The organism is Rathayibacter sp. PhB152, assembly GCF_003751395.1.
In the GTDB taxonomy this organism is placed as follows: Bacteria; Actinomycetota; Actinomycetes; order Actinomycetales; family Microbacteriaceae; genus Rathayibacter; species Rathayibacter festucae.
On sequence record NZ_RJUT01000001.1, the window covers coordinates 56,657 to 112,526 of the forward strand.

Sequence of the window (55,870 nt, forward strand, 5' to 3'; positions counted from 1 at the left end):
GCGAGGAAGGCGCTCACGAGCAGCTGCTTGACCACGTGCCCGAAGCCGTCGACCTCGTGGTCCGACGGGAGTCCCGTGCCCGACTCCGCCGCGAGCGCGAACGCCGTCGTGAAGGCGAAGGCCGCCCGGGTGGACCGGGCGTCCGGATCGAGCGCGTACACGTTCGAGCCGAGATCGAAGCCGTAGCGGCGCATCTCGTCCGCGCGGATGGTGATCTGGAGGGAGGTGACGGGCATCGTCGACTCGGTGGTGAAGGTGGTCGTCCCCGGCTGATAGGCGATCGAGCCGGGCCGCAGGAGCACCGTCCGGTCCGGCCCGACGAGCCGGACCGCGCCCTCGATCAGGAAGCTGAAGCTCAGGATCGACGTGTCGTCGGCGCCCCAGGTCCCCCGGAGGACCCGCAGAGGCGAGGTCGTCAGGAGCACGACGCTGATGCCGGCCGCGGTGAAACCGGAGCCCGCCATGCGCGGAACAGTGCCCGGCTTGACGACAATGCGTGGGCCCAGTGTCTCGAGCTCGCGAATTCCGGAATAAGCCCAAGAAATCGATTCCACCATGTGATGCCTCGGAATTCTCTTCTCGACGGCACCGGTCCCCTAACCGGCGCCCTCCGATTATGCCCGTCATGCCCCTCGCATCATCCGCCAGTGCTCCGTCAAATCACGCCACCCGCTCGGGGGGATCGCGAAGGCCCGCGAGCGGCACTTCCTTGTCGTGGCGCCGATCTCTAAAAGAGTACGCGCTCTCATAGCGCGTCGATGGCGCGGATCGCACCCCTTCTGACGCTCATCTCAGCCCCCCATCAGGGGGTGACCCGCACAGGTGATCTCTCGGACCGGGAGGGGTGAATGGGGCGTCGATAAGCGGTGAATGGGCCTGATCACCCGGTCCGATAAGCGGTGCGGAACGACCGGGCTCCGCATTCCGCTCCCGCGCCTATCGGGTCGGACGGGGCAGCTCCGTCTCGAGGAGCCAGTTCGAGATCAGCCGACGACCGCCCTCGGTGAGGACGGACTCGGGGTGGAACTGGACGCCGACCGCGGGGGCGGTCCGATGGCGCAGCGCCATCACGACCCCTTCGGCGGTCCCCGCGATGACGGCGAGCTCCGCAGGCAGTGTCGAGCGCTGGACGGCGAGCGAGTGGTAGCGCATCGCCGTGAATCCCGAGGGGATCCCGGAGAACAGCGGGTCGCCGTCGTGCACGACCGCCGAGGTCCGGCCGTGCATCAGCTCCGGAGCTTCGCGGACGCGCGCACCGAGGGCGTGCGCGAGCACCTGGTGCCCGAGGCAGACCCCGAGGAGCGGCTGCGCCTCGGCCAGGGCGTGCCGCGCGAGCGCCACCGACGTCGGGACGTCCTCCGGTCGGCCCGGCCCTGGCGACAGCACGATCCCGTCGCTCCCTGCCGCGCGGTCGATCGCGTCGCGCGGAGACAGCTCCGCTCCCTCGACGACGTCGACCTCCGCCCCCGCCTCGCGCAGGTAGGCGACGAGTGTGAAGACGAAGCTGTCGTAGTTGTCGACGACCAGGACCCGCGTCATCGCGCCGACCGCCTCGGGGGCCGGCTCACGTCCCGACGGTGACGTTCTGATCGAGCACGAGCGACTGCACCCAGGGGAAGACCCACTCGGCGAGCGCGGCGAGCACCGCCACCACGAGGACGATCACGAGGAGCAGCCGGAGCCACCAGGGTCCGGGCAGGACCCGCCAGAGTGCCGCGTACACGGTCAGCCCTCCTGCGCGAGAGAGGCGGCGATCTCGGCCGGCGCACCCGCGGAGCGCGGCTGCCAGGACTCGAAGACGCCGTAGGCGATGATCCGCTCGGCGGTGGACAGCAGAGGGTTGCAGCTCGTGAGGGTGATCAGCCGGTCGGTCGGCGTCACTCCCGTCGTCCACGGGACGGGGTCGATGACCTGGATCTCCGAGGGCTGCACGTACTCGAGGTTCCGGAACCGGTAGGTGTACCAGCCGTCCGCCGTCTCGATGTAGATCGCGTCGCCGAGCTGGAGCTGGTCGATCAGGTGCATGCCGCCGCCGTAGGCGCTGCGGTGCGCCGCGAGGGCGAAGTTCCCCGCCTCGCCCGGCATCTGCGTGCCCGGGTAGTGACCGATGCTGCCCTCGTCGAGGACGTTCTCGGCGTCCACGCCCTCCGCGATGGTGCGGACCCAGCCCTCGCCGTAGCGCGGGATGTAGAGGTTGCCGAAGGAGGTGTCGAGTGCCGCCACCGGAGCGATCACCGGATCGCCGAAGCCGGCGGGGGTCTCGCTCGGCGCCGTCGAGGGCTCCGGCGCGGGGGCGGCGTCACCCCAGCTCTGCCGGAGCTCCGCGGCCTCGGAGGTCTGCTGGCCGGCGATCACCGCGTCGTTCCACCAGAGCTGCCAGCCCAGATAGAGCAGGACGAGCGCTCCGGCGGTCATGAGCAGCTCGCCGAGGACGCCGAAGAACGTCAGGCGGCGGCGCGGTCGCCGTGTGCGCTCTCGTCGGTCGCGCGGTCGCAGCGGGGCGGCGGCGGGCGACGGGGCACTCATGCGACGAGTCTAGGCGCGGGGCGCGCCCGTCCGACGGGCTCCGCGGCCCCTGGCGCGTTCCGCACAGCCGCTCCTGCGCGCCTGCACGGCATCCCCCCGGCCTCGCGCTCCCGGTCGGCGGCCGTCTCCCGGTACAGTGGAAGGCATGGCACGAGCGACGAAGAGCCCGAAGCCCGAGCGCGACGAGGCCCGGACCGGTGAGGATGCACCCAATCCGGTGTGGTTCAAGCCCGTCATGTTCGGGTTCATGCTGCTGGGCCTCGCGTGGATCATCGTCTTCTACGTGAGCCAGGGCACGCTCCCCGTGCCGGATCTCGGCAACGCCAACATCCTCATCGGCTTCGGAATCGCCTTCATCGGCTTCCTCATGACGACGCGCTGGCGCTGATCACGCCCGCATGAACGACGCCCCGTCCGGTCCGCCGACGGGGCGTTCGTCGTCCCCGGGATCGGGTCTCCCGCCGGCCCTCGCATCGTCGGTCGCGCGCCTGCGTGCGGCGGGCTGCGTCTTCGCGGAGGAGGAGGCGGAGCTCCTGCACGAGGCGGCGGCCGGCTCCGACCGCCTCGACGCGCTCCTGCGTCGCCGTGAGGCCGGGGAGCCGCTCGAGCAGATCCTCGGCTGGGTCGCCTTCCGCGGGCTGCGCATCCCGGTCTCGCCCGGCGTCTTCGTCCCCCGACGGCGCACCGAGGCCGTCGTCGACGCGGCGCTCGCGCTGCTGGACGGGCGGGGGCCCGCGACCGTCCTCGACCTCTGCTGCGGTGTCGGAGCGATCGGGCGAGCCCTTCTCGAGGAGCGCGACGGCCTCACCCTCCACGCGGCCGACCTCTCCCCCGCCGCGGTCGCGTGCGCCCGGCGAACCCTGGCGGGACTCGCGACGGTCCACCGAGGCGACCTGTTCGCCGCCCTCCCCGAGGATCTCCGGGGTCGGATCGACCTCGTCGTGGTCAATGCGCCGTACGTGCCGACCGCCGCGATCGCGCTGATGCCACCGGAAGCGCGCCTGCACGAGCCGACGTCGACCCTCGACGGCGGGGGCGACGGCCTGGCGCTGCACCACCGGATCGCGGCGGAGGTCCTCCCCTGGCTGAGTGAGGACGGCGCGGTCGCGATCGAGACCAGCCGGGAGCAGGCGGAGCGGACGGCGGCGCTCTTCGCGGACGCGGGATTCGACCCGTCGATCCTCCTCGACGACGAGCTCGACGCCACGGTCGTCTCGGCCCCTCAACGGCGAACTACACGCGTGTAATTATCCCCAGGTGTTGAAACTCCTGTGGACAACTTCGGACCCCGCGCCAGTCCGCGGATGCGGAGCGTGTTCGGGCGCGCATCGGCGGCGGGACGGGGCGGGATCGCCGATCCGGAGGCCGTCTCACCGGCCGCTCCGAATGACAACGGCGTAGTTCTCCCCAGTGTTAACAACTCTGTGGATAACTTCGTCCCCAGCTGTGGACAGCTGCTGTGGACAGTGGAGAACGCCCTGTGGACAGGCTCCCGGCCCGTGCCGCGGGGCCTCAGGCCAGGACGTACGCCCCGACGGTGATCGCCACGAGGCCGACGCCGATCAGCCCGACGAGAAGGTTCTGGGTGCGTCGCTGCGAGCGCTGCCGCGTCCGGGTGAAGACGAGTCCGATGAGAGCACCGGCGACCAGGCCGCCGACGTGCGCCTGCCAGGCGACGTTCATCCCCGGCAGGAAGCCGATCACGAGGTTGAGCCCGACCAGCACCAGCAGCTGCGAGGCCTGCCCGCCGAGGTGGCGAAGGATCACGAGGTACGCGCCCATCAGCCCGAAGATGGCGCCCGAGGCACCGATCACCGGCGTCAGCGGGCTGGAGAGGAGCAGGACGCCGACCGAGCCTGCGAAGCCGCTGAGGAGGAACAGCGTCAGGTAGCGCCCGCGGCCGAGCATCCGCTCGAGCGCCATGCCGAAGACCCACAGCGTGTACATGTTCAGCAGGAGGTGGAAGGGCACCACGAAGAAGAGGGACGTGCTGTGCGCGAAGATCGACGTGATCATCCGCCAGGGCTCGAAGCCCGCACCGAAGCCGGGCAGCGTGTACGCGGGGAAGTAGGCGATCGCGTTGAGCACGGTGTTCCCGATGAAGGGGAGCACCTCGAGGATCCAGACCAGGACGCAGAGCGCGATGATCGCGTAGGTGACGGTCGGCTGGTCGGCCCGTGTCATCGCCCGCACCCGCGACACGAGCGGTCCGCGGACGCGCGGGGCCTCGCTGCGCTGCTGCGCCATGTCGTCCGGGCAGATGACACCGACCGGGGCCGGGGTCTGGCACTCGCCGCAGATCGTGCGACCGCACCGCTGGCAGCGCACGAAGCTCTGGCGATCGGGGTGGCGGTAGCAGGTGTAGGTGCTGCTGCTCGGCGGGACCTGGGTCACGGACGTTCCTCCGGGAGAGAGAACGAGGGCCGGGCCCAGACGGACCCGACCCTCGATGAGTGGTGGAGAGGCGGTCAGACCTCGGTGATCTCGACGCTCTCGATGACGACGTCCTCGAGGGGCTTGTCGCGACCGTCGGTCGCCACGGCCGACAGGGCGTCGACGACCTTCTTGGACTCGTCGTCGGCGACGGCGCCGAAGATGGTGTGCTTGCCCTGGAGCCAGGTGGTCGGCGCGACGGTGATGAAGAACTGCGAGCCGTTGGTGCCGCGACCCGCCTGCTTGCCGGCGTTCGCCATCGCGAGGATGTAGGGCTGGGTGAAGTCGAGCTCGGAGTTGATCTCGTCGTCGAACTGGTAGCCCGGGCCGCCGATGCCCTGGCCGAGCGGGTCGCCGCCCTGGAGCATGAAGTCGGGGATGATGCGGTGGAAGACGGTGCCGTTGTAGAGCGGCTCCTTCGTCTTCGCGCCCGTCGCCGGGTGGGTCCATTCGATGTCGCCGGTCGCGAGACCGACGAAGTTGCGGACCGTCTTCGGCGCGTGGTTGCCGTAGAGGTTGACGACGATGTCGCCCTTGGTCGTGTGGAACGTCGCGACTGCGGTGTGCAAAGGCATGGGTGGATTCTCGCACAGCGGCTCTGTAGGGCTCCGCAACGCCGGGTGTCAATGCGCTGGGTGCGCGATGCGCGGGCCGCGGGATGAGTGGCAGTATTGAGCCGTTGTTCGCCGCTCGTAGCCGATGGAGGACCAAGTGGGTCTGTCACGTAAGCACAAGAAGGATCTCAAGCGCCTCCGCAAGAACGCCGAGGCGGTCTGGAGTGAGCAGCAGGAGGTGCTGGCGCACGCCGCCTCCGTTCTCGAGAAGAGCCGCCGCCACGCGACCAAGTACGCGAAGAAGGAGGTCGTGCCGGCCGTCAAGGACGCCTACTCGAGCCGGGTGAAGCCCGTCTACGACAACGGGGTCTCCGCCGTCGAGGGCACGTACTCCTCCGCACGCGACGCCTACAAGCACAAGGTCCTCCCGACCTTCGCCGCTGTCGGCGGCACCGCCGCGGCCGCGTTCGAGGCCGCCAAGGACTCGAAGAACCGCGCGAAGCTCGCCGAGATCTCGAAGGCGCGCTGGGAGGAGCTCACCACTCCCCCGAAGAAGAAGAACAAGGTCGGCACGGTCTTCGCGATCGGCGCCGCCCTCGTCGCCGTGGGCGGCATCGGCTACGCCGTCTGGCAGACGTTCCGCGCCGACGACGAGCTGTGGGTCGCCGAGGACGAGCCGGCCAGCGCCGCGCAGTCGCCGGCGTCGACCGCTTCCTGAGTCGCCGCGTGAGGCCCGGACACCGCACTGCGGGTCCGGGCCTCACGCGTGTCCGGTGGTGCGCGGTCCGCGGTTAGGCTGCTGAGGTGGACATCCGGGTCGCCGCGTACGGCGTGATCATCGACGGCGAGCGCATGCTCCTCGCGCACTGGAGCCAGGGACCCTGGGAGGCGTGGACGCTTCCCGGCGGCGGCATCGACGAGGGCGAGTCGCCCGCCGACGCGGCCGTCCGCGAGATCTTCGAGGAGACCGGCTACCACGCCGAACTCGAGGGGCTGATCGGCGTCGACTCGCACGTGATCCCCGCGCACCGCCGCAGCGACCCCGACGCCGGCCCGCTGCACGCGATCCGAGTCGTCTACCGCGCCCGGGTGACCGGCGGCGAGCTGACCCACGAGGTCGACGGCTCGACGGACGCCGCGGCGTGGTTCCCGCTGGCCGAGGTCGAGGGACTCGAGCGGGTCGAGCTGATCGACGTCGCGCTGACGATGAACGAGGCCTGGACGCTGCGCTGACGGCGGGTCTCGATACGCCGCCTCCGGCGGCTACTCGACCAGCATGCAGAGCGCCTCACGGCGTCACATCCGATGTGGATCGACCTCCATGCTGATCGAGTAGCCCGCGCAGCGGGCGTATCGAGATCCATCCCGGGAATCGCGCGGTGCCGCCCGGTGTTGTCTCCCCTGTGATCGTCGAGCTCTACACGTCCGCGTTCTGCGGCGCCTGCAACGCGGCCCGCAGCGTGCTCGAGCGCGCGGCGGAGCTGGTCCCCGCTGCGGAGATCCGCGAGTTCGACGTCGCCTTCGCGCCCGAGGCAGCGGAAGCCGCGGACATCCGCTCCACCCCCACAGTCGTGGTCCGCGACGCCGACGGCCGCGCGGTGTTCCGTGCGGAGGGGGCGCCGTCACTCCCCCAGGCGCTCTCCGCGCTCGCCCTCGCCGTAGGGTGACCTCGTGCCGCATCGTCGTCGAGTCGCCAGCGTCGCGGTCGTGCTGGCGGCCACGGCCTCGCTGGCGCTGTCCGGCTGCGCGACGGAGCCCGTCTCCGAGGCGACCGTCGGCATCGGCCGCGGCGGACAGCGCGCCGAGGTGCTGGGCGTCGTCGTCGTCTGCTCCGGAGCCGTCGACGGCCTCGACCTCGCCGTCGAGGACACCGCTCCCCTGCTGATCGGCGATCGCGCGCGGCGGATCACCCGCTGGGTCGCCCCGGAGCCCGTCGACGACATCGGCGCCACCGACCTCGCCGGCCGCACCGTCTGGCCCGCCGACCGGGAGATCGAGCGCTTCCCTCTCGGCGTCGACCTCACCCTCGGCGCCTACGCGGTCGGCGGCTCGGTCATCGGGCGCCCCGTGGTCTTCACCGCCGAGCAGTTCGACACCCTGTCCGTCGGCGAGATCATCGTCGGCGACATCCGCGACGGCACCTCCGAGACCCTGTCCGTCGAGAACTTCCTCGGCCTGGCCTGCCAGCCCCGCTGACCCCGCCGCCGCACGCCGGAGGACGAATTGCTCGCCGTTCGGAGAGCTCTCATCAAGGGCTACCCGGCTATCCCTTGATCTGCGTCATCGCCCACTGACCGCCGAACCCCGTCGCGAGCGGGACGCAGGAACCGATCGTTCGAGGCCGTGGAGGTCCTGGCGGCCCTCGACGAGTTCGCCGCCAGAGCGCGCCGACCGCGGCACGGCACGCACGGCGGGTGAGGAGGACCCGCGGACGGGTTCGAGTGTGGAGCCTAGGAGATTCGAACTCCTGACATCCTGCTTGCAAAGCAGGCGCTCTACCAACTGAGCTAAGGCCCCGGACCGGCGGCGGAACGCCGGCGAGAGTGGAACGGCCCGACACCTCGCGATGTCGGGCCGTTCGGCACGTGGGGGTACCAGGACTTGAACCTGGGACCTCTTCATTATCAGTGAAGCGCTCTAACCGCCTGAGCTATACCCCCGAAATGGCCAGATGTGACTCTACCCGACGCCGGGTCAGAATCCCAATCGGCCGCTCCGCCCTACTGGTTGGTGAAGCCGACCAGCAGGCCGCCGGTGATCTTGACGCTGAGGTTGTACAGCAGCGCCACGATCGCACCGAGGGCGGTGGTGACGATGGTGTTCAGCACCGCGACGACGACCGCGAAGCCCATGATCTGGGGCAGCGAGATGATCGTGTTGAGGTCGAACGCCTCCGCGCCGGCGATGTCCTGGACGAGGCCGTTGACCTCGTCGAAGACGCCGGTCTGCGCGAGCACCGTGTAGACGAGGTAGACGACGACGATCGTGATGATCGCCAGCGTCAGACCGAGCAGGAACGACAGCTTGACGGCCGACCAGAAGTCGACGTACACCAGCTTGAGTCTGACCTGCTTCGCCGCCGGGCTCTTCGCGGACTTCTTGGCGAGCTTCTCGGCGACCGTGCTACTCATCGACGGACTCATCCTCCTCCGACACCGCTTCGGACTCGGCCGACGCCGCGGCGTCGGGATCCTCGTCCTGGGCGTCGAGATTGCGTTCGGTGTTCTTGGCGAGTGCGATGATGCGGTCGTCGTCTGCGAATCGTGCGAAGACGACTCCCATGGTGTCGCGACCCTTGGCCGGTACCTCGGCCACGGCAGAGCGTACCACCTTGCCACTGGCGAGCACGACGAGCACCTCGTCGTCCTCCCCGGTGATGATGGCGCCCACCAGGTCGCCGCGCTTCTCCTCGAGCTTGGCCACCTTGATGCCCAGACCGCCGCGGCCCTGGAGCCGGTACTGGTCGACCGCGGTGCGCTTCGCGTAGCCGCCCTCGGTCACGACGAAGACGTAGCCCTCGTCGCTGACGACGTTGGCGTCCAGCAGTCGGTCGTCGCCGCGGAACGACATGCCCATCACTCCGGAGGTGGAGCGGCCCATGGGGCGGAGGGCCTGGTCGGACGCGGTGAAGCGGATCGACATGCCCTTGCGCGAGACGAGCAGCACGTCGCTGTCCTCGTCGACCAGGAGCGCGGAGACGAGCTCGTCGCCCTCACGGAGCTTGATCGCGATGATGCCGCCGGAGCGGTTGGTGTCGTACTCCATCAGCGCCGTCTTCTTGACGAGGCCGTCGCGGGTGGCGAGGACGAGGTAGCGGGCCGCCTCGTAATCGCGGATGTCGAGGATCTGCGCGATCTGCTCGCCGGGCTCCAGCGCGAGGAGGTTCGCGATGTGCTGGCCCTTCGCGTCGCGGCTGACCTCCTGCAGCTCGTACGTCTTGGCGCGGTACACGCGGCCGGTGTTCGTGAAGAACAGCAGCCAGTGGTGCGTCGTGGTGACGAAGAAGTGCTCGACGATGTCGTCGGCCTTGAGCTGAGCGCCGCGCACGCCGCGGCCGCCGCGGTGCTGGGCGCGGTAGGAGTCGCTGCGGGTGCGCTTGAGGTAGCCGCCGCGGGTGACGGTGACGACCATCTCCTCCTCGGGGATCAGGTCCTCGACGCTCATATCGCCGTCGAAGCCGAAGAGGATCTCGGTGCGGCGGTCGTCGCCGAAGCGGTCGACGATCTCGTCGAGCTCGTCCGAGATGATCGTCCGCTGGCGCTCCGGGCTCGCGAGGATCGACTTGTAGTCCTCGATCTCGGCCTGGATCCTGTCGTGCTCGTCGATGATCTTCTGGCGCTCGAGCGCGGCGAGCCGGCGCAACTGCATGTCGAGGATGGCGCGCGACTGCACCTCGTCGATGTCGAGGAGCTCCATCAGGCCGTCGCGGGCCTCCTCCACCGTGGGGGAGCGGCGGATGAGGGCGATGACCTCGTCCAGCGCGTCGAGCGCCTTGAGGTAGCCGCGCAGGATGTGGATCCGCGCCTCGGCCTCGTCGAGCAGGTACTGGGTGCGGCGGACGACGACCTCGACCTGGTGGTCGACCCAGGCGCGGATGAAGCCGTCGAGCGAGAGCGTGCGCGGGATGCCGTCGACGATCGCGAGCATGTTCGCGCCGAAGTTCTCCTGCAGCGGGGTGTGCTTGTAGAGGTTGTTCAGCACGACCTTCGCGACCGCGTCGCGCTTGAGCACGACGACGAGGCGCTGGCCGGTGCGGCCCGAGGTCTCGTCGCGGATGTCGGCGATGCCGGAGACGCGGCCGTCCTTGACCAGCTCGGCGATCTTGATCGCGAGGTTGTCCGGGTTCACCTGGTACGGCAGCTCGGTGACCACGAGGCAGGTGCGGCCCTGGATCTCCTCGATCGAGACGACGGCGCGCATCGTGATCGAGCCGCGGCCCGTGCGGTACGCGTCCTGGATGCCGCGGACGCCGAGGATCTGCGCCCCGGTCGGGAAGTCGGGGCCCTTGATGCGCTGCAGCAGCGCCTCGAGCAGCTCCTCGCGCGATGCCTCCGGGTTCTCCAGCGCCCACTTCGCGCCGGCGGCGACCTCGCGGAGGTTGTGCGGCGGGATGTTGGTGGCCATGCCCACCGCGATGCCGACCGAGCCGTTGACCAGCAGGTTGGGGAAGCGCGCGGGAAGGATCGCCGGCTCGCGGGTGCGGCCGTCGTAGTTGTCCTGGAAGTCGACGGTGTTCTTGTCGATGTCGCGGACCATCTCGAGGGCCAGCGGCGCCATCTTGGTCTCGGTGTAGCGGGGGGCCGCGGCGCCGTCGTTGCCGGGGGAGCCGAAGTTGCCCTGGCCGAGCGCCAGCGGGTAGCGGAGGCTCCACGGCTGGACGAGCCGGACGAGTGCGTCGTAGATCGCCGAGTCGCCGTGCGGGTGGAACTGGCCCATCACGTCGCCGACGACGCGAGAGCACTTCGAGAACGCCTTGTCGGGGCGGTAGCCGCCGTCGTACATCGCGTAGATCACGCGGCGGTGCACGGGCTTCAGGCCGTCGCGCACCTCGGGCAGCGCGCGGCCGACGATGACGCTCATCGCGTAGTCGAGGTAGGAGCGCTGCATCTCGAGCTGGAGGTCGACCGGCTCGATCTTGTCGTGCCCGTGGATCACGACACCGGTCTCGGTGACGATGTCCTCGCCGTCGTCCGGTCCGGTGGGGGTGTCTGATTCGTCTGCCATGATCTCTGTCTTCTCAGGTGGGTCCGGGCCCCGGGTCGTGACGGGGGCGGGTCGCGCTGGGTGTCAGTGTTCTCGTCGTCGGCCGCTGAGGCCGCTGCGTGGTGCTTCTCGGGAATGCGACCCATTGAGGGTCGCCGTCACGTCTTCGAAGTGGTCGCGGCGGCGGTCCACTGGACCGCCGGGCTGCCGCCTTTCGAAGGACGTGAGATTCCTCGCCATCTTCTAGATGTCGAGGAATCTCACGTCCTTCGCATTCTTCTGGATGAAGGAGCGGCGGGACTCGACGTCCTCGCCCATCAGGGTCGAGAAGATCTCGTCGGCGGCGGCCGCGTCGTCGAGGGTGACCTGGAGGAGGGTCCGCGTGGCGGGGTCCATCGTGGTCTCCCACAGCTCCTTGTAGTCCATCTCGCCGAGGCCCTTGTAGCGCTGGATCCCGTTCTCCTTGGGCATGCGCTTATTCGATGCGGCGCCGTGCGCGAGCAGCGCGTCGCGCTCGCGGTCGCTGTAGACGTACTCGTGCGGCGAGTTCGACCACTTGAGGCGGTAGAGCGGCGGCTGCGCGAGGTAGACGTAGCCGAGGTCGATCAGCGGGCGCATGTAGCGGAACAGCAGGGTCAGCAGCAGCGTCGTGATGTGCTGGCCGTCGACGTCGGCGTCGGCCATCAGGATGATCTTGTGGTACCGCGCCTTGTCGGGGTTGAAGTCCTCGCCGATGCCGGCTCCGAAGGCCGTGATCATCGCCTGGACCTCGTTGTTGCCGAGGGCGCGGTCGAGGCGGGCCTTCTCGACGTTGAGGATCTTGCCGCGGAGGGGGAGGATCGCCTGGGTCTCGGGGTTGCGGCCCTGGACGGCGGAGCCGCCGGCCGAGTCGCCCTCGACGATGAAGATCTCGGAGATCGACGGGTCCTTCGACTGGCAGTCCTTGAGCTTGCCCGGCATGCCGCCGCCCTCGAGCAGGCCCTTGCGACGCGCGGTCTCCCGCGCCTTGCGGGCGGCCATCCGCGCGGAGGCCGCCTGGATCGCCTTCCGGATGATGTCCTTGGCCTGGTTGGGGTTGCGATCGAACCAGTCAGCGAGCTGCTCGCCGGCGACCCGCTGCACGAACGCCTTGGCCTCGGTGTTGCCGAGCTTGGTCTTGGTCTGGCCCTCGAACTGCGGCTCGCCGAGCTTGATCGACACGACGGCGGTGAGGCCCTCGCGGATGTCGTCGCCCGAGAGGTTCTCGTCCTTGTCCTTGAGCAGGTTGTTCGCGCGCGCGTACTTGTTGACGAGCGTCGTCAGCGCCGCCCGGAACCCCTCCTCGTGCGTGCCGCCCTCGTGCGTGTTGATCGTGTTCGCGTAGGTGTGCACGCTCTCGGTGTACGCCGTCGTCCACTGCATCGCGACCTCGAGCGAGATGCGGCGCTCGGTGTCCTCGGACTCGAAGTCGATGATCTCGGAGTGCACGAGATCGGACTTCTTCAGCGAGTTAATGTACTCGACGTAGTCGACCAGGCCCTTCTCGTAGAGGAAGACGTCGCCGCGCGGGCCGGAGGTCTCGTTCTCCCCCTCGCCGTCGAACTCGATCTCCTTCTCGTCGGTCAGCGCGATGCGGAGGCCCTTGTTGAGGAACGCCATCTGCTGGAACCGGGCGCGGAGGGTCTCGTAGTCGAACTCGACGGTCTCGAAGATCTCGGCGTTCGGCCAGAAGGTGATGGTGGTGCCGGTCTCGTCGCTCGGCCCGCCCTTCGCGAGCGGCGACTCCGGCACTCCGTCCGCGAAGGTCATGCTGTAGGAAGCGCCCTGGCGCTTCACCTCGACCTCGAGTCGGGTGGAGAGGGCGTTGACGACGGACGAGCCGACGCCGTGCAGACCACCGGAGACGGCGTAGCCGCCGCCGCCGAACTTGCCGCCGGCGTGCAGGACGGTCAGCACGAGCTCCACGGTCGAGATGCCCTCGGTGGGGTGCATGTCGACCGGGATGCCGCGGCCGTTGTCGACGACGGTCAGGCCGCCGTCGGCGCGCATGACCACCTCGATGTTGTCGCAGTAGCCCGCGAGCGCCTCGTCGACGGCGTTGTCGACGATCTCGTAGACCAGGTGGTGCAGACCGCGCGGGCCCGTCGAGCCGATGTACATGCCGGGGCGCTTGCGGACCGCCTCGAGGCCCTCGAGGACCTGGATCTGGTTCGCGCCGTAATCGCCGGAGGACTTCGTCGACATCCCCTCGCCCCGTGCCGCCTCGGCGGGAGCGGCCGCGACCGGAGCGGAGGGGCCGGTGGAGCCGTTCGCGTCCAGGTCGTTCGCTGCGGGGGCTGACGTGGAGTCGGTCGGCTCGGGTGTCATAGCTGTGGAGTTCTCCTCTGACGGTCCGTCGCGGCGCGCAGGCGGATCTGGAGATCGCGCGCACGGGGTCGACGCTGCGGTTCGGCGGCCCTCCATTCTACCGCGCGGCGGCCGGTCGCGCGGCGCTCAGTGGCGATCTGACGAACGATTTCTCCGGGGTCGACCGAAAATGCGTCCTCAGCCGTAGGTATCGCGCGGACCACGCCCTGGAATCGACCTGGGGCCCTTTTTCCAGTTCGGGACGTCGGGCCCCTGGAAACGGATCGCGGTGATCCCCGCGTCCGGGTGGTTCACCGCGATGTGGTTCATGATCTCGATCCGCATCAGACGCAGCTGCGTCGACCAGGCCGTCGACTCGCACGCCACCGTGAGCACGCCGTCCACCACGCCGACCGGAGTGGAGTGCTTCGCCGTCTCCTCGCCGGCGATGGCCGTCCAGGACGACATCAGATCGCCCTGGGCGAGGGGAGCGGTCCAGCCGAGCTTCACCGTGAGAGAGGAGAGCACGTCGCCGAGGTCGTGCGGATCGCGGCCCCCGCCGAACGGGGCCGCGTCGCCCTTCGGCTCGGCGCGGTCGACGGTCTTGCGCACCCGGCGGGGGGCGTCGCCGCCGAAGACCTCCTTGAGGTGCTGGTAGACGCGCGCCGCCTCGGAGTCGGGAGCGGGGGAGGGAGCGCCGCGGCGGGGGGAGTCAGCCACGGTCGGGGTCCGGGGTGGGCTCGGGCTCTTCGGAAGGCTCGGGGACGGGCTCGGTCTCCGCGGAGGGCGCCGGCTCGGGCGCGGCGTTCGGCGCCGACTCGGCCTCGGGCCCCGCCTCGGGCTCCGCGGCCTTCTCGGGCGCGGTCAGGGGAGTCTCCGGGACGACGACGGCGTCGGACTCGACGATGCGGCCCGCCTCGATGCGCACGGTGTGCGCCGCCAGCGCCGCCGGGACGTCATCGAAGACGGCGGCCGTGATCAGCACCTGCTCGTAGTCGGCGACCACGGCGGCGAGCCGCTCGCGCCGGCGGGCGTCGAGCTCGGCGAAGACGTCGTCGAGCATCAGCACGGGATCGCCCATGGGGGAGTCGCGCCGGAGCAGCTCGGCCGCGCCGAGCTTGAGTGCGAGCGCGAAGGACCAGCTCTCGCCGTGGCTGGCGTAGCCCTTGGCCGGCAGGTCGTTCAGCTCGAACTGGACGTCGTCGCGGTGCGGCCCGACCAGCGAGATGCCGCGGTCGAGCTCGCGTCGGCGCACGGAGAGCAGGGCCCCGGAGAAGGTCGCGGCCAGCTCCGCCGGCGCCGCGGAGGCCTCGCCCGTCGCGACGGGCTCGTCGTCGTCGTCGACCGCTCCCTCGATGCTCAGGCGCGAGCGCAGGACCGGGCGCTGATCCGCTCCCGCGACCGCCTCGTAGGCGGCGCGGACCGGGCCGCTCAGCTCGTCGACCAGGGTCAGCCGCGACTGGATGATCTCGGTGCCGAGGGCGACGAGGCGCTCGTCCCAGATGTCGAGCGTCCCGAGCTTGGCGGGATCGCGGACGCCGCTCGCCCGCGCGGACTTGAGGAGGGAGTTGCGCTGGCGGAGCACCCGCTCGTAGTCCGCCTGCACGGCGCTCATGCGCGGGGAACGGAGGACGACCAGCTGATCGAGGAAGCGGCGCCGCGCGGACGGGTCGCCGCGGATGAGGAGGAGGTCCTCCGGTGCGAAGAGGACGCTCGAGAAGAAGCGGGGCAGCTCGCGCGGCTTGATGCCGCCGCGGTTGATCTGCGCGCGGTTGGCCGAGGAGCGGTTGATCTGCACCTCGGCGAGCAGGTCGCGGTCCCCGTTGCGCAGGCGTGCGCGGATCACCGCGCTGTCCTGCCCCGCGCGGATCAGCGCCTGATCGGTGGACACCCGGTGCGAGCCGAGGGTGGAGAGGTAGCCGAGCGACTCGACCAGGTTCGTCTTGCCCTGGCCGTTGCGCCCGACGAAGAGGTTCGGGCCCGGCGCGAGCGCGACGTCCACGGAGGCGTAGTTGCGGAAGTCGCTCAACGCCAGCTGCGTCACCTGCACGCGCTCACCTCCTCCGTCTCCACTCTGCCCGACCCGGCGCATGCCGACGCGGGGTCTCGATACGCCGCTGCGCGGCTACTCGACCAGCATGGAACCCCGCCGTCCGCAGGACGCGACCGAGCAAGCCACCGCGTCGTCCGAAGGACGCGCGTCCCCCACCGAGCACACCAGGAGTCGACGAACTCCCCCGCGCAGGGTGCAGGCGGCCGGAGGCCCGCCGCCGCCGTGAGAGCATCCCTGCCTCACGGTGGCGGCGGGCCGCAGGTCGCCGTCCGCGACCGGCTCTGCATGACGCCACAGCTTCGAGAAGCCGACCGCCGTGAGGCCGGGCAGGGACCGGCCTCACCGGTCGACTGAGCTGCGCTCAGTCGACCGCCTTGACACTGTGCCCGCCGAACTGGTTGCGGAGCGCCGCGACCGCCTTCATCGCGGGGGAGTCCTCCTGGCGGGAGACGAACCGCGCGAAGATCGAGGCGCTGATCGTGGGGACGGGGACGGCGTTGTTGATGGCCTCCTCGATGGTCCAGCGGCCCTCGCCGGAGTCCTGGACGTAGCCCTCGATGTGCTCGAACTCCGGGTCCTGCTCGAGTGCGCGGACGAGCAGCTCGAGGAGCCAGGAGCGGACGACCGTGCCGCGCTGCCACGCCTTGAAGGTGCCGGTGACGTCCTTGATGATGTCCTTGCGGGTGTCGAGGAGCTCGTAGCCTTCGGCGAACGCCTGCATCAGCGCGTACTCGATGCCGTTGTGCACCATCTTCGCGTAGTGACCGGCGCCGACCTCGCCGACGTGGACGAAGCCCTCCTCGCGGGGGCCCTCGGGGCGCAGCGCGTCGAAGACGGGCATCGCGTACTCGACGAGCTCCTTCGGGCCGCCGACCATGAGGCCGTAGCCGTTCTCGAGGCCCCAGACGCCGCCGGAGACACCGGCGTCGATGTAGTGGATGCCCTTGGGCTTGAGCAGCGCGTCGTGCTTGAAGTCCTCGGTGAAGCGGGAGTTGCCGCCGTCGATGACCAGGTCGCCCTCGCTGAGCTTCTCGGACAGGTCCGTGACGACGGCGTCCGTGATGGCGCCGGCCGGGACCATGACCCAGACGACGCGCGGCGCAGGGAGGGCGGCGATCATCTCGTCGAGCGAGGCGGCGTCCGAGACGTCCGGGTTGCGGTCGTAGCCGGTGACCTCGACGCCCTTCGCCCGCAGGCGGGAGCGCATGTTGTCGCCCATCTTGCCGAGTCCGACGAGTCCGATGTGCATGGTGAACCTTCCTGGGATTCGATGTCCGGCGGGCGGGTGCTCGTCGGGAGCAGGGCGGTCGCGGCGCTGCGATCGGGGAGGAGCGGTCAGCGCAGGAGCAGGTTCGGCTGGAGCAGGTAGCGGTAGCTGTCGCTCCCGGGCTGCTCGCGCGAGGTCTGCGCCGTGATCAGGACCGGTCCGGGCTTGTTGGGGTTCTCGGTCTTCGTGAACGCGATGCGCACGAACTCCGAGTGCACGGCGGCGAGGCCGTCGAGCAGGAACTGCGGCTTCAGCGACACGACGACGTCGACTCCGGTGACGATGGCGTCGATGCTCTCGGACGCCTGAGCCTGCTCGGAGCCGATGGCCTCGAGGGTGAGCCCGTCGCTGCTGAAGCTGAAGCGCAGGGCGGCCTCGCGCTCGAGGACGAGCGAGACGCGGCGGGTGGCCTCGATGAGGTCGCTCGTCGCCATCACGGCGTAGTTCTCGACCGAGGCGGGGAAGAGGCGCTTGACGGGCGGGAAGTTGCCCTTGATCAGGAGCGACGTGACCGTCTTGCGGTCGGCGGTGAAGGCGATCAGCTCGCGCTCGTCGCGCTGGGTGATCGCGACCGAGACGGTGCCGGAGTGGCTGAAGGTCTTGCCGACCTCCTGCAGGGTGCGCGCGGGGACCAGGGCGGTCAGCGGCTGGCTGGGGGCGGCGTTGTCGCCGTTGTCCCAGTCGATCTCGCGGACGGCGACGCGGTAGCGGTCGGTGGCGACGAGGCCGATGGTGTTCTCGGTGATCTCGAGCTGCACGCCGGTGATCACGGGGGTGACGTCGTCGCGGGAGGCGGCGACGGCGACCTGCGAGATCGCGGCGGAGAAGGCGTCCGCGGGGACGAGGCCGGTGGAGGCGTCGATCTCGGGGATGCTCGGGTACTCCTCCACGGGCATCTGCAGCAGCGTGAAGTGCGCGGAGCCGGCCGAGACCGAGACGCGCGACTCCTCCGTCGCGACGCGCACCGGGGCGTTGGGGAGGCGGTTCGCGATGTCGGCGAGCAGCCGGCCGGAGACGAGGACCGTGCCGGTCTCCTCGACGTCGGCCGCGATCTGCGTCTGCGCGGAGACCTCGTAGTCGAACGAGGAGAGCGTGAGGCCCTCGGCGGTCGCCTCGATGAGGATGCCCGAGAGGATCGGCAGAGTCGTGCGCTGCGGCAGCAGCTTGACCGCGAACGACACCGCCTCGCTGAAGACATCGCGGTTGGCTTGGAACCTCACGAGAACACCCCTGACGAGTCGTGGACGAAGACCGACGCCCATCGTACTCGTCAGCTTCGACGTGCCCGGAAGCACGGCGCCCTCCCGGCGCAGCCGAGCCCTGTGGAGAGGTTGCCGGTCCGCCCCTGATTAAAGAGAGAACTGCGTTAACAGTGTTAACACGTGTGGAAACTGTGGAAAACGTCCGGGACCCCTACTCACGACTGCGATGCGGAGGGGGTCGAGCTGTGGACGGAGTGTGAGCGCGGTCGTGGACGGCCTGTGGAGGGATCCGGGCGGGTGGTCGCGAGTGCACAGGCGGGGGCTCGGAGCGCACAGGTCGAGGGCGGTTGTCCACAGTTATCCACAGGTTGCTCACACGTGTGGAAATCGACCGGAATCGTTCGATGTGGCGAACGAGGGCGGGCGTGGCGGGGTGGTGCGGGGGCGTAGGGGGAGACGGCGTCACCGGGAGGGTGGGTCTCGATACGCCGCTGCGCGGCTACTCGACCAGCATGTGGGGGCCGCTGTGCGGGTGGTGGAGAGAGGGGAGCGGTGGGCGTCCCATGCTGATCGAGTAGCGGCCGGAGGGCGCGTATCGAGATCCGGCGTCACCGGGGGTCTCGATACGCCGCTGCGCGGCTACTCGACCAGCATGGGGGCCGCTGCGCGGCTACTCGACCACCATGGAAGCGCCGCTGCGCGGCTGCTCGGCCGGCGTGCGCGCGCGGCTGCTCGACCGGAGAGAGAGGGAGCAGCCGCGGCTCGGGCGTCAGCGGTTGGTCTTGATGCGGGTGGTCAGCTCGGTGACCTGGTTGTAGATGCTGCGGCGCTCCTTCATGAGCTCCGAGATCTTCTTGTTCGCGTACATGACCGTGGTGTGGTCGCGGTTGCCGAACAGCTGGCCGATCTTGGGCAGCGAGAGGTTGGTCAGCTCGCGGCAGAGGTACATCGCGATCTGACGGGCGGTGGCCACGGCCTGCGAGCGCGACGAGCCGTAGAGGTCGTCGACCGTGAGCTTGAAGTAGTCCGCGGTGTGATTGATGATGTCGACCGGCGAGATCACGTTGTCCTCGTCGAGCGTGATCAGGTCCTTCAGGACCGTCTGCACCAGCGCCATGTCCACCGGGGTGCGGTTGAGGCTCGCGAACGCGGTGACGCGGATCAGCGTCCCCTCCAGCTCGCGGATGTTGCTGGACACCTTCGACGCCATGAACTCGAGGATGTCGTCCGGGACGAGCAGCTTCTCGCTGACGGCCTTCTTGCGGAGGATCGCGATGCGGGTCTCGAGGTCGGGCGCCTGCACATCGGTGATCAGGCCCCACTCGAACCGCGAGCGCATGCGGTCCTCGAAGCCGGTCAGCGCCTTCGGCGGCAGGTCGGAGGTGATCACGACCTGCTTGTTGTGGTCGTGCAGCTGGTTGAAGGTGTGGAAGAACGCCTCCTGCGTCTCCGCCTTCCCCTGCAGGAACTGGATGTCGTCGATGAGGAGGATGTCGACGTTGCGGTACCGGCCGTGGAACGCGTTGCCGCGGTTGTTCGCGATCGAGTTGATGAAGTCGTTGGTGAACTCCTCGCTCGACACGTACCGCACGCGGATGCCCGGGTAGAGGCTCATCGCGTAGTGGCCGATGGCGTGCAGGAGGTGGGTCTTGCCGAGGCCGGAGTCGCCGTAGACGAAGAGCGGGTTGTACGCCTTCGCCGGCGCCTCGGCCACGGCGACCGCGGCGGCGTGCGCGAAGCGGTTGGAGCCGCCGATGACGAAGTTGTCGAAGCTGTACTTGGGGTTCAGCCGGGTGTCGGTCGCCGGCACGGTGCGCAGCTCCTCGACGACGCGCACCGGCGGGGCGACCGTGGCGGAGGAGCCGGTCACCGGCTCGAAGGGGTTCAGGGAGTCGGACGACGGGGAGCTCATCGGCTCGTGCTCGATGTCGGGGTTCACCACGAAGGCGAAGGTCGAGACGCCGAAGGAGTCGTCGAGGGCGCCGATCGCGCTGAGCAGCGGCACGCGGACCCGGTGCTCGAGCATCCCGCGGGTGAACTCGTTCGGGACCTCGAGGTAGAAGGTGCCCGCCATGATGCCCTTGGGCTCCACCAGCGAGACGAAGCCGTACATCGGCGCGGTGATGCGCTCGTCCCGCGACAGCTCGCCGCGGATCACGTTCCACGCGTCGATCATCGACGTGTCGTCAGGCATCTGTCTCCGGTCCTCGGTCGCTCTCGAAATCCTGGCCGCCGCCTCGGGCTGTCGTCCGTCACGGCGGGCCCTCGGTTCCAGCGGAGATCCGGGGCCCGATCCCTGCACAGGCGCTTCCACAGGCCTCGCCCGATCCCCGCGATCACGCGGGAGGGGGCGGTTCGCGCCTGTGGATAACTGCGGCTCAACACCGTAACCAACGGAGCCGACGGGAGACAAATCCACCACAGCGACACCCGCGTGTCAATGCGCGGAACACCGCGTCCCGTGTGCAGAATCGAGGTTTCGCCCGGCGCACATTTGACCGGTGGCGGCGGAAGACGTAGTTTAAGTCAGTTGACGCCTGCCCGGCGTCGGGAGCACGGTCCTCGCGGATCGGGCCGATCGGCACCCGGGCACCCCCTCTTCCCGGACGAACCGGAGCCCCCGCCACCGGCGTGGAGCCCCGCTCGCACCGCGGAACCCGTACGTGGAGATCTGACTATGAGCAAGCGAACCTTCCAGCCGAACAACCGTCGTCGCGCCAAGGTGCACGGCTTCCGTCTGCGCATGCGCACGCGTGCCGGTCGCGGCATCCTGAGCGCTCGCCGCGCCAAGGGCCGCACCGAGCTCTCGGCGTAGCGCCTAGCGATTCCGTCCAGCGGTGCTGGCCAGAGCCCATCGCATCGTCCTCGGTGGCGAGTACCGGGCAGTCGTCCGTCGCGGTGTGCGGTCCACGGGACCGCACACCGTCACGTATGTCCGGAGGTCCTCCGGCGACGCACCGGTGCGGTTCGGCTTCATCGTGGCCAAGACGGTCGGGACGGCCGTGAAGCGGAACACCGTGCGGCGCCGGCTCAAGGCCGTCGCCTTCGAGCTCGTGCCGCAGCTGGAGTCCGGGACGGACGTGGTCGTGCGGGCGCTGCCCGGCAGCGCCGACGCTCCGTGGTCCGCGCTGCGGCAGGACGTGGTCGCCGCCGTCACCCGTGCGCGCGCCGTCCGCACGGGCGAGGCGCTCCGGTGACGGCCGCTCCGTCGACGACCGCGCCGGTCGTCACCGCTTCCGGATCGTCGCCTGCGGCCTCCTGGACCGCCCGCCTGGGCTGGTTCCTCCTCCTGCTGCCGCGCAACATCGGCATCCTGCTGCTCGTCGTGTACCGGGCGGTGATCTCGCCGCTGTACGGCGACGTCTGCCGCTACTACCCGTCGTGCTCCTCCTACGCACTCCAGGCGGTCCAGCTCCACGGGCTCGTCCTCGGGTCCGTCCTCGGCGCCCGCCGACTCCTCCGCTGCCACCCGTGGGCGGCCGGCGGGGTCGACGACGTGCCGACCTCGATCCCCCTGCACCGACCGGCTCCCGGCCGGACCCGCTTCGCCGTGACGCGATTCGGGTTCGTCGCGGGCCCTCGAAAGGACTGACCCCCTCCCATGGACCTCCTCGGCACGATTCTCTGGCCCCTAAAGTGGGTGGTCGAGCTGCTCCTCGTCGCCTTCCACCAGCTGCTGACCTTCACCGGCCTCGATGCGGCGGCCGGCATCACCTGGGTGCTGTCGATCGTGGGGCTGGTCCTCGTCATCCGCGCCGCGCTCATCCCGATCTTCGTCAAGCAGATCAAGAGCCAGCGCCGCATGATGGAGGTGGCGCCGCAGCTCAAGAAGATCCAGGACAAGTACAAGGGCAAGCGCGACCAGCTGTCCCGCGAGGCGATGTCCCGCGAGACGATGGAGCTCTACAAGAAGACGGGCACGAACCCGCTCGCCTCGTGCCTCCCGCTGCTGATCCAGATGCCGATCTTCTTCAGCCTGTTCTCGGTGCTGAACTCGGCGCAGCACAGCCAGCGCGGCGTCGGTCCGCTGGACGACGTCCTCGCCCGCCAGTTCGGTGAGGCCAACCTCTTCGGCATCGCCCCGCTGCACCAGTCGATCCAGGGTGCGCTCGCGGAGGGCGGCCAGGAGCTCGTCGTCGTCATCGCCGTCGTCATGGTGGTCCTGATGACCGCCTCGCAGTTCATCACCCAGCTGCAGATCGTCTCGAAGAACATGTCGCCCGAGGCCAAGGCCTCGCCGACGTTCAAGCAGCAGCGGATCCTGCTCTACATCCTCCCGCTCGTCTTCGCCTTCTCGGGCTTCGCCTTCCCCCTCGGCGTCATGTTCTACTGGCTGACCTCGAACATCTGGACGATGGTCCAGCAGTTCATCGTCATCCGGAACATGCCGACCCCCGGCAGCGAGGCCGCGAAGGCCCGCGAGGAGCGCCTGCGCCGCAAGGGCAAGCTCGTCGAGGAGACGACCGACGCCGGCACCGTCACGCTCGTCGAGAAGAAGGTCGTGCAGCGCGCGCAGCCCGTCAGCAAGAACCGCTCCAAGAAGCAAGCCGGAAAGAAGTAGGCCCCCAGAATGACCGATTCGACGCAGATGTTCACCGGTGCTCCTGCCGCCCCGGACGCGCAGGCTCCGGCCGACGAGGAGCTCGCTCCGCGGGCCTCCTCCGCCGACGGCGGTGCCGCGCCGACGCTGTCCCAGCTCGAGGAGGAGGGCGACGTCGCCGCGGACTACATCGAGGAGTTCCTCGACATCTGTGACCTCGACGGCGACATCGACATCGAGGTCCGCAACGGCCGGGCCTACCTGTCGGTCACGGCCTCCGGCGACACCAACCTGCGCGTGCTCTCCCGCCCGGACGCGGTCCAGGCGCTGCAGGAGCTCACGCGTCTCGCGGTGCAGACGAAGACGGGCGGCTTCTCGCGGCTCATCCTCGACATCGGCGGCTCCCGCGACGCCCGCGAGGCCGAGCTGGCCCAGCTGGTCGACCGCGCGATCGAGCGCATCGAGGAGGGCGCGACGTCGGCGTCGCTGCCCCCGATGTCGTCCTACGAGCGCAAGCTCGTCCACGACATGGTCGGCGAGCGCGGTTTCGTGTCGGAGTCGCGCGGCGAGGCCCGCGAGCGCCACACCGTCATCACCCGCGGCTGAGCGCCGTGGAGCCGACCCTCGAGCCGGAGCCCGCCGCCGCCGCCGCGATCGCCGGCGAGCGACTGCCAGTCCTGCGGCGCTTCACGGAGGCGCTCGCCCGTGAGGGGGAGGAGCGGGGCCTGATCGGACCACTGGAGCTCCCGCGCCTCTGGACGAGGCACGTGCTCAACAGCGCCCTGGTGGCCCCTCTCCTGCGTCCGGGGCTCGTCGGTGATGTCGGCAGTGGTGCCGGTCTTCCCGGCGTCGTGCTGGGCATCGTGCGGCCGGACGTCCGCTTCGTGCTGATCGAGCCGATGGAGCGCCGGGTGCTGTGGCTGCAGGAGCAGGTCGACGCGCTCGAACTCGAGAATGTCTCGGTTCTGCGAGCCCGCGCCGAGGAGGTCCGGCTGACGGAGCCGCTGGATCAGGTCACGGCGCGGGCGGTCAGTGCTCTCTCGAAGCTCATTCCACTGACGGCGCCGCTGCTGCGACCGGGTGGCGAGCTCGTCCTGCTGAAGGGCATCAATGCCGAGAAGGAGATCGAGGCCGCGGCGAAGCAGATCCGCCGCTTCAAGCTCTCCCCGCCCGAGGTCGTCGTGCTCGGCGACGGCGTGCTCTCCGAGGTGACGAGGGTCGTCCGAGCTACAGTGGGATGATCGCCACGACGTCGCACGCGATCCCCTGAATCCTCGACTGTCGGTCCCTCGGTGCTGCCCCACTTCCACCCGCTGAGCGAAGGTTTCACGTGAAACGATCCGACCCCGCCGGACTGACCGGAGGATTCGACGCCTCGACCCCGCTCGCTCGCGAGATCGCGGACATGACGCGCCGGCGTGCGCTGCTGAACGCGCAGCCGCTGCCGAAGCCCGAGACGACCCGCGTCATCACGATCTCCAACCAGAAGGGCGGTGTCGGCAAGACCACGACCACCGTCAATCTGGCCGCGGGGCTCGCTCGAGGGGACGCGAAGGTGCTGGTCATCGACCTGGATCCGCAGGGCAACGCGTCGACGGCGCTCGGGATCGAGCACCGGGCCGAGACGGCGAGCGTCTACGACGTCATCGTGAACGACACACCCCTGGCCGATGTCGTGCAGAAGAGCCCGGAGTTCGCCTCGCTCTACGGAGTTCCGGCGACGATCCATCTCGCCGGCGCCGAGATCGAGCTGGTCTCCCTCGTCGCCCGCGAGCAGCGGCTCCGCCGGGCGCTGGACCGGATGCTCAAGGGGATGGACGAGCCGTTCGACTACGTCTTCATCGATTGCCCGCCGTCGCTCGGGCTGCTGACGATCAATGCCTTCGTCGCAGCGCGCGAGGTGCTGATTCCCATCCAGTGCGAGTACTACGCGTTGGAGGGTCTCAGCCAGCTGTTGAAGAACATCGACCTGATCGAGCGGCACCTCAATCCGAACCTGGCGGTCTCGACGATCCTGCTGACGATGTTCGACGGGCGGACGAACCTGTCCAACCAGGTCGCGGCGGATGTGCGCGAGCACTTCCCGAAGGAGGTGCTGCGCGCCGTGATTCCTCGGAACGTGCGGATTTCGGAGGCGCCGTCCTACGGGCAGAGCGTGATCAGCTACGACCCGCAGTCGTCCGGCTCGCTCGCGTATCTCGAGGCGGCGGCGGAGATCGCTCGCCGCGGCGTACCCAAGACCCCGGCGGCGACGCCCGATGGAGAGGACCGCTGATGGCGACCAAGCGCACAGGACTCGGCCGGGGCATCGGCGCCCTGATCCCGGTCAGCGACGACACCCGTTCGCGGCCCGTCGACGTCTTCTTCCCGGATCAGGTCGGTGCGGCGAACGCCGAGGACGAGCTGCTGCAGGTCCCCGGCGCACGGCTCGCGCAGCTGTCGCTGTCGGAGATCGTGCCGAACGCGGCGCAGCCCCGGTCGGTCTTCGACCAGGACGAGCTGGCCGAGCTGGTGCACAGCATCCGCGAGTTCGGGGTGCTGCAGCCGATCGTGGTGCGGCCGGTCACCGGGCGCAAGGGCGCGAAGTACGAGCTGGTGATGGGGGAGCGGCGCTTCCGCGCCTCCAAGGCCGCCGGCCTGAAGACCATCCCCGCGGTGGTCAAGGACACGGCCGACGAGAACATGCTTCGGGACGCGCTCCTGGAGAACCTGCACCGGGCCGAGCTGAACCCGCTCGAGGAGGCGTCGGCGTACCAGCAGCTGCTGAGCGACTTCGGCATCACGCAGGAGGCACTGGCGACGCGCCTCGGGCGATCGCGGCCGCAGATCTCCAACACGCTGCGCCTGCTGCGGCTCCCCGCCGACGTGCAGGCACGGGTGGCCGCCGGCGTGCTCAGCGCGGGGCACGCGCGCGCAGTGCTGTCCGTGGAGACGCCGGAGCTCATGCGCCGGCTCGCGGACAAGATCGTCAACGAGGACCTGTCGGTCCGGGCCGCTGAGGCGGCTGCCGCGCAGCTGAAGGCTCCGAAGGCCAGTGTGCGCGAGCCGGAGGAGGAGCAGGGCGGTCATGCCGGGCACCTCAGCACGGTGGCGGACCACCTCGGCGATCGCCTGAACACTCGGGTCAAGGTGACGCTCGGAGCCCGCAAGGGGCAGGTGGTCATCGACTTCGCGACGATCCACGATCTGAACCGCATCCTGGCGGAGATCGGCGAGCCGACTGAGGTATCGCTGGTGCCGTAAGGTGCGTTGCCGTTTCACGTGAAACGGTGTGAGCGCCGGGCCGGGTCTCGATACGCCGCCGTCGGCGGCTACTCGACCAGCATGGTAGTGGGACGAACGTGCGTGGGGCGCTGACGTCTCTCCCGGTTGGCTGCCCGAGAGCATGCACATGCTGGTCGAGTAGGCGCGTAGCGACGTATCGAGACCGAGCTATCGGTTGCAGTGGAGGTTGCAGCTCGGCGGGTGGGTCTCGATGCGCCGCCGGTGGCGGCTGCTCGACCAGCATGTTGTTGTCGCCCGTGCTAGGGCGATCAGGACGTTCGGTCGGCGGAGGTCCGGGCAGGAGCCTGTCTGTCGGCGGCTCACTGCGGTCAGCGACATGTTGGTCGAGTAGGCGCGCAGCGCCGTATCGACACCGGTCCGCTGACGCTGGTGGCCACTGTTGTCAGGAGGTTGGTCTCGATACGCCGCCGTGGGCGGCTACTCGACCAGCATGTTCAGCAGGACCGAGGCCTGAGGAAGAGCCTGGACTCGTGCGGTACTTCGCAGGCGGCAGCATGCTGGTCGATTAGGCGCAGAGCGCCGTATCGAGACCGGGCCCGCTGCTGCTGGCGGTAGCTGGAGGGAGGCGGGTGGGTCTCGATACGCCGCCACAGGCGGCTACTCGACCAGCATGTGCGGGGAGCGTTTCACGTGAAACGGCGGTATGGCTGACGCTCCGGACGACCGCGGGTGCGGGCCCGGATGTTTCACGTGAAACGGGGCGGTCAGGGGGTGAGGGCCAGGCGGGCGAGGGTGGAGTAGACGTCGCCGAGGTAGCGGCCCGAGGCCTCGATGGCCTGGGGGATGAGGGAGGTCTCGGTCATGCCGGGGAGGACGTTGGCGTCGAAGAACCAGGGGAGGCCGTCGGGGTCGACGATGAAGTCGAGGCGGGAGAGGTGGCGGAGGCCGAGCAGCTCGTGGACGGCGACTGCGACGCGGGAGACCTCGACGAGGGCCTCGTCCGAGAGGCGGGCCGGGGTGTAGAAGCGGGTCTCACCCGCGTTGTAGCGGGCCTCGAAGGTGTAGCGGCCCGCCACCGGGGCGATCTCGACCGGGGGGAGGGCGAAGGCGCCGTCTCCGAGGTCGAGGACGCCGACGGAGACCTCGGTGCCGATGATCTGCTGCTCGATGAGTGCGACCTCGCCGTAGGTGTAGGCGTCTACCATCGCGCGCGGGAGCTCGTCGGTCTCCGTCACGATGCTCACGCCCTGGGCGGAGCCGCCCTGCGCCGGCTTGACGACGAGCGGACCGGGGAGGTGCGCGCGGACCCGATCGAGGATCCCCGCGGCACCGAGCTCGCGGAACGTCTCGCGGGGGAGGGTGATCGAACGGGGAGTGGCGATGCCGGCCCGCGCGACGAGCGTCTTCGCGGTCGGCTTGAACCAGGCGAGTCGCGCGGCGTCTGTTCGTGAGCCCACGTAGGGGAAGCCGGCCGCCTCAAGCAGGCCGAGCAGCGCGCCGTCCTCGCCGCTCGCTCCGTGGACCGCGGGCCAGATCACGTCGGGTCGCTGGTCGAGCAGCGCGGCGAGCAGACCGGCGTCGGGCTCGCGGTGGGTGATGCGGTGCCCCATGGCCGAGAGCCGGTCGGCGACCCGGCGGCCGGAGCGCAGGGAGACATCGCGCTCGTGGCTGATGCCGCCGCTGATCACGACGATGTCGAGGGCGCGGTCCAGGGTGGAGAAATCGGTCATGACCTGGCCTTCTGTCGTTCGTGGATCACGGAGTCAGGAGATCTGGGGCGGGAGGACGGCGTCCCGCTGATCGACGTCGGCGCGTCTTCGCACTCGGGCATCGGCGAAGGTGGACAGCAGGTCGAGCTCGCCGTTGATCACCGTCGCGAGGCGGCGGATGCCGTCACCGATGCGCTCAGGAGTCGGGTAGCAGAAGGACAGTCGGATGTTCTGCCGGCCGTCGCCGTCGCCGAAGAAGGCCGTGCCGGGCGTGTAGGCGACCAGCTCCTTCACCGCGCGAGGGAGCATCGCCTTCGAGTCGAGCTCCTCGGGGAGGGTGACCCAGACGTAGAACCCGCCGTTCGGATTCGTCCAGGTGAGCCCGGGGAGGTGCGTCTCGAGCCCGCGGATCATCGCCTCCTTGCGCTCGCGGTAGACCCCGCGGAAGGTGTCGATCTGCGCGCGCCAGTCCGCCGTCGCCAGGTACTGCGAGATCACCAGCTGACTGAAGGACGAGGGGCTGAGCACAGCCGCCTCGTTCGCGAGGATCAGCCGCTCGCGGATGGCGTGCGGCGCCAGCGCCCAGCCGATGCGGAAGCCGGGCGCCAGGGTCTTCGAGAAGGTGCCGAGGTAGATGACGCCGTCCTCCTCGAGGGAGCGCATCGCCTTCGGTGGCACGTCCTCGAAGTAGAGCAGGCCGTACGGGTTGTCCTCGAGCACGAGGATGCCCTCGCTCTTGCAGATCTCGAGGATCTCGACGCGCCGGTCCCAGCTCAGCGTGACGCCCGCGGGGTTGTGGAAGGTGGGGATCGTGTAGAGGAACTTGATCCGCTTGCCGGCGGCGCGCACGTGCGCGATGTGCTCGCGCAGCGCCTCGGGGATCAGGCCGTGCTCGTCCATCGCCACGTGCTCGATCTCGGCCTGGTAGGAGTGGAAGATCACCATGGCGGTGACGTAGCTCGGGCCCTCGGAGAGGACGACGTCACCCGGGTCGAGGAACAGCTTCGAGACGAGCTCGAGGGCGTGCTGCGAGCCGGTGGTCACCACGATGTCGTCCGCGCTGGCGGAGATGCCCTCGAGCGCCATCACCTCGAGGATCTGCTCGCGCAGCACCGGCACGCCCTGACCGGAGCCGTACTGCAGCGCGACGGGTCCCTGCTCGCGCATGACAGTCGCCATCGCGTCGGTGACGAGGTCCTGGGGCAGTGCGGAGACGAACGGCATGCCGCCGGCGAGCGAGACGACCTCGGGGCGGGACGCGACAGCGAACAGGGCTCGGACCTCGCTGGCCGCAAGGCCTGCCGTGCGCTCCGCGTAGGAGTCGTACCAGGGGTCGAGGTTGGTGCCGGCGTTGATCACGGTGTTGTCGCTCCGCTCGATGGACAGGGTCTCCGACCGTCAGCCGGATCGATCCAGACTACTCGGCGGGGTCCGGGCGGACCGGGGGAGGGGAACGCCACCGCGCGGCCCGTGGCCTGCCTTCTGCGGCCGTTTCACGTGAAACACGACCGGGTTGCCAGGAACGACGACGCCCCCCGCGCCACAGGGGCACGGGGGCTTCGTCGGGGGTCGAACTCGAGTGAGCCCAGCTCAAGGAGCCCAGCTCGAGGAGTCGAATCCGGGGAGAGTCGAACTCAGAGGAACGCGGCCAGGTCGGCCTCGAGGGCGGGCTTCGGCTTGGCGCCGATGACGGTCTTGACGACCTCGCCCTTCTGGTAGACCTTCATCGCCGGGATCGAGGTGATCTGGTACTTCGCGGCGATCTGCGGGTTCTCGTCGACGTTCAGCTTGACGATCTCGATCTTGTCGCCGTGCTCGGCCGAGATCTGGTCGAGGATAGGGGCGACCATGCGGCAGGGGCCGCACCACTCGGCCCAGAAGTCGACCAGGACGGTCTTCTCGGAGTCGAGGACATCGGCCTGGAACGATGCGTCGGTGACGCTCTTCGCGGTGGACATGACGATTTTCTCCTTCGTGAGCCGACGGCGCCGACTCGAGTGCGGGTGGTGGGAGGGCTAGAGGGTGAGGAGCTCGGCGGCCGGGGTGCCCTCGGTGCTGGCGATGCCATCGGTGAGGGCGGCGAGGTAGTGCTCGGCGTCGAGGGCGGCGACGGTGCCCGACGCGGCGGCGGTGACGGCTTGACGATAGGTCGGGTCGATCACGTCGCCGGCGGCGAAGACGCCCGCCACGGAGGTCTGCGACGAGCGGCCGGTGACGGCGATCGTGCCGTCGGTCGTCAGGTCGAGCTTGCCGTGGACGATGTGGGTGCGCGGGTCGTTGCCGATCGCGATGAACAGGCCGTCGAGCTCGAGCTTCGACTCGGTGCCGTCCACCGTGTTGCGCAGCTTGACGCCGTTCACGTGGTTCTCACCGGTGATGCCGGTGACCTCGGTGTTCCAGACGAACTCGATCTTCTCGTTGTCGCGGGCGCGCTTCTGCATGACCTTGGAGGCGCGGAGCGAGTCCTTGCGGTGGATGACGTAGACCTTCTCGGCGAACTTGGTGAGGAAGGTCGCCTCCTCCATCGCGGAGTCGCCGCCGCCGACGACGGCGATGGTCTTGCCCTTGAAGAAGAAGCCGTCGCAGGTGGCGCACCATGAGACACCGTGTCCCGACAGGCGGTCCTCGTCGTGCAGGCCGAGCTTGCGGTACGCGGAGCCGGTGGCGACGACGACGGTCTTCGCCTCGATGCTCTCGCCGGAGCCGAGGTGGATCGTCTTGGTCTCGCCCTCGAGGTCGAGGGAGACGACGTCGTCGTAGAACGTCTCCGCGCCGAACTTCTCGGCCTGCTTCTGCATGGCCGTCATCAGCTCCGGGCCGAGGACGCCGTCCGGGAAGCCGGGGAAGTTCTCGACGTCGGTGGTGTTCATCAGGTCGCCGCCGATCTCGACGGACGAGGCGACGACCACCGGGTGCAGATCGGCGCGCGCCGCGTAGATGGCGGCCGTCCAGCCTGCGGGGCCGGATCCGATGATGACGATGTCGCGCACGGCAACTCCTCGAGGTCTGTGCTGAGCGGGGCTGTACCGGCGGTCCGCCGGAGGGGGTGGTCTGCCCGGATCCGGTGCTGGGAGCGGATCCGCGGAGCCGGTCCCGCTCGCTCTGTCGTTCCCGGGCTCCAGGGGCTACAACACATCCTAGGCGGGGGCTATTCCGCGGCGTCCGGGGCACTCGGCCCGCGGTCAGGGTCGCCGAACGGCTCTTCGCGAAACGGCTCAGAAAGCTGCTTTGACCGGCTCTTTCTCTGCCGATCCCGCGACAGTGCCGTGCTGCCCGATCGACCGGCGCGAGATCAGGACCGTCAGCCAGCCGGCCGAGGCGAAGACCGCCGTCATCGCGGCGACGTAGAAGACCACCGCGATCATGCCGCCGGGGACGATCGGCGGGTCGGCGAGACGCGGATCGAGGAACGGGTACGGGTACCAGACCTGCTCGTGCTTCATCTGGTCGTAGACGAGGGGCGCCCGGATGATCGTGTAGACGAACCAGGCGACCGGGAAGGCGAGCAGCGCGGGGACGACGGCCCAGGAGAGGCGGCGCCGGCCGGGTGCGAAGAGCCAGTCCAGGATCAGGGCGAGCGGCGCCACGACGTGCATGACCTCGTTGGTCCAGTCCTGGCCCGCTCCGGCGCCGGTGACCACCGTGCCGCGCAGGAGCAGGTTGTAGACCACTCCGATCACGACCATGTAGGTGACGACCCCGGCGCGCAGCCAGGCGAACCAGCGCGGTTCGGGGAGCGCGCCGCGCGCGAGCACGACGGCGCCGATCAGCAGGACGACCACCGCGAGCAGGCAGACCTCGACGGTGATGTAGCTGAAGAAGTTGGCGGCGAGGGTGGCGCGGTCGCGGAAGCGGGCCTCGACCCAGAACGCGTGGGAGTCGAGGAAGCTCACCGTGGTCGCGGTGAGGACGGCGGCCGCGACGAGCACGCGGAGGAGGACGAAGGTGGAGCGCATCGCGCCTTCCGGATCGGCGGGAGGGTGGTGGGGGAGGCGGCTCTGCCGGAGGACGCCCCCACCCTTCCACGTCGCGCCCGGGGGCGCACCACCGGTCCGGCGACGTCCCAGTGTCGCGACGACGGCTCTCAGGAACGCGCGGGCGTCCCGTTGTGCGTCAGCGCCCGAGGCGGCGGAGCAGCGGCGCGGCCATCGCGCGCAGCTCCGGGACGCGGAGGACCCAGAGCACGCCGAAGTAGACGAGGGCCATCACGACGCCGGTGAGCACCATCGAGATCAGGGCCTGCGGCCAGCCCGCAGCCGGGTAGTCGTCGGCCTGGGCGAGGACGAACATCACCAGCACTCCGGCGCCGATCGAGGGGAGGGTCGCGGCAGCGTAGGTGGCGAAGCGGAACACGATGCGCGTTCCTCCCCAGCCGCCGAGCTTCCTCCGGAGCATCAGGCACGCCATCAGCGCCTGGACGGCGACTCCCGCCGAGATCGAGAGCGCGACGAAGAACGCGGTCGAGTCGTCGGGGAGGAGGAAGGCGATACCGCAGCCGCCGACGATGATCGCGGTCTGCACCAGCGTGTAGAGGAACGGCGAGCGGCCGTCGTTGAGGGCGTAGAACCCGCGCTGCACGATCGCGAGCGTCGAGAACAGCGGCAGCACGATGACGTAGGCGGTGATGATCATGGCCATCTGCCCGGCGGCGACGGGATCGGTCGGCGCGAAGATCGTCGCGAAGGAGCGGGCGCAGACCACGAGGGCCGCCGTGGCGAAGAACAGGAAGAGCCCGACCACCCGGATCGAGGTGGAGATGTCGCTCCGGAAGTCCTTCATCTCGTTGCGCGAGGCGTGGCCGCTCATCTTCGTGTAGTACGCGGTGGCGATCGAGACAGCGATCACCGAGTGCGGGAGCATGAAGACGAGCCAGGCCTTCTGCAGCGCCGTGGCCGAGGCATCGTCGCCCGAGGGGCCGCTCACCGTGTTGTTCTCGATGAAGCCCGCGGCAACCGTCAGCAGCAGTGTCGCGAAGGTCCAGCCGGCGATCTTCCCGGCGCGGCCGAGGCCGACGCCGCGCACGTTGAAATCGGGACGGTAGCGCAGTCCGACCCGCTTCCAGAAGAAGACGAGCAGGATCGCCTGGAGCGCCACGCCGAGGGTCGCGGAGCCGGCCAGGACGGCGATCATCTCCGGCGTCCACTGCGTGGCGACGCGGTCGCCGCCGCCGTCGGAGCCGAAGAGCTGCTGGAAGGCCAGGAGCCCGCCGATGGCGACGACGTTGTTCACGACCGGGGTCCAGGTGAACGGACCGAAGGAGCCGCGCGCGTTGAGCACCTCGCCGAGGATCGTGTACAGCCCGTAGAAGAAGACCTGCGGCAGGCACCAGTAGGCGAAGGTGACGGCGAGGCGGGTCTGCTCCGGTCCGTACTGCGAGGCGTTCAGCTGGATGAGCAGCGGCGCCGCGAGCGTCGCGATCACCGCTGCGCCGAGGAGGACGAGGAGCGCGAGGGTCAGCAGCTTGTTGATGTAGCGCTGACCGCCGTCGGCCTGGAGACCGGCGCGCACGATCTGCGGCACGAGGACCGCGTTGAGCGCACCGCCCGCGATGATCGCGTAGATCGTGTTCGGGAGGCCGTTGGCGACGGTGAAGGCGTCGGCGCCCTGGCCGACGAGGCCGATGGTCTGGGTGAAGACCAGCGACATCACGAAGCCGAGGACCCGCGAGACCATCGTGCCGGAGGCGAGGACGGCGCTCGCGCGACCGAGGGAGAAGCTAGCCACGGGGGTCCGTTCGATCGTCGTCGAGGCCCGGCTGGACGGCGAGGGGGGCGTTCGGGTCCTCTTCCTCCCCGGGGGTGTCGCCGCGGCGGCGCCGGCGGATGTTGCGGAGGATGCCCGCGCCGAAGACGAGGACGAGGAGGATGCCGATGCCCAGGGTGCCGACGGTCTCCCAGTCGGCGCGGACGTTGGTCACGATGCCGGTGGGGGTGCCGATGGGCGTGCCGTCCTGCGCGGTGAGCTGCATGCGCAGCTCGGTCTCGCCGTTGCCGACGCGAGCCTTCACCGCGATGAGGACGCGGCCCTGGGAGCGGGCGTCGATCGCGGTCGGCTCGACCGAGGACTCGTCGATGTCGAGGACGGCGTTCGAGGTCGAGGCCTGGATGCGGACCGTCACGGGCCAGGGCAGGTCGTTGCGGACGTAGACGGGGATGCTCGAGTCGCGCGAGAGCTGGGTGACGCTGTCGGAGCTCTCGATGGCGACGGAGGAGAGCGTCGTGTCGGCCTGCTCACGGCTCGCGGTCACCGCCTCCTGCCAGCCGGTCGCGTCCTCGCGCCAGGTCACGGCGAGCAGGGCCAGGAGGTCGTTGCGACGCTTGCCGCTGAGCAGCTGCGGCTCGGTGAGCACGGCCGAGAACGACTCGACGCGAGCGGCCGCGGTCAGCAGGTCCGAGACGCCCTCGAGGCGCTGCTCCGACTCGGGGGCGTCGACGACCGTCGCGTCCTCCGTGGCCGGCGAGGTGAGGGCGGCGGCGAGGGACGAGCCCTCGGCCCAGGGCAGCGCGTCGACGGCGTCGAGGGTCTGCGCGAGGCGGACGCCGTCGATCGCCGCGCCGCGATCGAGTGCGAGGACCACGTCGGGCGACTCGTCCTCCCGCTGCACCTGCGCGAGGTCGGCGGTCAGGTCGGCCATGCTCGCGCGCCACTCCGAGTCGGTGCTCGCGCTGACGGCGGCGTCGAAGGCGGTGGAGAGGGCGCTGTCGGCGACGATCACGTCGTGGTCGTCGACCGTGGCGCGGGTGGTGGTCGAGACGCCGTCGGGCAGGACCAGGCCGGCCGAGGAGACGACCGTGCGGGTCATGCCGCTTGTGGCATACACGCCCAGATCCGCCGCGCGGACGGTGCCGTCGTCCGGCCAGGCGATGCCGCCGACGGTGGGTGACCAGTCGAAGGCGAGGAGCGACTCGGTCGTCGGGCGGTCGGGGAGGTCCTGCGTGGTCGAGTCGTCGGGCACGGCCGTGGGGGTCGGCGTGCCCGTGCTCGTCGGCGCGAAGAGCGCGGGATCGAGCGCGTACTCGAACGAGGTCGGCGCGAGGAGCGTGGAGAGGCCGGCCTGGGCCTGGGCGGCGACGTCCGCATCCGCGTAGGGCAGGGCGAAGACCTCGTTCGGCACCGACTCGAGCCGCTCCAGCCAGGCGGTCGCCGACTCCGGTGCCGTATCGCCGAGGACGCGGATCGACGCCAGGATGCGCGGGTCGACGCCGAGGGTGACGGCGCGGCCGTCGACGCTGTCGAGCTGGCGGGAGAGCGTGCCGGTGGTCTGGGTGTAGTCCTGCAGCGTCTCGGCGGAGAGCAGGCCGTCGGCGGTGTCGGGGACGGTGAGCGGCACGAGGACGCTGACGCCGGTCTCCTGCTCGCTCGGGAAGCCGGTCGTCAGCTCGACGACGCCTCGGGCGGTCGCGACGGTGCCGCCGGGGCTGGTGACGGTCACCGAGATCGCGTGGCTGCCGAAGGCCTCGGGGTCGCGGCCGAAGTCCATCGAGAAGGGGAGCGAGGCGGCCGGCACGGTGACGCCGACCTGGGCCGAGCTGGAGGGCAGCAGCCGCACGTCGGCGCCGTCGCCCGTGCTCGTCCCCTCGTCGTCGGCCTCGCCGTCCAGCCACTCCGCCAGCTCGGCCCGGGAGTCGAGGGTGTCCTCGCCGATCGCGACCTCGACCCGGGCGCCGTCGATCGACTCGGTGGTGCCGTTGCGCACCGAGATCGCGAGCTGGAGGTCCTGGCCGGGGAGGAGGACGCCGTCGTTCGCGGCGCCGACCGTCGCGGTGACGGTGGCCTGCCCGGACTCGAGGGCCGTGCGCTCGGCGGCGGCGGCCGCCGCGGGGAGGGCGCCGCCGAGGAGCGCGATCGACAGCGCAGCGGCACCGGCGGAGCGGAGCAGCTGCGGGATCGCTCGCCGGGGGCGGGGACGATCAGAGGGGGTGAGGTCGTGCCGACGCATCGAACTCACTCGGCCTCCATGCGGGTGATTCTACGGGCAGGCCCCCCGGCGGTCGGCTGATCGACCGCGGGATGCGCTGCGGAGTCGCTCAGCAGGCGTAACCGGTCGAGCCGGTTGCGGCCCGGCGCGCACCGCGGCCCGGTCACGCCTCCCCGGTAGGATCTGCCGGATGCACAGCGTCCAGACCGCCCTCGAGACCCTCCGAGCTCTCGCGGCGACACCGACGGTGGCCCGGCTCGCGGAGGCGTTCGCCGCGCAGGGCCACGAGCTCGCGCTGGTCGGCGGTCCGGTCCGCGACGCCTTCCTCGGCCACGGCGTGCACGACCTCGACTTCACGACCTCGGCGCGGCCGGACGACATCGTGCGGATCGTCGCTCCGATCGCCGAGGCGCACTGGGACATCGGCCGCGCGTTCGGCACGATCGGCGCGCGGGTCGCGGGCGAGACGGTCGAGATCACGACCTACCGCAGCGACAGCTACGACGGGGTCAGCCGGAAGCCCGAGGTCGAGTTCGGCGACAGCCTCGAGGGCGACCTCGTGCGCCGCGACTTCACCGTCAACGCGATGGCGCTGCGGCTGCCCGAGATCGTGCTCGTCGATCCGGCCGGGGGCGTGGAGGACCTGCTCGCCGGCCGGCTCCGCACGCCGGCCGCCGCGGACCTCTCCTTCGGCGACGACCCGCTGCGGATGCTGCGCGGTGCGCGCTTCACCTCGCAGCTCGGCTTCCGGACGACCGACGAGGTCGAGTGGGCGATGGCCGAGCTGGCCCCGCGCATCGACGACGTCTCCGCGGAGCGGATCCAGGAGGAGCTGCGGAAGCTCCTCGCGACCGCCTCGCCCCGAGCCGGACTCGAGCTGCTCGTCGACACCGGTCTGGCCGGTTACTTCCTCCCCGAGCTGCCGGCCCTGCGCCTGGAGCAGGACGAGCACCACCACCACAAGGACGTCTACGTGCACAGCCTCACGGTGCTGGAGCAGGCGATCGCGCTGGAGGGGCAGCGGAACCCCGGCGCGGCGCCGGACGTCACCCTCCGCATCGCGGCGCTGCTGCACGACATCGGCAAGCCGGCGACGCGGCGGCTGGAGCCGGGCGGTGCGGTCAGCTTCTACCACCACGACCTCGTCGGCTCGAAGCTGGCGATCAAGCGGCTGCGCTCGCTCAAGTTCGACAAGCAGACCATCGCGGACGTCGCCCGGCTGATCGAGCTGCACCTGCGCTTCTTCGGCTACACCGAGGGCGCCTGGACCGACTCGGCCGTCCGCCGCTACGTCACCGACGCCGGCCCGCTGCTCGAGAGGCTGCACATCCTCACCCGGGCCGACGTGACCACCCGCAACACCCGGAAGGCCGACCGGCTCGCGCACGCCTACGACGACCTGGAGCAGCGGATCGCGGAGCTCGCCGAGAAGGAGGAGCTCGCCTCGAAGCGGCCCGACCTCGACGGCACGCAGATCATGGCGATCCTGGAGCTGCCGCCGGGGCGCGAGGTCGGACTCGCGTACAAGTTCCTGCTCGAGCTGCGGCTCGAGGAGGGACCGCTCGGCGAGGAGGAGGCCGCCCGGCGGCTGAAGGAGTGGTGGGCGGCGCGCTGAGCGTCGTCACTCCGGATCCGAAGCGGATCAGCGCCGTGACGTGAGAACGGACTGCCAGTCGCGCGCCACCCGGTCCGCCGGCCCTGGTGTGGACTGGTCGGTGGGATGGCTCTGCGGGTCGGCGAGACGCGGACCGTCGGCGTAGTCGTCGGAGCGGTAGTCCCAGAACCAGTTCTCGCCGGGCTCGAAGCTCTGGATGACCGAGTGGCCCGTCTCGTGGAAGTGGGCCGTCGCGTGCCGGTTCAGCGAGTCGTCGCAGCAGCCGATGTGCCCGCAGAGCGCGCAGCGGCGCAGGTGCAGCCACCACGAGCCGGACTGCTCGCACTCGACGCAGCCGGGACCGCTCGGCGGGACGGAGGGGTCGATCGTCTGCTGCGTCGTCATGCGCTCAGCTTGACCCTCCGGGCCGTCCGGCACCAGACCAGTCCCGATCTCAGGACGACCGTCTGAACGGTTCTCGAACATCGGAGCGATCCCTCCGTGTCGCGACGCGGCAGGCCTATCGTGGAGCCACTTCTCCCCTGCTTCGGGGAGGAGCGCACTCTGACGTCGACTCGGGCCGGCCCCGGGCCGACCCGAGCACGGAGGTTCGAGAATGCCGTATGCGACCACGGACGACGACGTCGAGATCTACTACAAGGACTGGGGACCCGCGGACGCGCAGCCGATCGTGTTCCACCACGGCTGGCCGCTGTCCTCGGACGACTGGGACGCGCAGCTCCTCTTCTTCCACGCGCACGGCTACCGCGTGATCGCGACCGACCGCCGCGGTCACGGACGGTCGGAGCAGGTCGGCACCGGGCACGACATGGACCACTACGCCAGCGACGTCGACGCCGTGGTGCGGCATCTCGACCTGCACGACGCGGTCCACATCGGCCACTCCACCGGCGGCGGCCAGGTCGCGCGCTACGTCGCGCAGTACGGCCAGCCGCAGGGCCGCGTGGCGAAGGCGGTCCTCGTCTCCTCCGTGCCGCCGCTGATGGTGCAGACGGAGGCGAACCCCGAGGGCACGCCGATGAGCGTCTTCGACGGGTTCCGCGAGGCGCTCGCCGCGAACCGCGCCGAGTTCTTCCAGGCCGTCGCGTCGGGTCCGTTCTACGGCTTCAACCGCGACGGCGCGGAGGTCTCGCAGCCGGTGATCGACAACTGGTGGCGGCAGGGGATGACGGGCAGTGCGCTCGCGCACTACGAGGGCATCAAGGCGTTCTCGGAGACGGACCAGACGGAGGACCTGAAGGCGATCACCGTGCCGGTGCTCGTGCTGCAGGGCGACGACGACCAGGTCGTGCCGTACCAGGACGCGGCGCTGAAGCAGCACGAGCTGCTGCAGGACTCGACGCTGAAGATCTACGAGGGCTACCCGCACGGCATGCTGACGACCCACGCCGACGTGCTCAACCCGGACCTGCTGGCGTTCATCCAGCGGTAGCGCGTCCCGGTGACGGCGGGATCCGGCGGGCTACCGCGGATCCCGCCGGATCGGCCCTGGGCTCGGAGCCCCGCGGATGGTAGGATCGTCAGGTTGTCCATGACCAGACGCACTCGCGTCCGCGGGAGTGGGCAGATGCTACATACCCTCCTGTCACGGAAATACCGTGGCCGTTCAGTCCGAAGGAGGTGGGTTAGTGACGCATCAGTACGAACTCATGGTCATCCTGGATCCCGAGATCGATGAGCGCACCGTCGCTCCGAGTCTCGACAAGTTCCTCAACGTCATCCGCACCGATGGTGGATCCATCGACAAGGTCGACGTCTGGGGCCGCCGTCGTCTGGCGTACGAGATCAACAAGAAGTCCGAGGGCATCTACGCCATCGTCGACTTCACGTCGACCTCGGCCGCTGCGAACGAGCTCGACCGTCAGCTGAAGCTGTCGGAGGCCGTCATGCGCACCAAGGTGCTCCGCGCCGAAGAGGGCATCGCCCAGGTCGCCGCTGCCAAGAAGCTCGCCGACGAGAAGGCCGCCCGCAAGGCTGCCAAGGCTCCGGCCGCTCCCAAGGCGTAACGCTGATGGCCGGCGAGACGATCATCACCGTGGTGGGGAACCTCACCGCCGACCCCGAGCTGCGCTACACGCAGGGCGGGCTCGCGGTCGCGAACTTCACCATCGCCTCCACGCCGCGCACCTTCGACCGTCAGGCGAACGACTGGAAGGACGGCGAAGCGCTGTTCCTCCGGGCCTCCGTCTGGCGCGAGTTCGCCGAGAACGTCGCGGGGACGCTGACCAAGGGAAGCCGTGTCGTCGCGACCGGCCGCCTGAAGCAGCGCTCCTACGAGACGAAGGAAGGCGAGAAGCGCACCAGCATCGAGCTCGAGATCGACGAGATCGGCCCCTCGCTGCGCTACGCGACCGCTCAGGTCACGCGCGCAGCCGGTGGCGGCGGTGGACGCGGTCAGGTCGGCGGCGGCGGCGGTGGCAACCAGGGCGCGAGCCAGGGCGGCTTCGGCGGCGGCAACGGCGGCAACCAGGGGGGCTCCGGCGGAAACGGCGGCGGCAACCGCGGTGGCGGCCAGGCCGAGGAGCCGTGGGCGCCCAGCGCTCCGGCCGGTGGCGACGTGTGGAGCACGCCGGGCAGCTACAACGACGAGACGCCGTTCTGAGCCTCCGGCTCGAGCGCGCCCTCACCTGAATCACGCGTCCCCGCCCCGAGAGGGGTGCCGACGGACGCGAACCAGAATCTAAGGAAACCACTATGGCTGGAAAGAGCAGCGGCGACCGCCGCAAGCCGATCCGCGGCAAGGGCGCGAAGAACGCGGCCCCCGCGAAGTCGGTCCGCGTGGGCGTCATCGACTACAAGGACGTCCCGACCCTTCGCAAGTTCATCTCCGAGCGCGGCAAGATCCGCGCCCGTCGCATCACCGGCGTCTCCGTCCAGGAGCAGCGCCTCATCGCCCGCGCCGTCAAGAACGCCCGCGAGATGGCGCTCCTGCCCTACGCCGGCAGCGGAAGGTAGGTAGAAGATGTCCAAGGTCATCCTGACCCACGAGGTCGACGGGCTCGGCTCCGCCGGCGACGTCGTCGACGTGAAGAACGGGTTCGCCCGCAACTACCTCATCCCGCAGGGCTTCGGCGTCGCGTGGACCCGCGGTGGCGAGAAGCAGGTCGAGCAGATCAAGTCGGCGCGAGCCGCTCGTGAGCACAAGACCATCGAGGAGGCTCAGCACACGAAGCAGGTCCTCGAGGCCAACCGCGTGAAGCTGACCGTCAAGGCCGGAAAGGACGGGCGCCTCTTCGGGTCCGTCAAGACCTCCGACATCGCGACCGCGGTGGCGGCGGCCGGCTACGGCGAGCTCGACAAGCGCAAGATCGTGATCTCGAACGCGATCAAGAACGTCGGCGAGCACGAGGCCGTGGTGCGTCTGCGCGACGACATCCAGGCCACCGTGAAGCTGCAGGTGGTCGCGGCCAAGTAAGGCCGCGAGAACGCCGCGGAGGGCGGTGCGACGGGACTTCACGGTCCCCTCGCACCGCCCTTCGTCGTTGCGGTTGTCCACAGCTCCATCCACATACACCCTCGCGGGAGGGCAACCTTCAATGTGGTCTGGAGACTCTTTTCCCCACACACCTGTGGAAAGCGGGAAAAGCCTGGTCGGGTCGTCGAAAAAACTTGTCTGACAGTCGAGTTCCCACAGGGTTGTCCACACGTTGCCCACAGCGGGTGCGGCGTTTCCCGCTCGTTCTCCACAGTTCTCTCCACAGGGTGGTTTGACCCCGGCGGCGGGCGGTCCGTAGTGTGGCGCAGCGCCCCGCGAGGGGAGCGGGGCGGGCGCCGAGCGGCCGCTGTCGGAGGTCGGGCGTAGACCTGTGTCCGGCACTCGCGACAGGCGGCTCGACCGTGTCGCCACCCGTTCCGCGAGGCACCCGACAGGAGGAGGCGAAGGCATGACGATCGCGCACCTGGCGGTTCCCGGCTCGGACGGACGAGACGGGCGGGACTCCCGAGGGGACTCCCCGCGCAGCAACGAGCGCACGCCCCCGCACGACCTGCTCGCGGAGCAGTCGGCGCTCGGCGGCATGCTGCTCTCGAAGGACGCCGTCGCCGACGTCGTGGAGAGCGTCAAGGCGACCGACTTCTACATCCCCAAGCACGAGATCGTCTTCGAAGCGATCCTGGCGCTCTACTCGCACGGCGAGCCGACCGACGTCATCGCCGTCACCGACGAGCTGACCAAGCAGGGCGAGCTGCAGCGCGCCGGCGGCGCCGACTACCTGCACTCGCTCACCGCGATGGTGCCGACCGCGGCGAACGCGGGCTACTACGCGTCGATCGTGGCCGAGCGCGCGCTGCTGCGCCGCCTGGTCGAGGCGGGCACGCGCATCGCGCAGATGGGCTACCAGGGCGAGGGCGAGGTGCTCGACCTCGTCAACACGGCGCAGGCCGAGATCTACAACGTCACCGGGTCCGAGACGGCGGAGGACTACGTCCCGCTGACCGACGCGGTGACCGTCGCCATCGACGAGATCGAGGCCGCGGCGCACAAGGACGGCGCCTTCACCGGCGTGCCGACCGGCTTCGCCGATCTGGACGACCTCACCAACGGCTTCCACCCCGGCCAGATGATCATCGTCGCGGCGCGACCGGCACTGGGTAAGTCGACGCTCGCGCTCGACTTCGCCCGGGCCGCCGCGATCAAGCACAACATGGCGACGATCTTCTTCTCGCTCGAGATGGGGCGCAGCGAGATCGCGATGCGCCTGCTCTCGGCCGAGGCGTCCGTTCCGCTGCAGCACATGCGCAAGGGCACGGTCGACCAGCGCGACTGGACGACCATCGCCTCCACTCGCGGCCGCATCAACGACGCTCCGCTCTACATCGACGACTCGCCGAACCTCACGCTCGTCGAGATCCGGGCGAAGTGCCGCCGGCTCAAGCAGCGCATCGGCCTGAAGATGGTCGTCATCGACTACCTCCAGCTGATGACCTCGGGCAAGAAGGTCGAGAGCCGCCAGCAGGAGGTCTCCGAGTTCTCCCGTGCGCTGAAGCTGCTCGCGAAGGAGCTGCAGGTGCCGGTCATCGCGCTGTCGCAGCTGAACCGTGGACCGGAGCAGCGCGCCGACAAGCTGCCCGCCATCTCCGACCTCCGCGAGTCCGGCTCGATCGAGCAGGACGCCGACATGGTGATCCTGCTGCACCGCGAGAGCGCCTACGAGAAGGACAACCCGCGCGCGGGCGAGGCCGACCTCATCGTCGCCAAGCACCGCAACGGCCCGACCCGCACGGTGACCGTGGGCTTCCACGGCCACTTCTCCCGCTTCGCGGACATCCCGGCGGTCTGACGCTCGTGGCTGCACAGGATCCGGTCGAGGAGGTCGCGCTCGACGGGGAGAGCATCCGGCTCGGGCAGTTCCTGAAGTTCGCGGGGATCCTCGACTCCGGCGGCGAGGTGAAGGAGGCCGTCGCGGACGGCTCCGTCAGCGTGAACGGCGAGGTGGACCGGCGGCGCGGGCGGCAGCTGGTGGTCGGCGACGTCGTGGAGTTCGGCGGGCGCCGGTTCCGCGTCGGGGCGTAGGACTCGTTCGGACGTCTCCTCTTCCGGACGCCGCGGGCGCGTGGCTAGCATCGGGGCGTGCGACGCCGGGGTCGCGCCGGTCAGGAGGCTCCGATGGGGTTCGTCAGCTACGGGATGCTCGTGTCGGTCGACGGGTTCGTCGCGGCGGCGGACGGGGACATCTCCGGTTTCCCCGCGCCAGGGCCCGCGCTGCACCGGGTCTTCAACGACGGGCAGCGGGCCGCCGCGCTCTCGGTCTACGGCACTCGCATGTGGCGGATGATGGCGTACTGGGGCCGGCCGGATCCGGAGTGGGACGAGGTCTCCGAGGACTTCGCGCAGGCGTGGGTCGAGACTCCGAAGGTCGTCTTCTCGTCGACGGTGACCGAGGTGCCCGAGGGCGTGAGGCTGATCGCGTCCGATGCGGTCGACGCGTTCCGGCGGATCAAGGCCGAGACCGAGGGTGCGATCGAGGTGAGCGGGCCGACGCTGGCCGCCGCACTCGGCGCGGCAGGGCTGATCGACGAGTACCGGCTCTACACGCAGCCGTTCGTCCTCGGCGGCGGGACGCCGTACTTCGCTGCGGGGTTCCGACCGGAGCTGCGCTTCCTCGACAGCGAGCCACTGCCGGAGGGCGCAGTGCTGACGCGGTACGCGCCGCGGTGACGGGCAGCGGCAGCATCTTGTTGCGTCGGACACCAAGGACTCGACGTTCCGCGTCGGTAACGGTCCGACGGTCCGCGCCGCGTGGGCACCTGGTAAACTCGAACCAATCGACCCCCTCCCAAGCCTCTCCTTGAAGCTCAAATGGGAGGGGCCTTTTTTATATGGGTATCGGGGTACTGCAGTGGCTCTGAAGCCGAGCCTTTCGTGGGCGCAGCAGGTTCAGTTGCTTCGCCAGCGCGACCTCGCCATCGGTGACCCGGGGCCTGCGAGAGATTCCTAGCGGCGCAGAACTACTACCGGTTCTCCGGCTATGCGCGATTTTTTCAGCGCGCCCCACAGGACGGCGACGACATGTTCGTCCAGGACACCTCCTTCGAAGGGATCCGGAGGATCTACGACGCAGACGAAGAGCTGAGGCAGTCGCTCAGCGCGCAGCTCGCGCACGCCGAGATCCTCCTCCGCAGCCACACCGCTCATGTCATCGCCGATCGACACGGCCCCTACAGGTCGTATCTCTCGGCCGCCTTCTACTCGAATGCTCCCTCTGCGGAGCCGACCGTAAAGGCGTGCCTCCGAGACATCGAACGCAGTCGGGAGAGGCACATTCTGCGGTTCACAGCGAACACTCGCGAGGTGGGGACTGCACGCTTCGATGCGCTGCCGATCTGGTCTGCAGTCGACGCTTGGTCGTTCGGCACGCTGTCGAAGTGCATCGAACGCGGTGATTCCGGGTCGTTGGCCGGCGCAGTCGCCTCGAGCCTCGGCGTCGCTCAGGCGGGATTCGCGTACCGAGTGCGGGCGCTCGTGTATCTCCGCAACAGGTGTGCTCACCACAGTCGGCTGTGGAACCACTCGATCATCGACGCCGGACCGACGCCGAACAACGTCCGGACGAAGGCGAAGCGTCTGGCCGGGCAGTTCGATCCGAGATCCGTGCTCGACGTCGTCGCGTCGCTTGATGACATCCTCCTTCGAGGTGCAGGCGCCGTAGCCATCCTTCCGTCGCTCTTCGTCGAGCACTCACCACACGAGCCCTTCTGGCGGGGACTCCGCGCGCCGCAGACCACTCACGATCAGCACGACCACATCCCCTGAGGAGACGGGTCGAAGCGCAGCGCCGATGGCCCGTCGGAAGACACGGCGTCTAGCCGAGGGTCGGACGTGCGGTCTCGCCGGCGCGGGGGTCCGCGTCGATCAGCTCTCCGTAGCGCTCGAACTCGATCTGCTGCAGGGTCTTCCCTCTGGTCTGCGGGGCCCAGATCGCACCGACGGCGAGGGCGATCAGAAGCAGCGCGATCATGATGAGACCGACCACGGGGACGCCGTGGGCGGCGAGCACCGTCGGGAAGTAGTAGCTGAGCACCCCGACTGCGACGCGGGCGGCGAAGAACAGGACTCCTTGTGCGCTCGCGCGGTACGGGGTGGCGAACAGCTCGCTCGCCCACAGGCTGTAGAACGCCTGCGCGCCGATGCCCGCGGAGACTCCCCAGCAGACCGCGAACAGCAGGAGGACCGGGAGCGTGACCTCGGCGAACACGAGCAGCACCCACGCGACGATCCCAAGTGCCGCACCGGCGGCGTAGAGCAGCCTGCGGCTCACCCGGTCTCCGAATCGCATGAAGCCCAGCCAGGTCGCGAGGACGGTGCAGCTCCAGAGCAGCACCTGGAGCAGATTCTGCGCGACGGGGTCGGCGACTCCGGCCGTGGCGTAGACCCGAGGCATGAAGATCCCCATCTGACCCGCGCACACCCCCCAGAAACCGTAGATCCCGAAGAGGAAGACCAGGGCCCTGACGTTCGTCGGCCTCGAGAGAAGCTCCCGGAGGCCGCGACGCGGTTCGCGGGTCCGCAGTGCGCGGCTGTTCGACTCCTTCCAGAGGACCGACTCGTGGAGTCCCTGGCGGATCCACCAGACGACGAACGCGACAAGGAACAGGTGGACGAAGACGAGTCGACTGCCCAGCAGGCCCAGGGGGGCGAGCACGGTCGCCAGCGTGAAGCCGACGACCGGACCCATCGACCAGGCCAGCTGCGCCGTGCCGACGTGCTTCGCGCGCCGGCCGGCCGGTGCCTCCTCAGCGATGTACGTCCAGGACGCCGGGACGCCGGCGCCGACCGCGATCCCCGTGAGGACGAAGGCGGCCCCCAGCATCCAGACGTCGAAGGCGAACGCCGCCAGCAGGATCCCGACCATGTAGAGGATCAGGTCGTAGGTGTAGATGAACTTGCGGCCGTAGCGGTCGCAGAGCGGACCGCCGATCAGCGCGCCGACCGCGGCTCCGAACGCGTTCGCGCTGACGGCCGCGAGCAGGCCGACGGCCGTGTCGTCGATGCCGAACTCCGCCTGCCAGAAGCCGAGGCTGGTGGCGATCGCGATGATCGAGCCGGCCTCGATGTAGTTCGACATCGCCACCGAGACGGTGGCCTTCCAGCCGGTGGTGGAGGTCGCTCCGAAACGTGCCATTGGACTGTTCTCCCTTGAACGAGGTGGTCGTGCGCTGTCGATGGGCGCCGAGGTCAGAGCTGAACCCGGCGGAAGGCCACGCCGAGGAGCTCGGCGGCGGCCTGGAGGTCGCGGGCGCGGTGACCGACGCACAGCGCCCAGTGGTGGTCGACGCCCGAAGCGCTCCACTCGTCGACCCAGAGCCCCGGATCACCGCCGAAGTCGACGCGGGACGTGGTGTTGCCGATCCGCAGCAGGGGGCCGGGCACCACGGTGCCCTCGGAGGCGACGAAGACGTAGGAGCCGTCGCGCTCCTGCCCGAGGCCGAAGACGGTCACCGGGCCGGGACGGACGTCGAGCTCGACCGAGACGCCCCAGCCGCGCTTGCCGTGGTAGACCCCGAGGCCCCGCAGCAGCGGAGGGCCGGAGGAGATCGCGAGGTGCGCGGGTCCGTCGTGGCCCATCTCGACCACGCCGTCGACGAAGTTCAGGCCCTGGATCTCGGTGAAGGAGCCGCCGGCTCCGAGGCGCTGGGCGATCAGCATCGCGAGCGACGCGCGCAGCTCGTACTCGCCCGCGACCGCGACACCGCGGGCCGTGAGCAGTGACGCTCCCAGGATCATGCCGGCGCCGAGTCGCTCGTGCTGCTCGCCGTTCAGGCCGCGGTGATAGTAGGCGAGCGAGTCGAGCCGGAAGTCCTCGATCAGCCGGTCGAGGCCCACCGAGACCTTCGCGGCCCAGGAGAAGTCCTCCTCGTCGACGGTGTCGTCGACCGTGAAGACGCGCCGCGCCAGCTGCAGGCGCTCCTCCACCTCGGCGTCGGTCACCGCTTCGACACGGACGCGCAGGTCGTCGAACTCGAGGACCTCGACGTGCGAGCCGAAGGTCGTCGAGACCGTGGTGAGGTCGGTCGAGACGTCGAGCATCCCGGGATAGAGGTGCCCCATGAGGCCGTGCCTGCCGTGGCGCAGCGCGGCGCGGACGTGAGCGGCGCCGATCCAGCGGCCGATGCGTTCCCATGCGCTCTCGTCGCGCAGGTGCCCGGAGACCGAGCGGAACGGGATGCCGGCGCGGCGGAACACGTTGCCCACCTCGGGCACGGAGCACTGCCCGCAGTAGGCGAGCCACTCCCCGGTGCCGAAGCTCTCGTGGTCCATCGCCGCCGTGGGCTGGAGATCGATGATCAGGACCGGAGCGTCCGTCCGCTGCGCGATGGGCAGGACCATCGACGCGGTGAGGTAGGTGGTGAGGAAGACCACGAGGAGATCGGGATCGGCCCGGCGCAGCGCCTCCGCCGCCGAGGCCGCGCCGTGGGCGTCGCTGATGAAGCCGGCATCGGTCACCTCGACGTCGAGCTCCGCCAGGCGGCCGGAGACGTAGCGGGCCGACTCCTGCAGCTGGGGCAGGAGGGCGGGGAACTGGGGCCAGTAGGCGCCCAGCCCGCCGGCGACGAGTCCGACGCGGGTCCGCCGGCGGACGGTCTCGGGAAGCAGTCCTGTGAATCGCGCGCGCTCTGCGGACATGGTGCGAACTCCTGTGGTCGACGTGGAACGGACGGGCGGGCGGCGGCCGGGCCTGCTTCTGCGGGTGCGGAGCGGGCTCTTCGTGGAACGTTTCACCACGGTAGGGGCCCAGTGATCTGCTGGAGCGACCGTCACCGCCGGGTGGCGCGTTCCGACCACTGCGTGGATGGGAGTCCGCGGAGTGCGGGCCCGACCGGCGGCGGCGCGTGGGAGGCTCGGATCGAGTCATCAGCAGGGGAGCGGGCGTGGAGACGGCGGAGTCCCGCCGGACGCCATCCGCCTCCGAGGAGTCAGGAGCGCACCATGCAGGTAGGCATTCACTTCATGAACTTCACGCTGCCGGGGGGCAGTGCCGGGATCGCGCCGATCCTGGGGGCCACGGCGCGGACGGCGGAGGACGTCGGCTGCGAGTGGTTCACGCTGATGGACCACTACTTCCAGATGGAGCAGTTCGCGACGAGCGAGGATCCGATGCTCGAGGGGTACACCTCGCTCGGCTTCGTCGCGGGGCGGACGGAGCGGCTGCGGCTGGGGCTGCTGGTGACCGGGGTGACCTACCGGCACCCGGGGCTGCTGGCGAAGATCGTGACGACGCTCGACGTGCTGTCGGGCGGGCGGGCGATGCTCGGCATCGGTGCGGCCTGGTACGAGCGGGAGCACCTCGGGCTCGGCGTGCCGTATCCGGCGCTGAAGGAGCGGTTCGAGCGGCTCGAGGAGACGCTGCAGATCTGCAAGCAGATGTGGAGCGAGAACGACGGGCCGTACACGGGGAAGCACTTCCAGCTGGCGGAGACGCTGAACCACCCGGAGCCGATCCAGCGGCCGGGGCCGCCGATCCTGATCGGCGGCAGCGGCGAGAAGAAGACGCTGCGGCTGGTCGCAGAGTACGGCGACGCCTGCAACCTGTTCGCGATCGGGGCGGAAGGGGTCGCGCACAAGCTCGACGTGCTGCGCCGGCACTGCGACGAGCTGGGGCGCGACTACGACTCGATCACGAAGACGATCATCGGCGGCGGCGACCCGGTCGGCGACCCGGACGGGTTCGTGCGGGCGATGGAGGAGTACGCGGCGCTGGGGATCTCGCTGGTCGAGCTCGCGCCGCAGGGGCCGGACCCGGAGGGGTACGTGGCACGGCTGGGCGAGGGCGTCGTGGGGCGGCTGGCGGCGATCGGCTGAGCGGGGTCTCGATACGCCGCTGCGCGGCTGCTCGACCAGCATGGAAGGGGAGCTCCGCGGCCGGCCGGCCGACGTGGAAGGGGCGCTGCGCGGCCGGCCGACCGGCGTGGAGGGGTGCTCCGCGCACAACATCAGCTGAGAGCACCCGGCCTCCGCTGTCAGCGGAGGGACCCCCGTCTCAGCTGATGTTCTGCGCGGTGGCGGCGGCGGTACATCAGCCGAGGACGTGCGTCGTCGCCGAGGGGCGCTGAGAGTGACGCCTGGCTGATGTTCTGCGTCCGGATCGGGTGCCGTGGTCTGCAGATCCGGACTGTCGGGCGCACTTCATGATGATCGAGTAGCCCGCGGAGCGGGCGTATCGAGATCCACCGGCGCCAGAAGGACGAGTTTGCAGACCGGGCCTTCATCGGACGGTGGGTCTCGATACGCCGCTGCGCGGCTACTCGACCAGCATGGAGGGGCCGCTGCGCGGCTACTCGACCAGCATGGAGGGGCCGCTGCGCGGCTACTCGACCAGCATGTGTGCGGGTGTCTCTTCCAAGTAGATCCGGCGTCAGGGGGTGGGGGTGCAGCCGCAGGTCTCGCCGAGGACGAGGGTGGTCGGCAGGAGGACGTGGCGGACGGGGGCGTCGGCCAGGGTCTCGTCGAGGAGCTCGAAGGCGATGCGCGCCATCTCGCGGACGGGGACGGCGACGGTGGTGACGCGGACGCCGCCGAGCAGTGCCTCGCGGATGCCGTCGAAGCTGACGATCGCGAGCTCGGCCGGGACGCGGATCCCCTCCTGGGAGGCGGCGCGGAGGAGGGCGAGGGCGTGCTCGTCGGTGGTGGCGAAGACGGCGCGCGGGCGCTCCGTGCGCAGGATCGTGCGGAGGGCCGCCTCGGCCGAGACGCGGTCCATCGGCACGCGGTGCAGGCGGCCGGCGGGGCCTCCCATCGCCTCAGCCCAGAAGCGCGCGCGGAGGCCCGAGGGGCCGAAGTCGTCGGGGCCGGTGATGCAGTGCACGTCCTCGTGGCCGTGCGAGAGCAGGTGCTCGACCGCGGCTCGCACGCCCTGCTCGTCGTCGAAGACGACGCTCGGCTCGGTGTCGGTGGGGGCCGCGGAGTGCAGGAAGACGCGCGGGGCGGCATCGGCGGTACTGGCGGGGTCGATGGTGATCAGGAGGATGCCGGCGGTGCGGAGGTCGGCGAAGGTGCGCTCGTAGCCGCGCTCCACTTCCGGGTCGTACTCGGTGTTGCCGAGGAGGGTCAGCAGCGAGCGGCGGCGGGCCTCGTGCTCGATCTCGCGCGCCAGCTCGCCGAAGAAGGCGTTGGAGGAGTCGGGGACGAGCAGGCCGACCAGGTTCGAGCGGCCGACGCTGAGCGCCTCGGCGAGGGTGTTGCGGCGGAAGCCCAGCTCGGTGATGGCGGTCTCGACACGGGCGCGGAGCTCGGGGGAGACGGGGCGCGGGCCGTTGTTGACGACGTAGCTGACGACGGTGGCGGAGGTGCCGGCCGAGCGGGCCACATCGGCGAGGGTGGGGCGCCGGGGGCGGGCTGACATCCGGTCAGCTTAAGGGAGGGGGGTGGGGGGATCTCGATACGCCCGCTGCGCGGGCTACTCGATCAGCATGATCGGCTCGGGATGTGCGGGCTGCTCGATCAGCATGATCTGCGCGGGATGCCCGGTCGGCGTGGTCGGCCCGCCGACGAATGTTTCACATGGGCGTAATAAACGAGCGGGTGGGGGAAACAGGGCGCGACTATGGTCGCGCTAACCGCTTAGAACCGCCGACTCCTCTGGAGTGTCATGCACGCCACCCTCACTCCGCTGCGACGCGACGCGCTCCCCGCGACGGCGGACGACGCGACCGATGACTCGCGGGTCGTCCGGGCGCTGACCCGCACGGCCTGGGCGCAGGCCGTGCTGCGCGCGGTCGCCGCGGCCTCCAACCTCTCGTTCGCGCACACCCGCGTCGCCGTGCTCGGGACCGGGCCGCTCGCCGTCGAGCTGGCGACCGGGACCGCGGCGATGGGCGCTCGCGTGGTCGTCGTCGGCGACGACCCGGTCGCGCTGGTCGAGATCACCCGGCTCGGGCTGACGGTCGCGACGACCGGATCGGCGGAGCTGCGGGACGCGACGATCGCTCTCGCGACCGGCGAGCTGACGAGCCCGGTCGCCGCGGCGCTGCTCGGCACCGGCGGTCCGCTGCTCCTCGTCGACGCGGCGGAGGAGCACCCGGCGGTCTCCGCGAGCACCGACCCCTCCTCCGGCCGCCCCGGGATCGACCGGATCGCGGACGCCGGGCGCGAGCTCTTCCTCCTCGTGGCGCGCGACGTCGCCGACGGCTCGGTCCGCCGCACGCGCGAGCAGCTGTCCGCGCGCTTCGCGGCCGCGGTCGAGGCCGCCCGGGAGCAGGACCCGTCGCCCGACGACCTGCACGAACGCGCCGACCGCGTCCTCGCGCTGGAGCTGCTCCGATGACCGCGCCGATCCGGGACCCCTCGCTCTGGCGGCAGGGGCAGGACAAGATCGACTGGGCCGCGCGCTTCATGCCGGTGACCCGCGGGATCGCCGGACAGCTGCGCGAGAGCGGCACCGTGCGGGGCCTGCGGATCGGGCTGGTGCTCGTGCTCGAGCCCAAGACGGCGACCCTGGCGCTCGAGCTGGCGGCGGCCGGCGCCGACGTCAGCGTGATGTGCGGCGCCTCCAACACCCACGACGACACCGCGGCCGCCCTGCAGCACGCGGGGATCGCGGTCTTCGCCCGCTCGGACGCGAGCGCCGCCGACGACCGCGCGTTCGCGCTCGGACTGCTCGACCGGCGGCCGGACATCCTGGTCGACGACGGCTCGTCGGTCACCCGGCTCGCGCACACCGACCGGCCCGCGGTCTTCGAGACCCTGCGCGGCGCGACGGAGGAGACCACGAGCGGCCTGCGCCCGCTCCGGGTGATGGAGCGCGAGGGCGCGCTGCGGATCCCGGTGCTCGCCGTCAACGACGCGCGCTGCAAGACGCTCTTCGACAACCGGCACGGTACCGGGCAGTCGACGCTGCTGACCATGCTCGACCTGCTCGCGACTCCGCTCGACCGCGCGCACGTCGTCGTCGCGGGCTTCGGGCCGGTCGGCCACGGGGTCGCCCAGCACGCCCGCGCACTCGGCGCCCGCGTGACGATCGCGGAGGTCGACCCGGTCCGCGCACTCGAGGCGGTCTTCGCCGGCTACGACGTCGACGCGCTGGAGTCGGCGGCCGGCAGTGCCGACCTGCTGATCTCGGCGACGGGCATCGCGCACACCGTCGACGTGGAGCACCTGCTCGCCCTGCCGGAGGGGGCGGCCGTGGCCGTCTCGGGCGGTGTCGCGCAGGAGATCGCGATCGACGCGGCGCTCGCCGCGGGCGCGACCCGGCAGAGCATCGGCCACGCGCTGGAGAGCTTCACGCTGCCCAACGGCCGTTCGATCGTCGTGCTCGACGACGGCGGCTGCATCAACTGCACCGCCGGCGAGGGGAACCCGATCGAGATCATGGACCTGTCCTTCGGCGTCCAGGTGGCCGCCGTCGACCTGCTCGCGCGGGAGGCGGGGAGCCTCGATCCTGCCGTGCACCTGCTCCCGCCCGAGGTGGACGACCGGGTCGCGCGCGCGAAGCTCGACGCGCTCGGGCTGCGGATCGACGCGCCGAGCAGCGCTCAGCGCGACTTCCTCGGCAGTTGGTCCTCGACCGGCCGCCGAGCCGCGCCGCAGCGGGACGGAGCGCGCTCGTGACCGAGCTGCTGCGCCTGGACGGTGTCGGGGTGACCTACCGCAATGCGGAGCAGCCCTCGCTGGTGGACGCCAGCTTCTCGGTGTCGAGCGGCGAGGTGGTGCTGGTCGCGGGCCCGTCCGGCTGCGGCAAGAGCACGCTGCTGCGGGTGCTGAACGGACTGGTGCCGCGCTCCTACCGCGCCGAGGTGACCGGGCGGATCGAGGTCGAGGGGCGGGACGCGACTCCGCTCGCCCTGCGCGACATCTCGGAGGTCGTCGGCACCCTGCTGCAGGATCCGGGCAAGCAGGTGGTCGGGCACAGCGTGCTCGCCGAGATCGCCTTCGGACTGGAGAACCGCGGGACGCCTCCCGCCGAGATCCGCGAGCGCGCGCACCGGGTCGCCGAGCGGCTCGGGCTGACCGCGCTGCTCTCGACGCCGCCGCACGAGCTCTCCGGCGGGCAGCTGCAGCTCGTCGCCTTCGCGGGGATCCTGGTGCTCGATCCGCGGGTGATCGTCATCGACGAGCCGCTGGCCAACCTCGATCCCGACGCGGCGGACGTGCTGCTGCGGGCGGTGCGCGCGTACGTCGACGACGGCGGGGCGGCCGTGATCGTCGAGCACCGCGTCGACGAGGTGCTCGCGCTCGAGCCGGACCGCGTCGTGTATCTGGAGGAGGGGCGCGTCGTCTACTCGGGCGGCGTCGCCGGGTTCCTCGAGGTCGCGTCGCCCGAGTCGGTGAAGCTTCCGTTCGAGGCGCTGCTCGCCGGCGCCGCGGGGGAGGAGTCGCCCGAGGAGGAGGCGCGTCCGGCCCCGGCCGGTGCCGCCCGCCTGCACTTCGACGGCGCCGAGCTCGGCTACGGCGCGCGGACGATCGTGGCCGCCGTGGATCGGCGTTTCCACGCGGGCGAGCGGGTCGCGATCCTCGGCCGGAACGGCGCCGGCAAGTCGACGCTGATGCGCGCGGCCGTCGGTCTGGTCGCGCCGACGCGCGGACGCGTGCTGCTGGACGACCGGCCGGTGCACGAGCTGACCGCGGCCGAGCTCGTCTCGACCTGCGGCTACCTCTTCCAGAACCCCGGCCAGGCGCTCTTCAGCGAGACGGTCGAGGCGGAGCTGGCCTTCGGGCCGCGCAACCTCGGGGTGCCGGCGGAGGAGATCCCCGCGATCGCCGACGCCGCGCTGCGCGCCGTGTCGCTCGACGACGTGCCGGGGATCCTGCAGCGGCCGCCGCGCACGCTCTCCTTCGGGCAGCAGCGCCGGCTCGCCGTCGCGCTCGCCCTCACGCTGCGGCCGCGGACCCTGATCCTCGACGAGCCGACGGCGGGGCAGGACGAGCGCTCCTCCCGCCACTTCCTCGACGCGGTCTGGGCGATCGACGGGATCGACAGCGTGTACTTCATCACCCACGACGTCGACATGGCCCTCGCCCGCGCCGACCGCGTGGTGGTCGTCGACGGCGGCGGGATCGTCGCCGACGCCAGCCCCGCCGAGGTCGTGCACGACACGGCGCTCTGGCACGGCCCGGGCATCGACCCCGGCCACTCCCGCGCGGTGCTGCGCGAGACCGACTTCGTGCGCGCCGCCCGGCGCCACGGACCCGCGAGCGGCCGCCTCCCGCGCCCGCTCGACCTCGCCCGGCGCCTCCGCCGTGCGCAGCAAGGCCCCGGCAGCACCCCCGACGCCGGACGCACCGCCGATCCCCGCAGCTCCTCTCCCTCCCTCGAAAGGACACACCCGTGACCGCCACCACCACCGCCGCGAAGACCGGCCCCTGGGCCGTCTCCTCCCGCACGATCGTCTTCGGCGCCGTCGGCGCCGCCCTCTACGGCGCGCTCGGCGCCCTGAGCTTCGTGATCCCCGGGACGATGATCTCGATCCGTCCTGCGATCGCGATCATCCCCTTCGTCGGCCTGCGCTTCGGACCGGTCGCCGGCTTCTTCACCGGCGCCGTCGGCAACGCGATCGTCGACCAGATCATGGGCTACGGCTTCCTCACCTACTGGAACTGGAGCATCGCGAACGGCCTCGTCGGCCTGCTCGCCGGACTGATCGGCTACTACGCGAAAGAGCCGCGCACCACCGGTCGCCAGCTCGTCTGGGCCGCCGCCATCGCGGTCTCCGCGGTCGTCGTCGGACTGCTCTTCACCGCCACCGACTTCCTGTTCCTCGGCCAGACCTTCCAGTACTGGTTCTTCGGCTCCTACCTCCTGGCGATCCTCGCTACCGGCATCACCGCGGTGATCCTGGTGCCCGTGCTCGACCGGGTCTGGAAGCCGCTGCAGAACCTCGCCGGACGCTGACGGGCGCCCGGGATGGAGGTCTCGCCTCGATACCTCGGCGGTGACTCCTTCCTCGGCCGCCGGGATCCGCGCGTGCTGATCCTGGTGCCGGTGATGTTCGTCGTCACGGCCAGCCAGGTGCGCGATCTGCGCTGGATGGCGGCGCTCGCCGTGGTCGCCTTCGCGTACTACTTCAGCGCGCGGATCCCGTTCCGCGAGGTGCGCTCGAACTGGGCCGTCGTGGCCGTGTTCGTGCTGGTCTTCGCGGGGATCAACGGGCTCATCGTCGGCGCGACCGGCAGCGGCGAGCCGGAGGCCGGCGCGACGCTGTTCACGGTGCCGGTCGTCGGGCTGGCGATCACGGAGGGGGCGGTGTCGTACGCGGTCAACCTGCTGCTGCGCTTCCTCGCGCTGGTCGCGGTCGGGTTCCCGCTCGCGTTCGCCATCCGCCCGGGAGACCTCGCGGTCGCGTTCGCGCGGCTCGGGGTGCCGGCGCGCTTCGCCTACGGGATCGACCTGACCTTCAAGTTCCTGCCCAGCGCGGCCTCGAATCTGCAGGAGACGGCCGCGGCCCAGCGGCTGCGCGGCTACGAGCGGACGCAGACCCGCAATCCTATCCGGCGCCTGCGTGAGGTGGCGCCGCTGATGGTGCCGGTCACCATCACGTCGTTCGTGGACGCGGAGGACACGGTGGACGCCCTCGACCTGCGCGGCTTCGGGACGCGCAAGCGCACCTGGCTGCGGGAGATCCGCTACACGCCGGTCGACTGGGCGGTGACGGGCGGCGCGGTGCTGCTGGCGGTCGCGGCGAGCACGGCGAGTCTCTCGGGACTGATGCCGTCGGCGTGGATCCCGTGAGCGGCGCGGTGTCGCTCGGCCGCGAGAGCGCCGGGAGCTCGACGTCGGTGCTCACCGTGCACAGTGCGCCGTGGGTGCTGCCCGTGGCGGGTGCGCCCGTGCGGGACGGAGCGGTCGCCGTGCGCGGCGAGCGGATCGTCGCGGTCGGGGCGCGGGACGAGGTGCTGGAGGGGCTCCGCGACGAGTCGCCGGCGGTGCGGGAGTGGCCGGGCGCGATCGTCCCGGGCCTCGTCAACGCGCACTCGCACCTGCAGTACACCTGCATGTCCGCGGTCGGCCAGGGCCGGTACGCCGGCTTCGAGGACTGGTCGCGCGCCTTCCAGGAGGTCTACGAGCAGCCGCACGACTGGGGCGCCTCGGCGGCCGCCGGACTGGAGATCGCGGTCTCGACCGGCACGACGGCGATCGCCGACATCGTCACCGACCTCGACGCGCTGCGCGTGCTCGAGGACGGCCGGGTGCACGGGATCGCCTACTGGGAGCTGATGAGCCTCCTCGAGGACGACTGGCGCGGCAGCGGGCGCGCGATCACCGCCGAGCTGGTGCGCACCTCCGGCGTGACGCGCATCGGACTCTCGCCGCACGCCCCGTACTCGCTGGACACCCCGGTGCTGAGCGACCTGACCGGGCTCTCGCAGG

At 70.3% G+C, this 55,870-nt stretch carries 55 protein-coding genes, 2 tRNA genes and 1 pseudogene (2 of these 58 cut by a window edge); 31 read left to right on the top strand and 27 right to left on the bottom strand.

Going from position 1 to position 55,870, the window contains the following annotated elements; translation table 11 throughout:
• The 4 genes from EDF36_RS00265 to EDF36_RS00275 all read right to left on the bottom strand — a co-directional run.
• Positions 1-464, bottom strand: partial view of a helix-turn-helix domain-containing protein gene (locus EDF36_RS00265; protein WP_185020314.1) — the 5' portion only. It extends 439 nt beyond the left edge of the window; 464 of the gene's 903 nt are visible here — the first part of the coding sequence; it begins with the start codon at positions 462-464; the stop codon falls past the left edge of the window.
• 472 nt (positions 465-936) lie between these two features.
• A complete protein-coding gene (locus tag EDF36_RS00270) occupies positions 937-1,539 on the bottom strand; it encodes an aminodeoxychorismate/anthranilate synthase component II (protein WP_123731432.1) in 603 nt (200 codons plus the stop codon).
• Between the two features lie 25 nt (positions 1,540-1,564).
• Positions 1,565-1,723 (bottom strand): hypothetical protein, encoded by a 159-nt coding sequence (locus EDF36_RS21055; protein ID WP_164874570.1) that lies wholly within the window; start codon positions 1,721-1,723, stop codon positions 1,565-1,567.
• Between the two features lie 2 nt (positions 1,724-1,725).
• Positions 1,726-2,526: a class E sortase gene (locus EDF36_RS00275; RefSeq protein ID WP_123731433.1), complete on the bottom strand. Its 801-nt coding sequence runs from the start codon at positions 2,524-2,526 to the stop codon at positions 1,726-1,728.
• A 145-nt stretch (positions 2,527-2,671) separates the two neighbouring features.
• On the opposite strand from EDF36_RS00275, the gene EDF36_RS00280 reads away from it, so the two are divergent.
• Both EDF36_RS00280 and EDF36_RS00285 read left to right on the top strand, forming a co-directional pair.
• Complete coding sequence (locus EDF36_RS00280) at positions 2,672-2,914, top strand: cell division protein CrgA (protein ID WP_123447247.1); 243 nt, start codon at positions 2,672-2,674, stop codon at positions 2,912-2,914.
• Between the two features lie 10 nt (positions 2,915-2,924).
• Positions 2,925-3,773, top strand: a complete 849-nt coding sequence (locus tag EDF36_RS00285) for a putative protein N(5)-glutamine methyltransferase (RefSeq protein WP_123731434.1) — start codon at positions 2,925-2,927, stop codon at positions 3,771-3,773.
• Positions 3,774-4,038: 265 nt separating this feature from the next.
• Here the strand turns inward: EDF36_RS00285 and EDF36_RS00290 are convergent, their stop codons facing one another.
• Positions 4,039-4,920 carry a rhomboid family intramembrane serine protease gene (locus tag EDF36_RS00290; protein WP_123447249.1) on the bottom strand — a complete coding sequence of 294 codons (882 nt, stop codon included), beginning with the start codon at positions 4,918-4,920 and terminating at the stop codon, positions 4,039-4,041.
• Positions 4,921-4,994: 74 nt separating this feature from the next.
• On the bottom strand, positions 4,995-5,534 hold the full coding sequence (locus EDF36_RS00295) for a peptidylprolyl isomerase (RefSeq protein ID WP_123447250.1): 540 nt from the start codon (positions 5,532-5,534) through the stop codon (positions 4,995-4,997).
• A gap of 136 nt (positions 5,535-5,670) precedes the next feature.
• Between EDF36_RS00295 and EDF36_RS00300 the strand changes: the two genes are divergently transcribed.
• The 4 genes from EDF36_RS00300 to EDF36_RS00315 all read left to right on the top strand — a co-directional run bounded on the left by EDF36_RS00300 (position 5,671) and on the right by EDF36_RS00315 (position 7,709).
• On the top strand, positions 5,671-6,231 hold the full coding sequence (locus EDF36_RS00300; RefSeq protein ID WP_123706109.1) for a hypothetical protein: 561 nt from the start codon (positions 5,671-5,673) through the stop codon (positions 6,229-6,231).
• 86 nt (positions 6,232-6,317) lie between these two features.
• Complete coding sequence (locus EDF36_RS00305) at positions 6,318-6,746, top strand: NUDIX hydrolase (RefSeq protein ID WP_123447252.1); 429 nt, start codon at positions 6,318-6,320, stop codon at positions 6,744-6,746.
• A 170-nt stretch (positions 6,747-6,916) separates the two neighbouring features.
• Positions 6,917-7,180, top strand: a complete 264-nt coding sequence (locus EDF36_RS00310) for a thioredoxin domain-containing protein (protein WP_123447253.1) — start codon at positions 6,917-6,919, stop codon at positions 7,178-7,180.
• 4 nt (positions 7,181-7,184) lie between these two features.
• Complete coding sequence (locus EDF36_RS00315; protein WP_133961335.1) at positions 7,185-7,709, top strand: hypothetical protein; 525 nt, start codon at positions 7,185-7,187, stop codon at positions 7,707-7,709.
• Positions 7,710-7,957: 248 nt separating this feature from the next.
• On the opposite strand, the gene EDF36_RS00320 is transcribed toward EDF36_RS00315, so the two are convergent.
• The 10 genes from EDF36_RS00320 to dnaA all read right to left on the bottom strand — a co-directional run bounded on the left by EDF36_RS00320 (position 7,958) and on the right by dnaA (position 20,257).
• Positions 7,958-8,030 (bottom strand) — tRNA-Ala (locus tag EDF36_RS00320).
• A 69-nt stretch (positions 8,031-8,099) separates the two neighbouring features.
• Positions 8,100-8,173 (bottom strand) — tRNA-Ile (locus EDF36_RS00325).
• 60 nt (positions 8,174-8,233) lie between these two features.
• Positions 8,234-8,644, bottom strand: coding sequence for a DUF3566 domain-containing protein (locus EDF36_RS00330; RefSeq protein WP_123447255.1), 411 nt, complete (start codon positions 8,642-8,644; stop codon positions 8,234-8,236).
• Positions 8,637-11,237, bottom strand: a complete 2,601-nt coding sequence (gene gyrA / locus EDF36_RS00335; RefSeq protein WP_123447256.1) for a DNA gyrase subunit A — start codon at positions 11,235-11,237, stop codon at positions 8,637-8,639. The genes EDF36_RS00330 and gyrA overlap by 8 nt, the downstream gene beginning before the upstream one ends.
• A 222-nt stretch (positions 11,238-11,459) precedes the next feature.
• Entirely contained in the window at positions 11,460-13,439 is a 1,980-nt protein-coding gene (gene gyrB / locus EDF36_RS00340; RefSeq protein ID WP_123731904.1) for a DNA topoisomerase (ATP-hydrolyzing) subunit B, read from the bottom strand.
• A gap of 300 nt (positions 13,440-13,739) precedes the next feature.
• A complete protein-coding gene (locus tag EDF36_RS00345) occupies positions 13,740-14,261 on the bottom strand; it encodes a DUF721 domain-containing protein (RefSeq protein ID WP_123447257.1) in 522 nt (173 codons plus the stop codon).
• Positions 14,254-15,591, bottom strand: coding sequence for a DNA replication/repair protein RecF (recF, locus tag EDF36_RS00350; protein ID WP_221181579.1), 1,338 nt, complete (start codon positions 15,589-15,591; stop codon positions 14,254-14,256). The genes EDF36_RS00345 and recF overlap by 8 nt, the downstream gene beginning before the upstream one ends.
• A gap of 364 nt (positions 15,592-15,955) precedes the next feature.
• Positions 15,956-16,843 carry a phosphogluconate dehydrogenase (NAD(+)-dependent, decarboxylating) gene (gene gnd, locus EDF36_RS00355; RefSeq protein ID WP_123731435.1) on the bottom strand — a complete coding sequence of 296 codons (888 nt, stop codon included), beginning with the start codon at positions 16,841-16,843 and terminating at the stop codon, positions 15,956-15,958.
• Positions 16,844-16,929: 86 nt separating this feature from the next.
• On the bottom strand, positions 16,930-18,081 hold the full coding sequence (gene dnaN, locus EDF36_RS00360; protein ID WP_123447260.1) for a DNA polymerase III subunit beta: 1,152 nt from the start codon (positions 18,079-18,081) through the stop codon (positions 16,930-16,932).
• A 751-nt stretch (positions 18,082-18,832) separates the two neighbouring features.
• Positions 18,833-20,257 carry a chromosomal replication initiator protein DnaA gene (dnaA, locus tag EDF36_RS00365; RefSeq protein ID WP_123447261.1) on the bottom strand — a complete coding sequence of 475 codons (1,425 nt, stop codon included), beginning with the start codon at positions 20,255-20,257 and terminating at the stop codon, positions 18,833-18,835.
• A gap of 483 nt (positions 20,258-20,740) precedes the next feature.
• Between dnaA and rpmH the strand changes: the two genes are divergently transcribed.
• The 8 genes from rpmH to EDF36_RS00405 all read left to right on the top strand — a co-directional run bounded on the left by rpmH (position 20,741) and on the right by EDF36_RS00405 (position 25,846).
• Complete coding sequence (gene rpmH / locus EDF36_RS00370) at positions 20,741-20,878, top strand: 50S ribosomal protein L34 (RefSeq protein ID WP_055784512.1); 138 nt, start codon at positions 20,741-20,743, stop codon at positions 20,876-20,878.
• A 22-nt stretch (positions 20,879-20,900) separates the two neighbouring features.
• Entirely contained in the window at positions 20,901-21,260 is a 360-nt protein-coding gene (gene rnpA, locus EDF36_RS00375) for a ribonuclease P protein component (RefSeq protein ID WP_123447262.1), read from the top strand.
• 74 nt (positions 21,261-21,334) lie between these two features.
• Positions 21,335-21,655 carry a membrane protein insertion efficiency factor YidD gene (gene yidD, locus EDF36_RS00380; protein ID WP_123447535.1) on the top strand — a complete coding sequence of 107 codons (321 nt, stop codon included), beginning with the start codon at positions 21,335-21,337 and terminating at the stop codon, positions 21,653-21,655.
• A gap of 9 nt (positions 21,656-21,664) precedes the next feature.
• Positions 21,665-22,624 (top strand): membrane protein insertase YidC, encoded by a 960-nt coding sequence (yidC, locus tag EDF36_RS00385; protein WP_123447263.1) that lies wholly within the window; start codon positions 21,665-21,667, stop codon positions 22,622-22,624.
• Between the two features lie 9 nt (positions 22,625-22,633).
• Positions 22,634-23,209, top strand: coding sequence for a R3H domain-containing nucleic acid-binding protein (locus EDF36_RS00390; RefSeq protein ID WP_243732904.1), 576 nt, complete (start codon positions 22,634-22,636; stop codon positions 23,207-23,209).
• A gap of 5 nt (positions 23,210-23,214) precedes the next feature.
• A complete protein-coding gene (rsmG, locus tag EDF36_RS00395) occupies positions 23,215-23,844 on the top strand; it encodes a 16S rRNA (guanine(527)-N(7))-methyltransferase RsmG (protein ID WP_123731436.1) in 630 nt (209 codons plus the stop codon).
• 164 nt (positions 23,845-24,008) lie between these two features.
• Positions 24,009-24,878: a ParA family protein gene (locus EDF36_RS00400; protein WP_123706250.1), complete on the top strand. Its 870-nt coding sequence runs from the start codon at positions 24,009-24,011 to the stop codon at positions 24,876-24,878.
• A complete protein-coding gene (locus EDF36_RS00405) occupies positions 24,878-25,846 on the top strand; it encodes a ParB/RepB/Spo0J family partition protein (protein ID WP_123731437.1) in 969 nt (322 codons plus the stop codon). The genes EDF36_RS00400 and EDF36_RS00405 overlap by 1 nt, the downstream gene beginning before the upstream one ends.
• A 746-nt stretch (positions 25,847-26,592) precedes the next feature.
• Here EDF36_RS00405 and EDF36_RS00410 read toward each other — a convergent pair.
• The 7 genes from EDF36_RS00410 to EDF36_RS00440 all read right to left on the bottom strand — a co-directional run bounded on the left by EDF36_RS00410 (position 26,593) and on the right by EDF36_RS00440 (position 35,476).
• Entirely contained in the window at positions 26,593-27,558 is a 966-nt protein-coding gene (locus EDF36_RS00410) for a D-alanine--D-alanine ligase (protein ID WP_123731438.1), read from the bottom strand.
• A gap of 33 nt (positions 27,559-27,591) precedes the next feature.
• Entirely contained in the window at positions 27,592-28,893 is a 1,302-nt protein-coding gene (locus EDF36_RS00415; protein WP_123731905.1) for a PLP-dependent aminotransferase family protein, read from the bottom strand.
• 278 nt (positions 28,894-29,171) lie between these two features.
• The gene (gene trxA / locus EDF36_RS00420) at positions 29,172-29,495 is read right to left on the bottom strand and encodes a thioredoxin (protein ID WP_123447267.1); all 324 of its coding nucleotides are present in this window, start codon (positions 29,493-29,495) and stop codon (positions 29,172-29,174) included.
• Positions 29,496-29,552: 57 nt separating this feature from the next.
• Positions 29,553-30,527, bottom strand: a complete 975-nt coding sequence (gene trxB, locus EDF36_RS00425) for a thioredoxin-disulfide reductase (protein ID WP_123731439.1) — start codon at positions 30,525-30,527, stop codon at positions 29,553-29,555.
• 225 nt (positions 30,528-30,752) lie between these two features.
• A complete protein-coding gene (locus tag EDF36_RS00430) occupies positions 30,753-31,493 on the bottom strand; it encodes a Pr6Pr family membrane protein (RefSeq protein WP_123731440.1) in 741 nt (246 codons plus the stop codon).
• 157 nt (positions 31,494-31,650) lie between these two features.
• Positions 31,651-33,261 carry a murein biosynthesis integral membrane protein MurJ gene (gene murJ / locus EDF36_RS00435; RefSeq protein WP_260300465.1) on the bottom strand — a complete coding sequence of 537 codons (1,611 nt, stop codon included), beginning with the start codon at positions 33,259-33,261 and terminating at the stop codon, positions 31,651-31,653.
• The gene (locus EDF36_RS00440; protein ID WP_123731441.1) at positions 33,254-35,476 is read right to left on the bottom strand and encodes a DUF6049 family protein; all 2,223 of its coding nucleotides are present in this window, start codon (positions 35,474-35,476) and stop codon (positions 33,254-33,256) included. The genes murJ and EDF36_RS00440 overlap by 8 nt, the downstream gene beginning before the upstream one ends.
• Positions 35,477-35,645: 169 nt before the next feature.
• On the opposite strand from EDF36_RS00440, the gene EDF36_RS00445 reads away from it, so the two are divergent.
• Positions 35,646-37,070, top strand: coding sequence for a CCA tRNA nucleotidyltransferase (locus EDF36_RS00445; protein WP_123731442.1), 1,425 nt, complete (start codon positions 35,646-35,648; stop codon positions 37,068-37,070).
• Positions 37,071-37,097: 27 nt separating this feature from the next.
• Here EDF36_RS00445 and EDF36_RS00450 read toward each other — a convergent pair whose 3' ends face one another.
• Positions 37,098-37,454 (bottom strand): UBP-type zinc finger domain-containing protein, encoded by a 357-nt coding sequence (locus EDF36_RS00450; protein WP_123731443.1) that lies wholly within the window; start codon positions 37,452-37,454, stop codon positions 37,098-37,100.
• Positions 37,455-37,665: 211 nt separating this feature from the next.
• On the opposite strand from EDF36_RS00450, the gene EDF36_RS00455 reads away from it, so the two are divergent.
• The 9 genes and pseudogenes from EDF36_RS00455 to EDF36_RS00495 all read left to right on the top strand — a co-directional run.
• Positions 37,666-38,502 carry an alpha/beta fold hydrolase gene (locus EDF36_RS00455; protein WP_123731444.1) on the top strand — a complete coding sequence of 279 codons (837 nt, stop codon included), beginning with the start codon at positions 37,666-37,668 and terminating at the stop codon, positions 38,500-38,502.
• 196 nt (positions 38,503-38,698) lie between these two features.
• On the top strand, positions 38,699-39,076 hold the full coding sequence (gene rpsF, locus EDF36_RS00460; protein WP_123447279.1) for a 30S ribosomal protein S6: 378 nt from the start codon (positions 38,699-38,701) through the stop codon (positions 39,074-39,076).
• Positions 39,077-39,081: 5 nt separating this feature from the next.
• Entirely contained in the window at positions 39,082-39,672 is a 591-nt protein-coding gene (locus EDF36_RS00465) for a single-stranded DNA-binding protein (RefSeq protein ID WP_123447280.1), read from the top strand.
• A 92-nt stretch (positions 39,673-39,764) separates the two neighbouring features.
• A complete protein-coding gene (rpsR, locus tag EDF36_RS00470; RefSeq protein ID WP_056039813.1) occupies positions 39,765-40,025 on the top strand; it encodes a 30S ribosomal protein S18 in 261 nt (86 codons plus the stop codon).
• A gap of 7 nt (positions 40,026-40,032) precedes the next feature.
• A complete protein-coding gene (gene rplI, locus EDF36_RS00475) occupies positions 40,033-40,485 on the top strand; it encodes a 50S ribosomal protein L9 (protein ID WP_123447282.1) in 453 nt (150 codons plus the stop codon).
• 469 nt (positions 40,486-40,954) lie between these two features.
• Complete coding sequence (gene dnaB / locus EDF36_RS00480) at positions 40,955-42,349, top strand: replicative DNA helicase (protein WP_123447283.1); 1,395 nt, start codon at positions 40,955-40,957, stop codon at positions 42,347-42,349.
• Between the two features lie 5 nt (positions 42,350-42,354).
• Complete coding sequence (locus EDF36_RS00485) at positions 42,355-42,582, top strand: RNA-binding S4 domain-containing protein (protein ID WP_123731445.1); 228 nt, start codon at positions 42,355-42,357, stop codon at positions 42,580-42,582.
• Between the two features lie 93 nt (positions 42,583-42,675).
• A complete protein-coding gene (locus EDF36_RS00490; RefSeq protein ID WP_123731446.1) occupies positions 42,676-43,227 on the top strand; it encodes a dihydrofolate reductase family protein in 552 nt (183 codons plus the stop codon).
• Between the two features lie 333 nt (positions 43,228-43,560).
• Positions 43,561-44,322: pseudogene (locus tag EDF36_RS00495) on the top strand (Abi family protein); the annotation flags it as partial.
• Between the two features lie 49 nt (positions 44,323-44,371).
• Here the strand turns inward: EDF36_RS00495 and EDF36_RS00500 are convergent.
• Both EDF36_RS00500 and EDF36_RS00505 read right to left on the bottom strand, forming a co-directional pair.
• Positions 44,372-45,691 carry an MFS transporter gene (locus tag EDF36_RS00500; RefSeq protein ID WP_123731447.1) on the bottom strand — a complete coding sequence of 440 codons (1,320 nt, stop codon included), beginning with the start codon at positions 45,689-45,691 and terminating at the stop codon, positions 44,372-44,374.
• 53 nt (positions 45,692-45,744) lie between these two features.
• The gene (locus EDF36_RS00505; protein WP_123731448.1) at positions 45,745-47,193 is read right to left on the bottom strand and encodes an L-fucose/L-arabinose isomerase family protein; all 1,449 of its coding nucleotides are present in this window, start codon (positions 47,191-47,193) and stop codon (positions 45,745-45,747) included.
• Positions 47,194-47,496: 303 nt separating this feature from the next.
• Between EDF36_RS00505 and EDF36_RS00510 the strand changes: the two genes are divergently transcribed.
• Entirely contained in the window at positions 47,497-48,369 is an 873-nt protein-coding gene (locus EDF36_RS00510; RefSeq protein WP_123731449.1) for an LLM class F420-dependent oxidoreductase, read from the top strand.
• Positions 48,370-48,922: 553 nt separating this feature from the next.
• On the opposite strand, the gene EDF36_RS00515 is transcribed toward EDF36_RS00510, so the two are convergent.
• Entirely contained in the window at positions 48,923-49,909 is a 987-nt protein-coding gene (locus EDF36_RS00515) for a LacI family DNA-binding transcriptional regulator (protein WP_123731450.1), read from the bottom strand.
• Positions 49,910-50,155: 246 nt separating this feature from the next.
• On the opposite strand from EDF36_RS00515, the gene EDF36_RS00520 reads away from it, so the two are divergent.
• The 6 genes in view from EDF36_RS00520 to EDF36_RS00545 are tightly spaced (at most 12 nt apart) and all read left to right on the top strand, a layout consistent with a single transcriptional unit that may run on beyond the window.
• Positions 50,156-50,830 carry a hypothetical protein gene (locus EDF36_RS00520; protein ID WP_123731451.1) on the top strand — a complete coding sequence of 225 codons (675 nt, stop codon included), beginning with the start codon at positions 50,156-50,158 and terminating at the stop codon, positions 50,828-50,830.
• A complete protein-coding gene (locus EDF36_RS00525) occupies positions 50,827-52,113 on the top strand; it encodes an adenosylhomocysteinase (protein WP_123731452.1) in 1,287 nt (428 codons plus the stop codon). Before EDF36_RS00520 ends, EDF36_RS00525 begins: the two co-directional genes overlap by 4 nt.
• Positions 52,110-53,834 carry an ABC transporter ATP-binding protein gene (locus tag EDF36_RS00530; RefSeq protein ID WP_185020315.1) on the top strand — a complete coding sequence of 575 codons (1,725 nt, stop codon included), beginning with the start codon at positions 52,110-52,112 and terminating at the stop codon, positions 53,832-53,834. Before EDF36_RS00525 ends, EDF36_RS00530 begins: the two co-directional genes overlap by 4 nt.
• A complete protein-coding gene (locus tag EDF36_RS21060) occupies positions 53,831-54,394 on the top strand; it encodes an ECF transporter S component (protein ID WP_185020316.1) in 564 nt (187 codons plus the stop codon). Before EDF36_RS00530 ends, EDF36_RS21060 begins: the two co-directional genes overlap by 4 nt.
• Before the next feature lie 12 nt (positions 54,395-54,406).
• On the top strand, positions 54,407-55,231 hold the full coding sequence (locus EDF36_RS00540; RefSeq protein WP_123731454.1) for an energy-coupling factor transporter transmembrane protein EcfT: 825 nt from the start codon (positions 54,407-54,409) through the stop codon (positions 55,229-55,231).
• A protein-coding gene (locus tag EDF36_RS00545; RefSeq protein WP_311316369.1) for an amidohydrolase family protein crosses the window boundary here: on the top strand, positions 55,219-55,870 show its 5' portion. The gene runs 674 nt beyond the window's last position; 652 of the gene's 1,326 nt are visible here — the first part of the coding sequence; it begins with the start codon at positions 55,219-55,221; its stop codon lies beyond the right edge, outside the window. The genes EDF36_RS00540 and EDF36_RS00545 overlap by 13 nt, the downstream gene beginning before the upstream one ends.

What these genes read in the sequence shown, in the direction of transcription:
- EDF36_RS00410 (WP_123731438.1), bottom strand. Translation starts at nt 27,558, where the DNA reads ATGACCGATTTCTCCACCCTGGACCGCGCCCTCGACATCGTCGTGATC.
- yidC (WP_123447263.1), top strand. Translation starts at nt 21,665, where the DNA reads ATGGACCTCCTCGGCACGATTCTCTGGCCCCTAAAGTGGGTGGTCGAG.
- trxA (WP_123447267.1), bottom strand. Translation starts at nt 29,495, where the DNA reads ATGTCCACCGCGAAGAGCGTCACCGACGCATCGTTCCAGGCCGATGTC.
- EDF36_RS00390 (WP_243732904.1), top strand. Translation starts at nt 22,634, where the DNA reads ATGACCGATTCGACGCAGATGTTCACCGGTGCTCCTGCCGCCCCGGAC.
- gyrB (WP_123731904.1), bottom strand. Translation starts at nt 13,439, where the DNA reads ATGTCGACGAAGTCCTCCGGCGATTACGGCGCGAACCAGATCCAGGTC.
- EDF36_RS00400 (WP_123706250.1), top strand. Translation starts at nt 24,009, where the DNA reads ATGACGCGCCGGCGTGCGCTGCTGAACGCGCAGCCGCTGCCGAAGCCC.
- EDF36_RS00520 (WP_123731451.1), top strand. Translation starts at nt 50,156, where the DNA reads ATGCACGCCACCCTCACTCCGCTGCGACGCGACGCGCTCCCCGCGACG.
- EDF36_RS00500 (WP_123731447.1), bottom strand. Translation starts at nt 45,691, where the DNA reads ATGGCACGTTTCGGAGCGACCTCCACCACCGGCTGGAAGGCCACCGTC.
- EDF36_RS00455 (WP_123731444.1), top strand. Translation starts at nt 37,666, where the DNA reads ATGCCGTATGCGACCACGGACGACGACGTCGAGATCTACTACAAGGAC.
- EDF36_RS00275 (WP_123731433.1), bottom strand. Translation starts at nt 2,526, where the DNA reads ATGAGTGCCCCGTCGCCCGCCGCCGCCCCGCTGCGACCGCGCGACCGA.
- EDF36_RS00450 (WP_123731443.1), bottom strand. Translation starts at nt 37,454, where the DNA reads ATGACGACGCAGCAGACGATCGACCCCTCCGTCCCGCCGAGCGGTCCC.
- EDF36_RS00505 (WP_123731448.1), bottom strand. Translation starts at nt 47,193, where the DNA reads ATGTCCGCAGAGCGCGCGCGATTCACAGGACTGCTTCCCGAGACCGTC.
- EDF36_RS00295 (WP_123447250.1), bottom strand. Translation starts at nt 5,534, where the DNA reads ATGCCTTTGCACACCGCAGTCGCGACGTTCCACACGACCAAGGGCGAC.
- rpmH (WP_055784512.1), top strand. Translation starts at nt 20,741, where the DNA reads ATGAGCAAGCGAACCTTCCAGCCGAACAACCGTCGTCGCGCCAAGGTG.
- gnd (WP_123731435.1), bottom strand. Translation starts at nt 16,843, where the DNA reads ATGCACATCGGACTCGTCGGACTCGGCAAGATGGGCGACAACATGCGC.
- EDF36_RS00285 (WP_123731434.1), top strand. Translation starts at nt 2,925, where the DNA reads ATGAACGACGCCCCGTCCGGTCCGCCGACGGGGCGTTCGTCGTCCCCG.
- EDF36_RS00405 (WP_123731437.1), top strand. Translation starts at nt 24,878, where the DNA reads ATGGCGACCAAGCGCACAGGACTCGGCCGGGGCATCGGCGCCCTGATC.
- EDF36_RS00525 (WP_123731452.1), top strand. Translation starts at nt 50,827, where the DNA reads ATGACCGCGCCGATCCGGGACCCCTCGCTCTGGCGGCAGGGGCAGGAC.
- EDF36_RS00270 (WP_123731432.1), bottom strand. Translation starts at nt 1,539, where the DNA reads ATGACGCGGGTCCTGGTCGTCGACAACTACGACAGCTTCGTCTTCACA.
- rplI (WP_123447282.1), top strand. Translation starts at nt 40,033, where the DNA reads ATGTCCAAGGTCATCCTGACCCACGAGGTCGACGGGCTCGGCTCCGCC.
- EDF36_RS00330 (WP_123447255.1), bottom strand. Translation starts at nt 8,644, where the DNA reads ATGAGTAGCACGGTCGCCGAGAAGCTCGCCAAGAAGTCCGCGAAGAGC.
- dnaA (WP_123447261.1), bottom strand. Translation starts at nt 20,257, where the DNA reads ATGCCTGACGACACGTCGATGATCGACGCGTGGAACGTGATCCGCGGC.
- EDF36_RS00510 (WP_123731449.1), top strand. Translation starts at nt 47,497, where the DNA reads ATGCAGGTAGGCATTCACTTCATGAACTTCACGCTGCCGGGGGGCAGT.
- gyrA (WP_123447256.1), bottom strand. Translation starts at nt 11,237, where the DNA reads ATGGCAGACGAATCAGACACCCCCACCGGACCGGACGACGGCGAGGAC.
- EDF36_RS00445 (WP_123731442.1), top strand. Translation starts at nt 35,646, where the DNA reads ATGCACAGCGTCCAGACCGCCCTCGAGACCCTCCGAGCTCTCGCGGCG.
- EDF36_RS00465 (WP_123447280.1), top strand. Translation starts at nt 39,082, where the DNA reads ATGGCCGGCGAGACGATCATCACCGTGGTGGGGAACCTCACCGCCGAC.
- EDF36_RS00490 (WP_123731446.1), top strand. Translation starts at nt 42,676, where the DNA reads ATGGGGTTCGTCAGCTACGGGATGCTCGTGTCGGTCGACGGGTTCGTC.
- EDF36_RS00430 (WP_123731440.1), bottom strand. Translation starts at nt 31,493, where the DNA reads ATGCGCTCCACCTTCGTCCTCCTCCGCGTGCTCGTCGCGGCCGCCGTC.
- dnaB (WP_123447283.1), top strand. Translation starts at nt 40,955, where the DNA reads ATGACGATCGCGCACCTGGCGGTTCCCGGCTCGGACGGACGAGACGGG.
- EDF36_RS00540 (WP_123731454.1), top strand. Translation starts at nt 54,407, where the DNA reads ATGGAGGTCTCGCCTCGATACCTCGGCGGTGACTCCTTCCTCGGCCGC.
- EDF36_RS00515 (WP_123731450.1), bottom strand. Translation starts at nt 49,909, where the DNA reads ATGTCAGCCCGCCCCCGGCGCCCCACCCTCGCCGATGTGGCCCGCTCG.
- EDF36_RS00280 (WP_123447247.1), top strand. Translation starts at nt 2,672, where the DNA reads ATGGCACGAGCGACGAAGAGCCCGAAGCCCGAGCGCGACGAGGCCCGG.
- EDF36_RS00440 (WP_123731441.1), bottom strand. Translation starts at nt 35,476, where the DNA reads ATGCGTCGGCACGACCTCACCCCCTCTGATCGTCCCCGCCCCCGGCGA.
- rpsR (WP_056039813.1), top strand. Translation starts at nt 39,765, where the DNA reads ATGGCTGGAAAGAGCAGCGGCGACCGCCGCAAGCCGATCCGCGGCAAG.